This is a genomic window from Acidovorax sp. Root70, assembly GCF_001428225.1.
Lineage (GTDB): Bacteria > Pseudomonadota > Gammaproteobacteria > Burkholderiales > Burkholderiaceae_C > Acidovorax.
The window spans coordinates 281,520-325,065 of sequence record NZ_LMHQ01000023.1; the positions used below are offsets into that span (position 1 = coordinate 281,520).

At 65.9% G+C, this 43,546-nt stretch carries 38 protein-coding genes (1 of these 38 running past the window's edge); 21 read left to right on the forward strand and 17 right to left on the reverse strand.

The window, feature by feature from the left end; genetic code table 11:
• A protein-coding gene (locus ASD94_RS12940) for a cation-translocating P-type ATPase (protein ID WP_056643546.1) crosses the window boundary here: on the reverse strand, positions 1-577 show its start. It extends 1,685 nt beyond the left edge of the window; only the first 577 of its 2,262 coding nucleotides appear in the window; the start codon lies at positions 575-577; its stop codon lies beyond the left edge, outside the window.
• A gap of 167 nt (positions 578-744) precedes the next feature.
• On the opposite strand from ASD94_RS12940, the gene ASD94_RS12945 reads away from it, so the two are divergent.
• From ASD94_RS12945 to ASD94_RS12955, 3 genes are all read left to right on the forward strand, one after another.
• Positions 745-951, forward strand: coding sequence for a heavy-metal-associated domain-containing protein (locus ASD94_RS12945; RefSeq protein ID WP_056643548.1), 207 nt, complete (start codon positions 745-747; stop codon positions 949-951).
• 36 nt (positions 952-987) lie between these two features.
• Positions 988-1,506, forward strand: coding sequence for a Cu(I)-responsive transcriptional regulator (gene cueR / locus ASD94_RS12950; RefSeq protein WP_233247238.1), 519 nt, complete (start codon positions 988-990; stop codon positions 1,504-1,506).
• Between the two features lie 123 nt (positions 1,507-1,629).
• Positions 1,630-3,285 carry an ATP-binding protein gene (locus ASD94_RS12955; RefSeq protein WP_056643550.1) on the forward strand — a complete coding sequence of 552 codons (1,656 nt, stop codon included), beginning with the start codon at positions 1,630-1,632 and terminating at the stop codon, positions 3,283-3,285.
• Positions 3,286-3,637: 352 nt separating this feature from the next.
• On the opposite strand, the gene ASD94_RS12960 is transcribed toward ASD94_RS12955, so the two are convergent.
• Positions 3,638-4,507, reverse strand: coding sequence for a TetR/AcrR family transcriptional regulator (locus tag ASD94_RS12960; RefSeq protein WP_056643552.1), 870 nt, complete (start codon positions 4,505-4,507; stop codon positions 3,638-3,640).
• A gap of 155 nt (positions 4,508-4,662) precedes the next feature.
• Here ASD94_RS12960 and ASD94_RS12965 point away from each other — a divergent pair, with 155 nt between their 5' ends.
• The 9 genes from ASD94_RS12965 (at position 4,663) to ASD94_RS13005 (ending at position 14,024) form a co-directional block, all read left to right on the forward strand.
• Positions 4,663-5,505, forward strand: a complete 843-nt coding sequence (locus tag ASD94_RS12965) for an ABC transporter ATP-binding protein (RefSeq protein ID WP_056643554.1) — start codon at positions 4,663-4,665, stop codon at positions 5,503-5,505.
• The gene (locus tag ASD94_RS12970; RefSeq protein ID WP_056643556.1) at positions 5,502-6,392 is read left to right on the forward strand and encodes a branched-chain amino acid ABC transporter permease; all 891 of its coding nucleotides are present in this window, start codon (positions 5,502-5,504) and stop codon (positions 6,390-6,392) included. The genes ASD94_RS12965 and ASD94_RS12970 overlap by 4 nt, the downstream gene beginning before the upstream one ends.
• Before the next feature lie 94 nt (positions 6,393-6,486).
• Entirely contained in the window at positions 6,487-7,524 is a 1,038-nt protein-coding gene (locus ASD94_RS12975; RefSeq protein WP_056643558.1) for a branched-chain amino acid ABC transporter permease, read from the forward strand.
• 17 nt (positions 7,525-7,541) lie between these two features.
• Positions 7,542-8,720, forward strand: a complete 1,179-nt coding sequence (locus ASD94_RS12980) for an ABC transporter substrate-binding protein (RefSeq protein WP_056643560.1) — start codon at positions 7,542-7,544, stop codon at positions 8,718-8,720.
• Between the two features lie 13 nt (positions 8,721-8,733).
• Positions 8,734-9,552, forward strand: coding sequence for an ABC transporter ATP-binding protein (locus ASD94_RS12985; protein ID WP_015011891.1), 819 nt, complete (start codon positions 8,734-8,736; stop codon positions 9,550-9,552).
• The gene (locus ASD94_RS12990) at positions 9,549-11,348 is read left to right on the forward strand and encodes a long-chain fatty acid--CoA ligase (protein WP_200954231.1); all 1,800 of its coding nucleotides are present in this window, start codon (positions 9,549-9,551) and stop codon (positions 11,346-11,348) included. The genes ASD94_RS12985 and ASD94_RS12990 overlap by 4 nt, the downstream gene beginning before the upstream one ends.
• An 86-nt stretch (positions 11,349-11,434) precedes the next feature.
• A complete protein-coding gene (locus ASD94_RS12995; protein ID WP_235510661.1) occupies positions 11,435-12,268 on the forward strand; it encodes an enoyl-CoA hydratase/isomerase family protein in 834 nt (277 codons plus the stop codon).
• Between the two features lie 168 nt (positions 12,269-12,436).
• Entirely contained in the window at positions 12,437-13,210 is a 774-nt protein-coding gene (locus tag ASD94_RS13000; protein ID WP_056643564.1) for a pirin family protein, read from the forward strand.
• A 40-nt stretch (positions 13,211-13,250) separates the two neighbouring features.
• Positions 13,251-14,024: a gamma-glutamylcyclotransferase gene (locus tag ASD94_RS13005; protein ID WP_056643566.1), complete on the forward strand. Its 774-nt coding sequence runs from the start codon at positions 13,251-13,253 to the stop codon at positions 14,022-14,024.
• Positions 14,025-14,052: 28 nt separating this feature from the next.
• On the opposite strand, the gene ASD94_RS13010 is transcribed toward ASD94_RS13005, so the two are convergent.
• A complete protein-coding gene (locus ASD94_RS13010; protein WP_056643567.1) occupies positions 14,053-15,123 on the reverse strand; it encodes a recombination-associated protein RdgC in 1,071 nt (356 codons plus the stop codon).
• A gap of 334 nt (positions 15,124-15,457) precedes the next feature.
• Here ASD94_RS13010 and ASD94_RS13015 point away from each other — a divergent pair, with 334 nt between their 5' ends.
• Positions 15,458-16,018 (forward strand): Spy/CpxP family protein refolding chaperone, encoded by a 561-nt coding sequence (locus tag ASD94_RS13015; RefSeq protein ID WP_056643569.1) that lies wholly within the window; start codon positions 15,458-15,460, stop codon positions 16,016-16,018.
• Positions 16,019-17,301: 1,283 nt separating this feature from the next.
• Here ASD94_RS13015 and ASD94_RS13020 read toward each other — a convergent pair.
• The 4 genes from ASD94_RS13020 to leuA form a co-directional block, all read right to left on the reverse strand.
• Entirely contained in the window at positions 17,302-22,194 is a 4,893-nt protein-coding gene (locus ASD94_RS13020) for an EAL domain-containing protein (protein ID WP_056643571.1), read from the reverse strand.
• A 300-nt stretch (positions 22,195-22,494) separates the two neighbouring features.
• Positions 22,495-23,595 carry a 3-deoxy-7-phosphoheptulonate synthase gene (locus ASD94_RS13025; RefSeq protein WP_156391420.1) on the reverse strand — a complete coding sequence of 367 codons (1,101 nt, stop codon included), beginning with the start codon at positions 23,593-23,595 and terminating at the stop codon, positions 22,495-22,497.
• A 172-nt stretch (positions 23,596-23,767) separates the two neighbouring features.
• Positions 23,768-24,274, reverse strand: a complete 507-nt coding sequence (locus ASD94_RS13030; protein ID WP_056643576.1) for a C40 family peptidase — start codon at positions 24,272-24,274, stop codon at positions 23,768-23,770.
• Positions 24,275-24,407: 133 nt separating this feature from the next.
• The gene (gene leuA / locus ASD94_RS13035) at positions 24,408-26,087 is read right to left on the reverse strand and encodes a 2-isopropylmalate synthase (RefSeq protein ID WP_056643578.1); all 1,680 of its coding nucleotides are present in this window, start codon (positions 26,085-26,087) and stop codon (positions 24,408-24,410) included.
• Positions 26,088-26,528: 441 nt separating this feature from the next.
• Here leuA and ASD94_RS13040 point away from each other — a divergent pair, with 441 nt between their 5' ends.
• Positions 26,529-26,894 (forward strand): YciI family protein, encoded by a 366-nt coding sequence (locus ASD94_RS13040; RefSeq protein WP_056643580.1) that lies wholly within the window; start codon positions 26,529-26,531, stop codon positions 26,892-26,894.
• Position 26,895: 1 nt separating this feature from the next.
• Here the strand turns inward: ASD94_RS13040 and ASD94_RS13045 are convergent, their stop codons facing one another.
• From ASD94_RS13045 to ASD94_RS13055, 3 genes are read right to left on the reverse strand one after another with little or no spacing between them, the layout of a single operon-like run.
• On the reverse strand, positions 26,896-28,809 hold the full coding sequence (locus ASD94_RS13045; protein ID WP_056643582.1) for a bifunctional diguanylate cyclase/phosphodiesterase: 1,914 nt from the start codon (positions 28,807-28,809) through the stop codon (positions 26,896-26,898).
• Complete coding sequence (locus ASD94_RS13050; RefSeq protein WP_056643584.1) at positions 28,806-29,354, reverse strand: YfiR family protein; 549 nt, start codon at positions 29,352-29,354, stop codon at positions 28,806-28,808. The genes ASD94_RS13045 and ASD94_RS13050 overlap by 4 nt, the downstream gene beginning before the upstream one ends.
• 3 nt (positions 29,355-29,357) lie before the next feature.
• Positions 29,358-31,370 carry a TonB-dependent siderophore receptor gene (locus tag ASD94_RS13055; RefSeq protein ID WP_235510662.1) on the reverse strand — a complete coding sequence of 671 codons (2,013 nt, stop codon included), beginning with the start codon at positions 31,368-31,370 and terminating at the stop codon, positions 29,358-29,360.
• A 276-nt stretch (positions 31,371-31,646) separates the two neighbouring features.
• Between ASD94_RS13055 and ASD94_RS13060 the strand changes: the two genes are divergently transcribed.
• The 5 genes from ASD94_RS13060 to ASD94_RS13080 all read left to right on the forward strand — a co-directional run bounded on the left by ASD94_RS13060 (position 31,647) and on the right by ASD94_RS13080 (position 34,967).
• Complete coding sequence (locus ASD94_RS13060; RefSeq protein ID WP_056643586.1) at positions 31,647-32,060, forward strand: YciI family protein; 414 nt, start codon at positions 31,647-31,649, stop codon at positions 32,058-32,060.
• Between the two features lie 23 nt (positions 32,061-32,083).
• Entirely contained in the window at positions 32,084-32,620 is a 537-nt protein-coding gene (locus tag ASD94_RS13065) for an SRPBCC family protein (protein WP_056643588.1), read from the forward strand.
• 63 nt (positions 32,621-32,683) lie between these two features.
• The gene (locus ASD94_RS13070; RefSeq protein ID WP_056643590.1) at positions 32,684-33,091 is read left to right on the forward strand and encodes a VOC family protein; all 408 of its coding nucleotides are present in this window, start codon (positions 32,684-32,686) and stop codon (positions 33,089-33,091) included.
• A 6-nt stretch (positions 33,092-33,097) separates the two neighbouring features.
• Entirely contained in the window at positions 33,098-34,390 is a 1,293-nt protein-coding gene (locus tag ASD94_RS13075) for an RNA polymerase sigma factor (RefSeq protein ID WP_162255825.1), read from the forward strand.
• A 49-nt stretch (positions 34,391-34,439) separates the two neighbouring features.
• On the forward strand, positions 34,440-34,967 hold the full coding sequence (locus tag ASD94_RS13080) for a GFA family protein (RefSeq protein WP_056643592.1): 528 nt from the start codon (positions 34,440-34,442) through the stop codon (positions 34,965-34,967).
• A 21-nt stretch (positions 34,968-34,988) separates the two neighbouring features.
• Here ASD94_RS13080 and ASD94_RS13085 read toward each other — a convergent pair whose 3' ends face one another.
• The 4 genes from ASD94_RS13085 to ASD94_RS13100 form a co-directional block, all read right to left on the reverse strand.
• Positions 34,989-35,486 carry a ribonuclease HI family protein gene (locus ASD94_RS13085; protein WP_082576869.1) on the reverse strand — a complete coding sequence of 166 codons (498 nt, stop codon included), beginning with the start codon at positions 35,484-35,486 and terminating at the stop codon, positions 34,989-34,991.
• Complete coding sequence (locus tag ASD94_RS13090; protein WP_056643594.1) at positions 35,483-35,746, reverse strand: DUF3297 family protein; 264 nt, start codon at positions 35,744-35,746, stop codon at positions 35,483-35,485. Before ASD94_RS13090 ends, ASD94_RS13085 begins: the two co-directional genes overlap by 4 nt.
• 78 nt (positions 35,747-35,824) lie before the next feature.
• The gene (locus tag ASD94_RS13095; RefSeq protein ID WP_056643596.1) at positions 35,825-36,406 is read right to left on the reverse strand and encodes an NnrU family protein; all 582 of its coding nucleotides are present in this window, start codon (positions 36,404-36,406) and stop codon (positions 35,825-35,827) included.
• A 284-nt stretch (positions 36,407-36,690) separates the two neighbouring features.
• Positions 36,691-37,302, reverse strand: coding sequence for a PolC-type DNA polymerase III (locus ASD94_RS13100; protein ID WP_056643659.1), 612 nt, complete (start codon positions 37,300-37,302; stop codon positions 36,691-36,693).
• Between the two features lie 145 nt (positions 37,303-37,447).
• On the opposite strand from ASD94_RS13100, the gene ASD94_RS13105 reads away from it, so the two are divergent.
• Complete coding sequence (locus tag ASD94_RS13105; RefSeq protein ID WP_056643598.1) at positions 37,448-38,857, forward strand: serine hydrolase; 1,410 nt, start codon at positions 37,448-37,450, stop codon at positions 38,855-38,857.
• A gap of 157 nt (positions 38,858-39,014) precedes the next feature.
• On the opposite strand, the gene ASD94_RS13110 is transcribed toward ASD94_RS13105, so the two are convergent.
• The 3 genes from ASD94_RS13110 to dinG all read right to left on the reverse strand — a co-directional run bounded on the left by ASD94_RS13110 (position 39,015) and on the right by dinG (position 42,260).
• The gene (locus tag ASD94_RS13110; RefSeq protein WP_056643600.1) at positions 39,015-39,518 is read right to left on the reverse strand and encodes a pyridoxamine 5'-phosphate oxidase family protein; all 504 of its coding nucleotides are present in this window, start codon (positions 39,516-39,518) and stop codon (positions 39,015-39,017) included.
• 157 nt (positions 39,519-39,675) lie between these two features.
• Entirely contained in the window at positions 39,676-40,035 is a 360-nt protein-coding gene (locus ASD94_RS13115) for a zinc ribbon domain-containing protein YjdM (RefSeq protein ID WP_056643602.1), read from the reverse strand.
• A gap of 62 nt (positions 40,036-40,097) precedes the next feature.
• Complete coding sequence (gene dinG / locus ASD94_RS13120; RefSeq protein WP_056643604.1) at positions 40,098-42,260, reverse strand: ATP-dependent DNA helicase DinG; 2,163 nt, start codon at positions 42,258-42,260, stop codon at positions 40,098-40,100.
• Between the two features lie 158 nt (positions 42,261-42,418).
• Here dinG and ASD94_RS13125 point away from each other — a divergent pair, with 158 nt between their 5' ends.
• The gene (locus ASD94_RS13125; protein WP_056643606.1) at positions 42,419-43,420 is read left to right on the forward strand and encodes an IS1595 family transposase; all 1,002 of its coding nucleotides are present in this window, start codon (positions 42,419-42,421) and stop codon (positions 43,418-43,420) included.
• The last annotated feature ends 126 nt before the right edge of the window (positions 43,421-43,546 follow it).

Genomic DNA, 43,546 nt, shown 5'->3' on the forward strand with positions numbered 1-43,546 from the left:
GGTCTGTGGGCGCTGTGAGCCACAGCCACATCGACAGGCCCCAGCCCGCGCTGGTACCCAGCGCCACCAGCAAATCCATATTGCCGCTCAGCGCCTTGGCCGCATGCCAGCCCGCTTTGTAAAACCGCGCCCCCAGAATGAACTGCACCGGCGTGGCCAGCGCAAACTGCATCCAGGCGGGCAGCATCCAGTGCTGGCCAAACAGGTCGCCGATCATCGGCAGCACCAGCGGCGCCGACAGCAGCAGGCCAATGCCCACGGGCAGGAACCCCGCCCAGGGCGAGAGGTCTTCCACCGCCTCGTCCTGCCCCGCCGCACGCGGCTCGTACCCCGCGTTACGCACCGCGCGGCGCAGCACCGCCTCCATCGCGGCAGCATCAGCGCCGACCTGCGTGACAAAGGCGATGCGCGCAGACTCGGTCGCCAGGTTGACCGAGGCCTCCTGCACGCCGGGTACCTTGCGCAGCGCGCGCTCCACACGGCCCACGCAGCTTGCGCAGGTCATGCCAGAAATGCCCAGGTCCAGCGAGTGGAGGGACTCGGGCGCAGTGTTGGGGGGGGTGGTGATGGTGTTCATGGCCGGGATGCTGATCCTTGACGTGATGGCAAGGTCAAGCATTGATATTGATCAACCCTCACATCATGAGTGTCTTGCGCAGCGTTTGACTCTGCCACGATGTCAAGCTTCAACATTCGCTTCGGTCGCATCCACGGCCACATTTCCAAATCCAACAAGGACACACCATGGCAACCAACACCACAACCTTCCAAGTACAGGGCATGACATGCGGCCACTGCGAACGCGCCGTCACCCAGGCCGTGCAGCAGGTAGACCCTAACGCCCAAGTCCGCATCAACCGCGCCAGCGGCAAGGTGGACGTGGACAGCACCGCCCCCCGCGAAGCCCTGGCCGCCGCCATTGCCGAAGAAGGCTACACCGTCGCGGCCTGAGCTCCACGCCACCAAGCACCCAGCGAAGGCCACACCATGACCACGCCCCAGTCCATCAATACCGCGCCGACCGCGCGCACCAAGGCCGCAGCGCCCCGCGCCATCGCCTGGCCCGTGCCCATCGGCGTCGCCGCGCGGCGCGCAGGCATCTCGGCGCGCATGGTGCGGCACTACGAATCGCTGGGCCTCATCAACGGCGTGGCGCGCACCGACAGCGGCTACCGCCAGTACACCGAGGCCGATGTGCACGCCCTGCACTTCATCCGCCGCAGCCGCGACCTGGGCTTCTCGATGGAAGAAATCGCCGAGCTGCTGGGCCTGTGGCACGACCACAGCCGCGCCAGCAGCCAGGTCAAGCGCATCGCGCAGCAGCACATCGACGACCTGAGCGAACGCATCGCCCAGATGCAGGCCATGCAGCGCAGCCTGCAAACGCTGGTGTCCTGCTGCCAGGGCAACGACCGGCCGGACTGCCCCATCCTGGACGATCTGGCCTCCGGGCAGGCAGAACACCACACACCCCGGGCCTTGCGCAAAACGCTACCAAATCAATAGCTGCTTGCGCATGATCGAGTAACGCTTGGGGCACAAAGAGCCTCAAAACTGCTCACACTAGGCCCCGGCGGCTCCGCATGGCAGACTCTCAGGCAGTTCCCACTGCCTGCTACTGCCTGCCTCATGCCCACCTCTGTCGCCCAGCTTCAACAATGGCTGCTTGAACCCGAAGGCCAGCGCCTGGAATTCAAGGAGGCCAAGCAGAACTACCACTTTGACACGCTGGTCAAGTACTGCGTGGCCCTGGCCAACGAGGGCGGCGGCACCATGGTGCTGGGCGTGACGGACAAACGGCCCCGTCGCATTGTGGGCACACAGGCGTTTGAAGAGCCAGGACGCACCGAGGCGGGTCTGCACCAGAAGCTTGGGCACCGCATCCCCGTAGAAGAGCTGTTGCTGCCCAAAGGGCGCGTGGTGATCGTTCACGTTCCGCCACGCCTGCCGGGCACAGCATGGGAGATCGATGGCCGCTACTTCAAGAGCGCGGGTGACGACCTAGCAGCCCTGAGCGGCCAAGAGCTGCGGGAGATGTTTGCAGAAACAGGCCCCGACTTTTCGGCACAGCCCTGCCCCGGCGCCACGCTGGCCGACCTGGAGCCCGAGTCCATCGCCCTGTTCCGCGAACGCTGGGCGCGCAAGACTGGCGACCCACGCAGGCGCGAGCTGAGCGACCTGCAAACGCTGCGCGATACCGAACTGCTGGTGGAGGGCGATCAGGTGAGCTATGCAGCGCTCATTCTGTTTGGTACGCGTGCGGGCCTCACGCGGTGGCTGGCACAGGCAGAGCTGGTGTTTGAATACCGCTCGTCCGAAGCCGCAGGCCCGGCAGCCGACCGCGAGGAATACCGCGCAGGCTTCTTTGCCTGGCAGGACGCATTGTGGAAAAAGATCAACCTGCGCAACGACCGGCAGAGTTACCAGGACGATTTCTTTCGCATGGACCTGCCCACCTTTGACGAGGTGCCCGTGCGCGAGGCCATCCTGAACGCGGTGGCCCACCGCGACTACCGCCTGGGCGGCTCGGTCTTTGTGCGGCAATTTGCCAAGCGGCTGGAGGTGGTTAGCCCCGGTGGCCTGCCGCCCGGCATCACGCCCGAGAACATCATTGACCAGCAATACCCGCGCAACCGCCGCCTGGCCGAGGCGCTAGGGCGCTGCGGGCTCATCGAACGATCCGGCCAGGGCTTGAACCTGATGATGGAAAGCGCCGTGCGCCAAGGCAAGCCCCTGCCCAGCTTTGCGGGTACTGCCGCGCACGAGGTGCGGCTGACGCTGGAGGGTGGCGTGCGCAACCCGGCGTTTGTGCGGTTCATGGAGCGGCTGGGGGACGAGACGCTGCGCAGCTTTTCTACATTGGACTATTTGGCGCTGGAATGCCTGCAACAGGGTCGGCCCATGGCACCTCAGCTGCTGGAACGGTTGCCCGCCCTTGCGGAAGTGGGTGCCGTAGAAACTATCGGTAGGGGCAAGACCGCCAAGTACATCCTGGCGGCCGCCTTGTATGCGTCGCTGGGTAGTAAAGGCAGCTATACCCGGAAGCGGGGCTTGGATCATGGAACCAACAAGGCTTTGCTGCTGCAGCATCTCAAAGACCAAGGCGAAGCCGGTGCGCCACTGAGCGAGTTCAGACAAGTGCTGCCGTCCCTTCCCATGAAGGCCGTACAGAAGCTCCTGGATGAGTTGCGCAATGAAGGGGTGATCAATGTTCTCGGTCAGCGGCGCTGGGCCCGTTGGTATCTATCAGAGGCAGCCGTCTTTAAGCCAACTGGCAATACCTAGGGGTAAAGCAATGCTTTATGTCGCAGAATATTTCCATATAAATCAATGACTTATAAAACCCAAAACCGCACAAAGAATACGGTAGCGGGTTAAACAACCTGTTTAAACAAGCCGGTCACAGGAAGCCGTTCGCGCACATCACGTGAAAAAGGCAATGCGTTGATGAAAACCGGTTTCGCTGAACTTGCCAAGGCGCAGCGTGAGGCTTTGACAAGCTCAGCCCAAACAAGCACGTCAAGCATCAGAGATACAGGCTCAATACCCTGAAAACACTATTCGATAGATAGCTTTCAGCGCCTATCCAAGGACGCCAAAAGCCAATCTGCCTCAATCCATCGGTAGATACAACACGCTAGCCTCCACCGCGTTGGGCACGGGTCTTTGCCTTGCCGCTGGCGGGCTTTGGTTGGGGGACTGGCGCTGAAACAGCGCTATCGGCGATGACCGCCGCAGGCCGCCGCAACACCCCATCACACAGCGTCGCAATGCACTGCTGCGCCACCTGCTCGGGCGTGTATTCGCCATCGGGCTGGTACCAGCGGCCGATCCAGCTGAGCGCACCGGCAATCACAAAAGCCGTCATCTTCGGGTCGCAGGGCTGCAGCGATCCTTCGGCCACGCCCTCGGCCACCAGGCGGCGGAACTCCTGATCGATGGCGGACTTCAGGCGGCGCAGCTCCTTGCGGCTTTCGGGGGGCAGCTGCTCGTCGCCCACGCGGATCAGGCACATGCCGAAGTCCATGGTGACGATGCGCGCATACACCTGCATGCAGGTCATGAGCTGGTCAATGGCCTTGCCGCCCGCAGCGCGCGAGGCATCAATCCCCTCCAGCATCATCGTGAGGCCCTTGCTCACGCACTGCAGCAGGATCTCGTCCTTGTTCTTCACGTAGTAGTACAGCGTGGGCTTGGTCACGTTCAGGCGCGCGGCGATGTCGTCGAGCGAGGTGGCGTGAAAGCCGCGTTCGTTGAACAACTGGGCCGCCGCCTGCAGCACCGCATTGCGCTTGGCCTCGCGCTGGCGCTCGCGGTGCGACACCGGGGGCCAGGGAGACGCCGCAGCGGTCGGGGCTGGCGCAGGGGCGGCTAGGGCCGACTCAGCCTTCGCGGCCTTTTTGACCGGCTTGGCCAGCTTGACCTGCTTGGCAGCGGGTGCAGAAGACGGCGCTGCGGCGGTGGGGGTGGCGCTGCGGCGGCGGGTTGCCACTTTGGCGTGGGGCATGGATGGCAGTTCCTCGGGAAAGTACGGATGCTGATGAGGGTCGCGGCTTCCAGAATCTACTTGCGAGTAAACAGTTTACGCACAAGTAGGAAATTTGCGCTGGGTTCCATCGAAATTTCTGTCAAAAGCTGTAGTCAACCCGTATTAGAAAGCCAATGGAGACAACCCCTTCCGGCCCCGCTGCTGCCACGCCCCTGCTGCAGGTGCAGGGCGTGACCCTGGCGTTCGGTGGCGTGAAGGCGCTGACCGGCGTGGGGTTTGATGTGCAGCCTGGCTCCATCACCGCCGTCATCGGCCCCAACGGTGCGGGCAAGACCTCGCTGTTCAACACCATTTCGGGCTTTTACCGGCCCAGCCAGGGCTCCATCCGCTTTCAGGGGCAAGACATCACCCGCGTGCCCGCGCCGCAGCGCGCCAAGCTGGGCCTGGGCCGCAGCTTTCAGAACATTGCGCTGTTTCGCGGCATGACGGTGCTCGACAACATCAAGCTCGGCCGCCACGCGCACCTCCAAACCAACGTGCTCGACGCGCTGTTCTACCTGGGCCGCGCACGCCGCGAAGAGGCAGAACTGCGCCGCGACATCGAGGAGCGCATCATCGACTTCCTCGAAATCGACCACATCCGCCACGCCCCCGTCTCGGCCCTGCCCTACGGCCTGCAAAAGCGCGTGGAGATGGCGCGGGCCCTCGCCATGCAGCCGCAGATCCTGATGCTGGACGAACCCGTGGCCGGCATGAACCGTGAAGAGACCGAAGACATGGCGCGCTTCGTCCTCGATGTGCGCGAGGAATGGGGCGTGACGGTGCTCATGGTCGAACACGACATGGGCATGGTGATGGATCTGTCCGACCACGTGGTGGTGCTCAACTTCGGCCAGGTCATCGCGCAGGGCACGCCCGCACAGGTGCAGGCGGACCCCGAGGTCATCCGCGCCTACCTGGGCGCGGGCGACGTGGGCGACCTGCGTGCCAAGCTGCAGGGGGTGACCACCGCATGACTGGCAACTTCGACTGGGCCTACCTGTTTGAGATCAGCCTCACCGGCGTTGCAGGGGGCGGGCTGTATGCGCTGGCGGCGCTGGCCTTTGTGATGGTCTACAAGGCCACGCGCGTGGTCAACATTGCCATTGGCGAGCTGCTGATGGTGGGCGCCTACCTGTTCTTCACCTTTGCATCGATGTTCGCGCTGCCGCTGTGGCTGGCCATCCCGGGCGCCGTGCTGGGCACAGGCCTGCTGGGCGCGGTGATCGAGCGCACCATGATCCGCCCGCTGCTGGGCGAGCCGCCGATTTCCGTCTTCATGGTCACCGTGGGCCTGGCCTCGGTGCTCGTGGGCTTGGTGGAAATGATCTGGACCGCCGACCAGCGTCGCCTGCCCGACTTCATGCCCACGCAGCCCATCATGGTGGGTGATGCGTTCCTCGCGCCCAAGGTGTTCTGGGGTGCTGTGATTGCCGTCGCGTTCATCGCAGCGGTGCTGGTGGTGTTCCGCTTCTGGCGGGGCGGGGTGGCCCTGCGCGCCACGGCCAGCGACCAGGCCGCCGCGTATTCGGTGGGCATCAACGTGCCGCGTGTGTTCTCGTTGGCCTGGGTGGCCTCGGCCATGCTGGCGGCCATCTCCGGGATCATCGTTGGCTCGATTGGCGGCATCTCGTCCAGCATGGGCGTGTTCGGGCTGTCAGTGCTGGTGGTCGTCATTGTGGGCGGGCTCGACAGCGTGCTGGGCGCGCTCGTAGGCGGCATCCTCATCGGCCTGATCGAGGCGCTGGCCGGGGCCTACCTGGGCGGCGAATACAAGCTGCTGGCCACCTTCATCGTGCTGGTGGCGGTGCTGCTGGTGCGGCCGTACGGCCTGTTCGGCACCCACGAAATCGAGAGACTGTAAAAACATGAGCCCCCACGTTCATCACCTCGTGTATCCACTGCCCCCCAAGGGGGCGCAGGCCTCCCTTGGGCCGGCCCGGCGGCAGGCCTGACCCATGCGCATCGGAACCCTCAAGGAAACCTACATCGCCGACGCGGCGCTTTTCGACTCGCGCACCCAAAAAGTGTGGCTGGCCGTGGGCGCTGTGCTGCTGGTGCTGTTCCCCTTCATGGCCAGCGACTACTGGCTGTACCTGGCCTGCCTGGTCAGCATCAATGTGGCCAGCGCCACGGGGCTCAACATCCTCACGGGCTACACGGGGCTGGTCAGCCTGGGGCAGGCCGCCTTCATGGGCCTGGGCGCCTACACCGTGGCCGTGCTGGAAACCAAGGTGGGCACGCCCTTTGTGCTCAACCTGCTGGCCGGTGGCTTGGTGGCCATGCTGGGCGGCATCGTGGTGGGCATCCCCTCGCTGCGCGTGAAGGGGCTGTACCTGGCGATTGCCACCATTGCCGCATCGTTCATCGCGCACTTCATCTTTGCCAACTGGAAGTTCACCGGCGGCACCGGGGGCCTGAGCGTGCCACCCGCCAAGCTGTTTGGCATGGCGCTCGACACCTCATTCCGCCTGTACTGGCTCATCGTGCCCGTCACCATCCTGATGCTGCTGGGCGCGGCCAATCTGTTCCGCACACGTGTGGGCCGGGCCTTCATCGCCATCCGCGACCGCGACATCTCGGCCGAGGTGCTGGGCATTCCGCTGCTGCGCTACAAGCTGCTGTCGTTTGGGCTGTCGTCGTTCTATGCGGGCGTGGCGGGCGGGCTGTGGGCGTACTTCTTTCGCGTGGTCACGCCCGAGAGTTTTCCGCTGCTCATGTCCATCTTTTTCCTGGCGGCCATCATCGTCGGCGGCATGGGCTCCATCCTGGGCGGCATCCTGGGTGCGGTGTTCATGACCATGGTGCCCGAGCTGCTCAAGCTCGTGGTGGACCTGATGCCCGGCGGCAGCGAACTCACCGTGTTCCTCTCGCCCGTGCGCACGGTCATCTTTGGCCTGCTCATCATCGGTTTTCTCGTCTTCGAGCCCCATGGCCTGGCCGAAGTGTGGCGGCGCGTCCGTCGTTTCTTCCATCTCTGGCCTTTCAGAAACTAAACCCCCAGGAGACACGCATGAACAAGACCCCCACATCACCCCGTCGCCGCACCCTGCTGGCCGCCGCTGGCGCCGCCGCCCTCACCAGCCCGCTGTCGGTGCTGGCGCAAGGCGCTGAAGAAATCGTGATCGGTGGCTCCATCCCGCTCACCGGCGTGTTCGCGTTTGCAGGCGTGGGCATCAACGCGGGCATGGGCGACTACGTGAAGATGCTCAACGACGCGGGCGGCATCAAGGGCCGCAAGGTCAAGTACGTGCCCGAAGACACGGGCTACAAGGTCGATGTGTCGGTGGCGGCGTTCAAGAAGATCACCAGCCAGAACAAGGTCAACCTCTACTACGGCGACTCCACGGGCTTCTCCAAGACCATCAACCCCGAGCTGGACCGCAACGGCAACATCCTGATGGCGGGCGCATCATTTGCCACCGAACTCAACGACCCCAAGAAGTACCCCAACCAGTTCCTCGTGGGCCCCGACTACACCGAGATGTTCGGCATCCTGCTAAAGCACATCGCCAAGGAAAAGCCGGGTGCCAAGGTGGCCTTCGTGTACTCCGACTCCGAATTCGGCCGCGACCCCATCGAGTCCAGCGAAGCCCTGGCCAAGCAGCTGGGCCTGTCGGTGCCGATCAAGATCATGACGCCCGCCGGCAGCGTGGACGTGTCGGGCGAGGTCATCAAGCTGCGCCGTGCAGCGCCCGACTACACCATCTTCCACGGCTACATCCTCGCGCCCATCCCCGAGTTCATCACCCAGGGCAAGCAGCAGGGCATGACCAGCAAGTGGATGGGCACCTTCTGGACCATGGACAGCTCCACCGTCATGAAGATGGGCGAAGCCGCCGACGGCTTCATGGGCGTGATGCCGTATCGCTACTACTACGACACCGAGAAAGCGCCCATGCTGGAGAAGATCCGCGCCATGCGCCCCGAGTACCAGAGCACCGCCTACATCCAGGGGTTTCTGGCGGCCATGCTGTTCACCGAATCGGCCAAGCGCTGCCTGGATGCAGGCAAACCGCTCACGGGCAGCAACCTGAAGGCGGCGCTCAACTCCATCAAGGACTTCGACACGGGTGGCCTGATTGGCGTGCCGATCACCATCAGGGGCAACTCGATCCCCGTGGGCCGCGTGTACCGCGCCGACATGAAGGCCCAGAAGATGGTCGCCGCCTCCGACTGGATCAAGCTCTGACCCTGCTGTTGCCATGACCCAGCCAACCCCGGCCCACGTCCTCGAAGTCAACAACATCGAGGTCATCTACAACAAGGTGGTGCAGGCCCTGCGCGGCCTGTCGCTGGCCGTGCCTCGGGGGCAGATCGTGGCGCTGCTGGGCAGCAACGGGGCGGGCAAAAGCACCACGCTCAAGGCCATCTCGGGCCTGCTGGCGCTGGAGGATGGTGTGGTCGAAAGCGGCAGCATCCACTTCAACGGCCAACCCACGGCCGCCGTGGCCCCGCAGCAGCTGGTGCGCAACGGCCTGAGCCATGTGATGGAAGGCCGCCGCGTGTTCGAAGACCTCACGGTCGAAGAGAACCTGGTGGCCGCCACCTATGCGCTCACGGGGCGCAAGGATGCGACGCCGGACTTCGACTTGGTCTACAGCTACTTTCCGCGCCTGCACGAGCGGCGCAAGGGTCTTGCAGGTTATCTGTCGGGCGGCGAGCAGCAGATGCTGGCCATTGGCCGCGCACTCATCGCGCAGCCCCAGCTCATCCTGCTCGACGAACCCTCGCTGGGCTTGTCTCCCAAGCTCGTCGAAGACATCTTCACCATCATCGCGCGCATCAACGCCGAGCGTGGCACCAGCATGCTGCTGGTGGAGCAGAACGCCACCGTGGCACTGGCCGTGGCGCACCGGGGCTACATCATGGAGAACGGCAAGATCGTGATCGACGGCACGGCCGAACGCTTGGCCAACGACCCCGATGTGCGCGAGTTCTACCTGGGCATGGGCGGTGGCGGCGAGGCCAAGAGCTTCAAAGAGATCAAGCACTACAAGCGCCGCAAAAGATGGCTGTCATGACGCTCCCCGACCTCACCCTGCCCCAGATGCTGCGCGAGCGCGCGCGCACCGACGCTCAGCGCATCGCCATCCGGCAAAAGGACTTCGGCATCTGGAAGCCCTTCACCTGGGCGCAGTACCACCAGCGCGCCAGCCACTTCGGCCTGGGGCTGCGGGCACTGGGCCTGCCTGCAGGTGGGCATGTGGGCGTGATCTCCGAGAACCGCATCGAATGGGTGCTGGCCCAGATGGGCGCGGGCCTGGTGGGCGCGGTGACCGTGGGTGTGTACCCCACCAGCCCCACCAACGAGGTGTCCTATGTGGTGGGCCATGCCGACATCGAAATCATGGTCTGCGAGGACCAGGAGCAGACCGACAAGCTGCTGGCCGCGCTGCCCGAGCTGCCGCGCCTGAAAAAGATCGTGGTCATGGAGACCAAGGGCCTGCGCAGCTTTGCGCCCGAGGTGCGGCAGTTCATCACCACGTTTGACGAGGTAGAAAAACTCGGCGCGGCATCGGACCAGCAGGCGGTCATCAACGACGCCCTCGCGCGCCAGACACTCGACGACGTAGGCCTGATGATCTACACCTCGGGCTCCACCGGCAAGCCCAAGGGCGCGATGATTTCGTACCGCAACATCCGGGGCGTGGTGCCCGGCATCGTGGACCGGCTGGAGCTGTCGCAGGGCACCACGCACCTGTCGTACCTGCCGCTGTGCCACGTGGCCGAGCAGATGCTGACCAGCTTTGTGCCTGTGTACGTCGGCTCGCAGGTGAACTTTGGCGAGTCCATCCGCACCGTGCAGGAAGACCTGCGCGAGGTTGCGCCCACCATGTTCCTGGGCGTGCCGCGCATCTGGGAAAAGCTGCACGCCGCCATCCACATCAAGCTGCAGGAAACCGGTGGCCTGCGGCGCGCGCTGTTCCACAAGGCCTACAACGCCTGCAAGCCGCTGGCCGAAAAGCCGCGCAGTGCCTGGAGCGCTGCCGACAAGCTGACCTTTGCCGCGAGTTACTGGCTGGTGTTCCGTGCGCTGCAGAACTTCATCGGCCTGCGCAATGCGCATGTGGCTCTCACGGGTGCCGCGCCCATTCCGCCCGACGTGGTGCGCTTCTTCCGCGTGCTGGGCGTGCCGCTCATCGAGGTGTATGGCCTCACCGAATCCACCGGCATGGTCACGGGCCACCGTCTGGACCATGTGGTGGTGGGCACCGTGGGCGTCCCAACGCAAGGAGTAAAGCACCGCATCGCCGACAACGGCGAACTCCAGATCCAAGGTGACATGGTGTTTGCGGGCTACTACAAGAACCCCGAAGCCACGGCCAGCAGCATCGTGGACGGCTGGTTGCACACCGGCGACGTGGTGCGCGAATCGCAAGGCCAGATCAAGATCGTGGACCGCCTCAAAGACATCATGATCACGGCCGGCGGCAAGAACCTCACGCCGTCCGAAATCGAGAACACGATGAAGGGCAGCCCCTTCATCAAGGAATGCATCATCGTGGCCGAGGCGCGCAAGTTTGTGGGCGCGCTGGTGATGATCGACTACGAGACGGTGGGCAAGTGGGCCGAGGCGCGGCGCATACCGTTCACGCACTACCGCTCGCTGGTGGAGCACCCCGAGGTGCGCGGCCTCATCGACGCCGAAATCAACCAGGGCAACCAGCGCCTCGCACAGGTCTCGCAGATCCGCAAGTTCCACCTGCTCACCAAGGAGCTGGACCACGACGACGGCGAGGTGACCGCGACGATGAAGGTGCGCCGATCCAGTATCTACAAGACCTATGCGGCCGAGATCGAGGCGCTGTACCAATAGCCCTGGGCTTAGCGCATTGGGACCTATTCACTATCAAAACAGGAGCTGATAGCGCAATATCTACTAGCGCTTGAAGCGGATTGGACATGAAAAATACCGCCACAGACCCTGCAGCAGCCACTACCGCACCGTCCGCGCCCACCCCACAGCCACCCCTGCTGCTGGAGCGCAACGGCGCCATCGCCACGCTGCGCTTCAACCGGCCCGAGGCACTCAACGCCATCGACGTGCCCATGGCCAACGCCTTCCTCGCCACCGTGCAGTCCATCGCTGCCGACCCCGGTGTACGCGCCGTGGTGCTGTGTGGCAACGGCCGGGGCTTCATGGCCGGGGGCGACCTGGCCACGCTGCGCGCCGACCCAGTGCAGGGCGCCATCGACATCCTCACGTCGCTGAACCAGGCCCTGCTGCTGCTCGCGCAGATGAACGCGCCGGTCATCGCCCAGGTGCACGGCGCGGCCGCCGGTGCGGGCCTGAGCCTGGTGCTGATGGCCGACTACGTGATCGCCGCCGAAGGCACGCGCTTCAACCTGGCCTACATCAATTTGGGCACCAGCTGCGACGTGGGTGCCTCGTGGGCGCTGCCACGCATCGTGGGCGTGCGCCAGGCGCTGGAGATTGCGTTGCTGGGCGAGGCCTTCACAGCCGACGACGCGCTGCGCCTGGGCCTCATCAACCGCGTGGTGCCCGCTGCTGAACTGGACAGCGCCACCGCCGCCCTCGCCCAGCGCCTGGCCAATGGTCCGACGCTGGCCTACGGCGCCATGAAGCGCCTGATGCGCGCGTCGATGGACCACACCCTGCCCGAGCAGCTGGCCGCTGAAAAAGACGCCTTTGTGCACTGTGCGGGCACCGAAGACTTCCGCGCAGGGGTGGAAGCGTTTCACCAGCGCCAGAGCCCGCAGTTTGTGGGGCGCTAGTCCGACATCCCTTCCTGTTCTCATTCCCCGTTGCGCCACGGCCGTCCTGCGCAGGCATTGGTCCCGATTCCAGAACACTCCGTTTGACAAGCCCGGGTTTTTCCCGGCGCTCCGGCCGTCTACAGTGTGTGCAGTGCACCCCGCTGGGTGCGCGAAAGACACATCCCCATGATCACCGTCCGCCCCTCCTCCGAACGGGGCCGGTCCTCCACCGGCTGGCTGCACAGCGCCCACAGCTTTTCGTTTGGCGACTACTTTGACTTGCGCCACCAGGGGCATAGCAACTTGCTGGTACTCAACGACGACACGGTGGCACCCGGCAAAGGCTTCGGCACGCACGGGCACCGCGACATGGAGATCATGAGCTATGTGCTCGAAGGCGCCCTCGCCCACCAGGACAACCTGCACGAAAGCACGGGCCAACAACCTGGCGGCCCAGCGGCCTCGGGGGCGCCAAGGGCTGATTCGGCGGAGGCCCCCAGCGGTATCCTGCATCCGGGCGATGTGCAGCGCATGAGCGCCGGTTGGGGCGTGCGGCACAGCGAGTTCAATGCGCTGCCCGACCAGCCCACCCACTTCCTGCAGATCTGGATCAAGCCCCTGTTCACAGGCATCCGCCCCAGCTACGCGCAAAAACACTTTCCGCCCGCAGACCGCCGGGGCCGGCTTGTGCGTATTGCGTCGCGCCGGGGTGAAGACGGCTCGGTCAGCATGAATGCCGATGCCTCTATCTGGGCGGGCTTTCTAGATGGCAGCGAAACCGCTACGCAAGTGCTGAACCCTGAACGCTTGACCTATGTGCACGTAGCGCGGGGGGCACTGCAGGTCAACGGCATCACACTGTCTGGTGGCGATGGCGCCCTGCTGGACGGCGAGAACACGCTGACCATGCACGACGGCCACCACGCCGAGGTGCTGGTGTTTGACCTGGCGCGGCGTTGAAACGCCTGACGCCCCACCCCAGCGCACGGAACTGCCCCCAATGACCCCCGACAACGCCTTCCTTCACCTGCCCGAGCTGCAAGGCCGGCTGACCCCTGCCCATGCCTCGGGCCTGCGCCTCACCGACGAGGTGCTGGCCGAATGGGACGCCCAGGCGCGTTGCCAGGGCCTGCCCGCCCACTGGCGCCTGCCGGACATTGAGGTCGAGCAATCCCGCCGCGAGGTGCTTTCCACCATCACCGCGCAGCGGCAGGATCTGTGGGTGTTTGCCTATGGCTCGCTGATGTGGAACCCAGGCTTTCAATTTGACGAAGTGCGCCGCGCCCGCCTGCCCGGTTTTGCACGCCGCTTTGCCCTGAGTACCTCCATCGGCCGGGGCACACCCGATTGCCCAGGCCTGGTGCTGACCTTGCAGCGCATGGGAACCGCGGAGCCGCAGGACCCCGCCACCTCCCAGGACTGCGAGGGCCTGGCATTCCGCATCCCGCCCTCGCTGGTGGACGCAGAATCCCGCATGTTGTGGCGGCGCGAAATGATCACCGGCGCCTACTGCCCGCAGCTGCTGCCCCTGCCAACGCCCCAGGGTGAGGTGCAGGCGCTGGTGCTGGTGGCCAACACGGGCCACCCCCATTACCGGGGCGACCTGACCCTGCAGGCCACGGCCGCCACCATTGCCACCGCCTGCGGGCGCATTGGCAGCAACCGGGACTATCTGGAGCAGCTGGTGCAGCAGTGCGAGGTGCTGGGCATTGAAGATGCCTATGTGCGTGAGCTGGCGGCGTTGGTGGACGCTGCCTGCAGCAGCGACCGCTGAAGCCACAGTGGCCCGGCGGGCCACGATGTCAGAACGGCGCCGATTCCGGGTCGGTATCGACGGGCACTTCGCGGGGACCAGTCACCACCCCACCCCCAGCCACTTTACGCGCCGGGGCTGAGGGTGCTGCTGCAGCCATCGGTGGCTGTGATGCCGCTGGAGCAGCTTCAGCCCTGTCGCTGGCCACTGCCTGCGCTGCACCCGCCACCCCACTCTCCGACTCCCCTCCCAACGCCTCGATCAGGTCCGGGATCAGCTTGACCAGCTCGCCCGTGGCAATCGCCACGTCGGTGTCAAAGCCTCCATCGTCCGCCTTGGTGCCTTCAAACACCGTGTCCAGGAACGACACTTTCTTGATCTGCAAGCCCTCGGTGAGCATGAAGCTCACACGGTCGTCCCAGGTGAGGGCGAGTTTGGTGGGCAGCTTGCCGGCGTCGATGTGGGCCTGCACCTCTTCGATGTCGAGCGGGTGGCGGGCGTAGCGCACCACGGCTTTTTCTTCGTTGGCGCTTTTCAGCTCGCACTCACGGTCTACCGTGAAGCCCACGGGCGGCTCCTGCTCCTTGAGCCAGTGGGCCATGGCCGCCTGGGGGCTGGTCTGGGTGTCGAGCAGCGATACCGACAGGCCGGGCAGCGATTCGACCAGCAGGGTCACCACTTCGTCGGCGCGGCCCTGGCTGGACGTGTCCAGCACCAAGAGGCGCGAGGCCGTGTCGATCCAGATCCACATCGAGCCCTGCTTGGTGAAGGCCATGGGCAGCAGGTCGAGCTTGGCTTCGTCTTTGAGCTCCTTGCTTTCCTTCTTGCCGGGCTTGCGGCCGGTTTCCTTTTCGATGCGTTCGGCTTTTTCCTTGACCTTGCGCGCCAGCACGCTGCCGGGCAGCACCTTGGTCTCGACCATGAAGCGCAGGATCCACTGCCCGCCCACCGACTCGACCAGGGGGCCGTGTTGCTCACCCCGGGGGGGCACCCAGCCCAGCGACTTCTCCTGCGTGGCGCCACATTCCTGGAAAGGGGCCTTGGCCAGCGCTTCTTCCACTTGCGTCAACTCGACCTGCCATTGCGGAGCAATGCGGTACACGATCATGTTCTTGAACACGGAAAACCTTTGGTTGGGGTCGCTGCGAACAACGACACGGACACGGAACCCGCCATTGTCGGCGGTCGCCACCCCGGCGCCGGGCCGCCGGGACACGGACAGCCCTTGGGGGACTGAAAACGCTACACAATCAATAGCAAACAGGGCATATGGCACCAGCGCATCGCCCGCTATTTGCTCCAAATGATTCTGGAGGATGCTTTGCAAGCGTTCGCCGCAACTTTACACAGCCTCACCCAACGCGCACGGTGGCGATACGTGGGCGGCGGACACTGGACTCCAATCGCTGAAACGGTCGTTGCAGCGAGCTCACCACCGTGAAAGGACTCTCACCATGGCCTCCCGTTTCTCCCCCCGCATTTACCACCGTCTCGCCGCCACCGCCCTGCTCGCCGCCATGGCGTTGCCCGTGCTGGCACAGCAACCCCCTGCCGCGCCTGCTGCATCGCCCGCAGCCCCCACCAAGGCCGCCGAGGGCCGCCACGAACGCCACCATGGCGACATGGCACAGCGCCATGCCAAGCGGCTGGCAGACCTCAAGGGCCAGCTCAAGCTGACCCCCGCCCAGGAACCCGCCTGGACCACGTTCACCACCGCCATGCAACCCGGCGAACGCCCCGCCCGCCTGGACCGCCAGGACATGGACAAGCTGACCACCCCCGAACGCATCGACCGCATGCGCGCAATGCGCGCCCAGCATGCCGCCGAAGCCGACCGCCGTGGCGAGGCCACCAAGGCCTTCTACGCCACGCTGACGCCCGAGCAGCAAAAGACCTTTGATGCCCAGGCCCACCGGGGCCGCCCCATGGATGGCATGCGGGGCGGCGATGGCCGCCACGGTCACGGCGGCATGCGCGGGGGCGAAGGCCGTCCGGCACCCGCTCCGGCCAAGTAAGGGCGCCCCACCAGACCATCTGCGGCCTGGTTGCCCCAGAGCCTGCCCACCGTGGGCCGCAAAGTCCCATCCGACAGGCTCTTACCCCCCACCGCTCACCCGGCGCTCTGCAAAGAACGCCGGGTTTTTTGTCATGGCAGCCCGACAGCCCCCCTGGCCAGGACTCGGACCCGCCCGCACCACCACGTGCCTGTGGATAACCTTGGGCACATTTCTGGCACAACCAGGCAGTTATCCACACAAAAAGCCGTCGCCCGAAAGTTGTTGTCAGTGAGCCCCGCACTTTGCGCGCGCAGCCCCACAAGCTTTTCGGCGACGCAAGTGCGCGCCAGCATTGAAGAAAAAGCCCTTGTCCACACAAACAGGCCTGCTCTACTACTACTGCTATTTATATATAAAGCTATTAAAGAATAACCAGAACCCCAACCCCGGCGCCCAGATCGCCCCTTCTGACGCGTCCCAGGCGGGCGCGGGAATCCCTGCGAGCAATGGCCCCGCAACACAGCCAGGGCGGCGACGGCCCAGCCCAGCCAGTCAGACGCTGGAGGGCGCTGGCGTATCCGCAAGGGTTCGTCGGAGGAAAGGACAGGCATCTCTTGCCTGACGGGGAGAACGGGTGGCCAGGAGGCCCTAGAAGGCCTCCTGGAACCTATCCACGGCCTTCACGGGGCGGACATGGGCCAGGCGGCAGCACCCTGCAACCCCTGGCCGCACAGGGAGCCATGCGTCCCCTATCCGTTGAATTGCTATAAATACATGAGCAAAAGAGGTATGTAGTACCGGCACTATTGACTCATTTGACCCAGATTTCTGTCATCTGCGCGCCCGGTGCGTAAAACTGGGGATAGTTTTGGCACAACCAGGGGTTTATCCACAGAAAGGCGCGATGCGCCGCTGTTGTCCCCGCATGTGAGACAACGGGAGCAGGGCCCGGTGCACAGGGTTGGCGGCAGGCTAAGTGCGCGCCAGCGCAGACAAAAATGCAGTTGTCCACACACCAGGCCGCCCTCTACTACTACGACTATGTATTTATAAAAGAAATAAGAAGAAGACAGAGAACAAGCGAGGGGTCGCAGCGGCCGAGGTGGGCGGATGGGCTGACCAGTGCGCCTCACCTCCCTTTCGCGTCGCCTGAACCGTCTGCTCAAGGGTCAGAAAGGTGTGGAGAGGCCGCGAGGGGAGGCAGGCGAAAAAAACAGGCCGGAGCCTGTGATGCGATGACAGAAGGCTGAAGGCCCTCAAAAAAGGCCGCCACCCTTCCTTGCCCCCGCCCTAAACCTTCCCTATTCCTGCGAAGTGCGCAGGAAGGCGTCCAGAACGTCCACAGACAGCGCTCGGCTGAAGAGGTAGCCCTGGTAGAGCTGGCAGCCTGCGCGGGCCAGCAGCGCGCATTGCTCGGGGGTTTCCACCCCTTCCGCGATGACTTCCAGCCCCAGGCTGCGCGACAGGCCGATGATGGTGTCCACAATCGCGGCGTCGTTGGGGTCGGTCAGCAGGTCGCGCACAAAGCTCTGGTCGATCTTGAGCTGGTCGAGCGGCATGCGCTTCAGGTAGCTCAGGCTGGAATACCCCGTGCCAAAGTCGTCCAGCGAGAAGCCCACGCCGTACGACCGCAGCGCGGTCATGGTGGCGATGGTGGTCTCCATGTCTTCCACCAGCAGGCTTTCGGTCAGCTCCAGCTTGAGCTGGGCCGATGGCGCACCAGTGATGGCCAGCACGCGGGCCACGTCGTCCACAAAACTGGCATGGCGGAACTGGCGCGAACTCACGTTGACGGCCATGGTCAGGTGCGACAGCGCGGGGTCGTTGTGCCAGTCGGCCAGCAGCTTGCAGGCGGTGTGCAGCACCCAGCGGCCCAGCGGCAGGATGAGGCCCGTTTCTTCGGCCAGCGGGATGAACTGGGCCGGCGACACCATGCCCCGCTGCGGGTGGGCCCAGCGCACCAGCGCCTCCACGCCCACGCAGCGGCCGGACTGGTGAATCTGCGGCTGAAAGTGAAGCAGGAATTCCTCTTGCACCAGTGCCGAGCGCAGGTCGGCCTCCAGCCCGGCGCGTGCCGTCACCACGGCCTGCATGTCGGGGTCGAAAAAGCGCAGCGTGTTGCGCCCGGCTGTCTTGGCCTGGTACATGGCCAGGTCGGCCTGCTTGAGCAGCTCGCCCACCGTGGCGCGCTCCCCCGTGAAGGGCGCAATGCCAATGCTGGGCGTGCTGCGGTACTGGTAGCCCTGCAGCGCGTAGGGCACGGCCAGCATGGCCAGGATCTTTTCGCCCACGCCCCGGGCATGCAGCGCCAGCTCGTGCGGTTTGGGGCTGAGTTCTTCCAGCATGACCACGAACTCGTCACCGCCCAGCCGGGCCACCGTGTCCACGCTGCGCACGCAGGTGTTCAGGCGCTGCGCCACCTGTTGCAGCAGCAGGTCGCCCTGGTCGTGGCCCAGGGTGTCGTTGAGCTGCTTGAAGTTGTCGAGGTCGATGAACAGCAGCGCCCCGCCCTGCTGGCGCCGCTGCGCGGTGGCCAGCGCCTGGTGCATGCGGTCCATCAGCAGCATGCGGTTGGGCAGGCCGGTGAGTGCGTCATAGAACGCCAGGCGCTGGATCTCGCGCTCACTGGCCTTGCGCTGGCGGATGTCGGTGTTGATCGCCAGGATGGACTGCGGCTGGCCGTCGTCGCCCCGCACCAGCGTCCAGCGGCCCTCCACCTCGATGGTGCTGCCGTCGCGGTGGTGCTGCACGATCTCGCCGGTCCACTCGCCCTGCTCCAGCACCGCCTGTGTGGCGTGGCGGAAGTGCGTGGGGTCTTCGTACAGCAGCGTCTCGATGGACTGGCCCAGCGCCTGCAGCTGCGACCAGCCATACAGGCGCTCGGCGCTCTTGTTCCAGTAGATGATGCGGTGCTCCAGGTCGCGCACCAGGATGGCGTCCTGGGCCTTGTCCAGTAGCGAGGCCTGGTGGCGGATGCGGGCGTCAGCCAGCTGCCGTTCGATCTCGGCCGAGGCCCGCGAGGCAAAGATCTGCAACGTGGAGGTGATGAAGTCCGTGTCGGCAATTGCCTGGCGGAACAGCACGAACACGATGCCCACCACCTCGCCATCGGCATTGCACAGTTGCTGGCCTACATAGGCCTGAGCACCTACGTACCGCAGCATGGGGGCTTCGGGGTAGAGCTGCTGCACCTTGTCGGTCACCACATGGGTGCGCTGGGACATCAGCAACAGGCTGGGCGTGCCCGCCAGGTCGTATTCGTCGTGGGGCAGCATCTGGCCGTCGAGCACGGCGGCCAGCGTGACCACCCGGGGGGTCTGGCCCTGCGACTGTGGCAACAGGCGCACCACACAGCCCCCCTGGGCGTCCAGGGCATCGGCCATGTTGCGCACCAGCTGCACAAAGAACTCGGTGCCCGTGCTGGCCGACACCGCGGCCGCCACCTTGAGCACCGAGGCCTGCAGCCGCTGCTGCGCCTTGTGCGCGCGCAGGCTGGTGATGCCGAAGGCCAGGTCGCTCGACAGCTCTTGCAGCAGTGCTGCTTCTTCGGGACTGATCTGGAGCACGTCGGGCGCGTACAGGTACAGCAGGCCAAAGCTGCGCTCTGGCGTGTGGCCGCGCGCATGCTCGCGCAAGGGCAGGCAGATCACGCCGTGAAAGCCATGCTCCAGCATGCGCTCGGTCCAGTCGGCAAAGTTGCCTTCGGTGCGGATGTCCTGCACGATCACCGGTTGGCCGGTGCGCACCGCGATGCCCGCCGGTCCCTGGCCGTAGGGGTCGTCGGCAGACCAGCTCAGGTGCAGGTTTTCCAGGTAGTTGTGGTTGTAGCCTGCATGGGCCACGGGCCGGATGGATCGGCGCTCATCGTCCAGCGCCAGTCCCACCCAGCCCATGCGATAGCCGCCGATGTCTACCGCGATCCGGCAGATGGCCTGCAGCAGCGCGGTTTCGGACGTGGCACGCACCAGGGTTTCGTTGCACGCGCTCAGGAGGCGCTGGGCACGGCCCATGCGCGCCAGCTCGCGCTCGGTGCGCAGGCGTTCCGTCACGTCCGTGGCCAGCACCTGGCGGGCCGGGCGCCCGTTGAAGCTGATGCTGCCTGCCGTGATCTCGACATCCATGAAGCTGCCGTCCTTCTTGACATGGCGGCTCACGACCGGCGCGTTGCGCTGGTCCATCGGGATCGAGCGGATGCTGGCTTCAATGTTCTGGCGCCGCTCAGCGGGCCACAGGTCCGTCATGGACAGGGTCAGCAGCTCGGCCTCGGTGTAGCCGTAGTCGCGTTCCATCGACCGGTTCACGGCCTGCAGTCGCAGGGTTTCACAGTCGTACACCCACATGGGGTGCGGGTGTTCGTCAAACAGCATGCGGTATTGCTGCTCGGACGCATGCAGCTGCCCCGCCACGTGCCGCAACTGCACCATGGCCCCCAGCGACTCGGTGAGGATCTCCAGGTGGGCCACATCGCGGCGCGAAAACGCATTGACCTTGTCGGAGGTGACCTTGAGCGACCCGACGATGGCATCGCCACTGCGCAGCGGCACAGCCATCACCGACCGCACGCCGTGGCGGTGGGGCATCGAAGCCATGTCCCAGCCTTCGGCTTCGGTGTCGTTGCACACCACGGTCTGGCCCTTGCTGAGTGCGGGCCACAGCAGGCTTTCGTCCACTGCCAGCAGGTTGCCCACGGGCCGCACATGGTCACCGGCCGAGGCCTGCGCCACCAACTGGCGGCCCTGCAACAGCTCCACCATGGCACCGCGCGCCTCCGTCTGGCGCAGCACCGTGCTGGCTACCAATTGCAGCACTTCGGGCAGCGGCATGTCCAGCGACGAGATGCGCTGCTGCACCTGCAGCAGCTCGGCATGGTTCTGTGCGTCGCGCTGGGCATCCAGGTCGGCCAGCTTCTGGGCGCTGATGTCGGTCATGCCGCCCACCATGCGCACCGCCTTGCCTTGCAGGTCGCGGATCAGAAAGCCCCGGTCCATCACCCAGGCGTAGCTGCCGTCCTGGCGGCGAAAACGGTATTCGTCCGACCAGTGGTTGGCGGTGCCGTCGATGGCAGCATGGATGCCTGCGAGCGCTGCTTCGCTGTCGTCGGGGTGCAGTCGCAGGGTCCACGAGGTGCTGTCGGGCGGCAATTGGTCCAGGGGCACGCCGAACAGGGTCTGCATGCCCTCGTTCCACCACATGGCATCGGTGTGCAGGTTCCAGTCCCACACCGCGTCGGCCGTGGCGCGCGACACCAGGTGAAAGCGCTCTTCGCTTTCACGGCGGGCCTGCCAGGCCTGGTGCTGGGCCGAGATGTCCTGGAACGCACCCTGCACCCGCACGATGCGGCCCTCGCCGCTGCGCACGGCCTGGCCGGTGGTGCGCACCCAGAAATGTTGCGCACCCGGCGTGACGAGCTCGGCCTCCACGTCAAACGGCGTGCCGTGGCGGATGCAGTTGGCAAATGCCGTCTGCATCGCCTCCCGGTAGGGCGGCAGGTACAGCGCCAGGATCTGCCCTACCGAACCCATGCGGCTGGCGATGCCGAAGGCGGTGGCAATCTCCTGCGACCAGTTCAGCTGCAGGCTGGGCAGCTCCACGATCCAGCCGCCGATGCGGGCCATCTGCCCGGCCACGCGCAGGGTCTCGCTCTGGGCCAGCAGCTCGGCATGCATCTGGTCGCGCTGCTGCACCAGGTCGGCCAGCACCTGTTTCTGGCGGCGCAGCTCCAGCTGCACCATGGCCTGCTCGGCCAGTATGCGCAGACCCTCCAGCTGCTCGGCCTCGATGTGCCGGGGAATGGAGTCCAGCACCGCCAGCGTGCCCAGCGCCTGCCCCTCGGGGGTGACCAGCGGCACACAGGCATAAAAGCGCACATGGGGGTCCTGCGTGACCAGCGGGTTGTGGGCAAAAACGGGGTGCTTGTGCGTGTCGTTGACCACCATGGGCTCGCGGCTGCCACTCAGTGCATGTGCGCAGAACGCAATCGCGCGCTCGGTCTCCTTGAACGGCACGCCCACGGCGGCCTTGAACCACTGCCGGTCGCGGTCCACGAAATTGACCACCGCCATCGGGCACTGGCACACGCGCGCTGCCAGCGTGGCCAACTGGTCAAAGCTGTCTTCTGCAGGTGTGTCGAGGATCGCGTAAGACTGCAGTGCCTGGAGCCGTGCGGCTTCTGCGGTGGCTTGCGCTGGCGGCATGGTCAATCCACCGTGGCGTCGCTGCGCACGCAACGGCCCAGCCTGGTCAGTGCGACCAGGCCATGGGTGGCGGGGCGGAGTAGCGTCGGCAAAGCAATCGGGCAGTAAGTAGTGGGGGCACAACGGCCAGCCGCCCCCAGACATGGGTCCACAGGGCCACAGCCGCTGTGGCGGAAGCCACCAATGCTACACCGCACAGGCCCCGGTTGCGGGTCTGCTTGCCTGGGGGTTTGCCCCAAAAGAGACCGGGCTCTGCGCTAGCGCAGAGCCTCAGGCGAACTTCGCTCGGCGTGGGGTGGATCAGGCCTTCTGGCGGCGTGCGCGCACCGCAGCGGCCAGCCCTTCGAGCACTGGCACGGTCTGCGCCAGGCTGATGCACGCATCCGTCACGGACACGCCATGTGCCAGCGGCTGGCCGGGCACGATGTCCTGGCGGCCTTCCTGCAGGTGGCTTTCGATCATCAGACCAGTGATGCGTGCGTCGCCAGCGGCAATCTGCAGGGCCACCTCGTCGGCCACCGTGATCTGGCGCTGGTGCTGCTTGCTGCTGTTGGCGTGGCTCACGTCGATCATCACCTGCTCGCGCAGGCCGGCCGCCTGGAGCAGGGCACAGGCCGCATCCACATCGGCCTGGCGATAGTTGGGCTGCTTGCCGCCCCGCAGGATCACATGGCAGTCCTGGTTGCCCCGGGTCTCGAAGATCGCGGCCTGGCCCATCTTGGTCATGCCCATGAACGCGTGCGAGGCCTGGGCTGCCTGGATCGCGTCGCTTGCGACCTTGATGCCGCCGTCGGTGCCGTTCTTGAAGCCCACGGGGCACGACAGGCCGCTGGCCAGTTGCCGGTGGCTCTGGCTCTCGGTGGTGCGCGCGCCAATCGCGCCCCAGCTCACCAGGTCGCTGATGAACTGTGGGCTCAGCAGGTCAAGAAACTCCGTGCCCACGGGCAGACCGGTGGCCAGCACATCCAGCAGCAGCTTGCGCGCCAGCTCCAGCCCTTCGTTGATGGCGAAGCTGCCATCCAGGTGCGGGTCGTTGATGTAGCCCTTCCAGCCCACGGTGGTGCGGGGCTTTTCAAAATACACCCGCATCACGATGAGCAGGTCGTCCTGCAGCGCGTCGGCCTGTTGCTTGAGCTGGCGCGCATATTCCATCGCCTGGCCATGGTCGTGGATGGAGCACGGCCCCACCACCACCACGAGCCGGTCGTCCTGCCCGTGCAGCACGCGCGAGATGGCGGCGCGGCTGGATTCGACCAGCGCCTGCGCGGCCTCGGGGGCGGGCAGCCATTCCTGCAGCAGTGCGGGGGTGATCAGGGGTCGCACAGCCTTGATGCGCGTGTCATCAATGCGTGTGGTGTCGTGGGTGGAGATGGGGGTGGCAGAGCGGTGTGCGTGGGTCATGGTGGCCCCGATTGTCGCGGACCTGGATTCCAGCCCCTTTTGGCGACCGAACCAGGGCATGGCCGTTGGCACTGGCGCGGCCCAGCGCGAGAGACGCAGAGCAAGGGCCGCCCCGCAGCGAGTGCGTCGTCCCCCTGGGGGGAAGGCGCGCAGCGCCACAGGGGGAAACTATCTACGGCCTCCGAAACGCCGCGTTCTGCCGCGCCCAGTGGCGCGACTGCAGGTGGTCCATGCGGACCGTTCCGCCGGTGGACGGTGCGTGCACAAAGCGCCCTTCGCCCACGTAGATGCCCGCATGGCTGGGCTGGCGGCCGGTGCCAAACACCACCAGGTCACCGGCACGCAGTTCACCGCCGTCGATGGGGTAGCCCCAGGTGTTGAGCTGCGCCACCGTGCGTGGTGGCGGAGTGCCCACCTGGTTGCGGTACACGAAGCCGATCAGGCCACTGCAATCAAAACCCGAGTCCGGGGTGTTGCCGCCGTAGCGGTACGGCGTGCCCACCAAGCCCAGTGCGTGGATGGCGATGTCGTGCGCCTGCTCGGCCGTCAGGGGCGGCGTGGTCCGCGTGGAGGCCGAGGGCGGTGAGGTGGTGGACGGAGGCCGCGAGGTGCCGCAGCCGGCCAGCGCCAGCAGTACAACGGTGCAGGCCATGCAGGGCAGACGGTGAAAAACGCGCATGGGCCGAAGGGTAACGGATGAGACCCGGTGTGTGCGATGGACACCGTTTCTGCCTTGGGGATATTGGGCAAAAAGGCTGGAAGTGCTGATCCGTAAAGCGCTTCCAGCTATCTTTTTTACAAGAAATTCACCGTCAGGCTGCCGCAGCAGCCAGGGTGCCCTGGCGCCGCACCAGCAGCCGGTTGGCGACGCTCACGATGGCCTGCACCGAGGCCGTCACGATGTTGTGGCTGGCGCCCGCGCCGAAGGTAGAACCGGTCACGCCTTCCATCGCCGCCTCCACGATGGCCAGCGCCTGGGCGTTGGCGCCCGTGCCTGTGGCGCGCTCTTCATAGTGGTCCACACGCAGCGGCAGGCCCAGGGCGTCCACCGTGGCGGCAATCGGCCCGTTGCCCTGGCCGCGCAGATGCTGGCGCGTGCCGTCGATGGTCACGTCCAGCTCGATGCCCTGTCCGTCTTCATCGAGCTTGTGCCCGTGACAGGTGATGGCCGCCGGAGCCTGGGCACGCAGGTAGGTCGTCTGGAACAGCTCCCACAGCGCCTCGCCGCTCATCTCGCCTTCGCTCGCGTCCGTCTGGCGCTGCACCACGGCGCTGAACTCCACCTGCATGCGCCGGGGCATCACCACGCCGTGCTCACGCTCCAGCAAGAAGGCGATGCCGCCCTTGCCCGACTGGCTGTTCACGCGGATCACGCTGTCGTACGTGCGGCCCAGGTCCGCCGGGTCGATGGGCAGGTACGGCACCTCCCACAAGGCATGAGGGTCCTGCGCGGCAAAGCCCTTCTTGATCGCGTCCTGGTGCGAGCCCGAGAACGCGGTGAACACCAGGTCGCCCGCGTAGGGGTGGCGCGGGTGCACGGGCAGCGAGGTGCATTCCTCGGCAATGCGCGCTACCGAGGTGATGTCCGAGAAATCGAGGTTCGGGTGCACGCCCTGTGTGTACATGTTGAGCGCCAGCGTCACGATGTCCACATTGCCGCAGCGCTCGCCGTTGCCAAACAGGCAGCCTTCCACCCGGTCGGCACCGGCCATCATCGCGAGCTCCGCCGCCGCCACGCCCGTGCCCCGGTCGTTGTGCGGGTGCACCGACAGCACGATGTGCTCGCGCGGCGACAGGTGCCGGTCCATCCACTCGATCTGGTCGGCGAACACATTGGGCGTGGCGTTTTCCACCGTGGTGGGCAGGTTGATGATGATGGGGCGGCCGGGGCCCGCGTTCCATGCGGCAATTGCTGTCTGGCAGGCCTTGAGGGACACGCTGAGTTCGGTGGCGCTGAAGGTCTCGGGCGAGTACTGCAAGGTCCACTGCGTTGCAGGCTGTGCGTCGGTGAGCTGTTTGAGGTAGCCCACATGGTGCGCGATGAGCTGCATCACCTGGGTCACGTTCATGCCGAACACGATGCGCCGCCAGGCGGGCGCGGTGGCGTTGTACAGGTGCACGATGGCGCGTGGCGCGCCTTGCACGGCCTCCACGGTGCGCGCAATGAGGTCTTCGCGCGACTGGGTCATGACCATGATGGTCACGTCGTCGGGGATGAGGTTCTCGTCGATGAGGCGGCGCACGAAGTCGAAGTCGGTCTGCGACGCGGCCGGAAAGCCCACCTCGATCTCCTTGAAGCCGATGCGCACCAGCTCGTGAAAGAGCTTCATCTTGCGCTCGCCGTTCATCGGCTCGAACAACGCCTGGTTGCCGTCGCGCAGATCGGTGGAGAGCCACACGGGCGCGCGGGTGATGCTGCGGGTGGGCCACTGGCGGTCGGTCAATGCGACCGGGGCAATGGGCTGGTACTTGGTGGCGGGCTTGGCAATCATGAGAAATGGTTCCACGAACGGTGTGCAGTGCGCGCAATGGGTGTCGGCGCACTGCCGGTCAACAACGAATGAAAAACAAAACGTGTGACATCCCCTGCAGCCCTTTGCATGGTGCAAAGGCTGGTTCGCGGGCCGGGGTCAGGGGGAGATCAGGTGTTGCGCTGAGCGGATCAGGCAACGGTGGCGAACGCAGGCAGACCCCGGCCAGGCACTAGTAGGCCTAGGGATAGGGTGGATAGGAGCATGCTGCGTTGCATAGGGGACCGAAGATAGCACAGGCCTGCTGCAGCGCGCAACCATTGCCATGAAATCGGTCTATGGCGCCTGTTGTATATGCCCTATTAGCTATCAAAAACGTAGCGTTTGAGGCTGATAGCATGGCGATTCTGTGTGCCCTTGCCAGTGGCGGGTGGCACGATTGGCCCCGATTTTGGAGACCCCATGTCCTACTTGTTGCTCATCATGGAACCCCACGGCCAGCGTGCCGAGCGGGGTCTTGCGGGGGGGCAGGAGGCCTACGCCCGCATGCAACGTTTTGGCGCCAGTCTGCAGGCCCGGGGCCTGCTGCGCGCGAGCGAATCGCTGGCCTCGACCGAGCAGGCCGTGCGGCTGCAGGTGCGCGAAGGCGAGACCCGTCTGACGGACGGCCCGTTTGCCGAAACCAAGGAGATGGTGGGCGGCTTCTTCCTCATCGACTGCGCCACGCGCGACGAGGCCCTTGCCATCGCCCGCGAATGTCCGGCCGCCGAGTGGGCCACGGTGGAGGTGCGCGAACTGGCGCCCTGCTACGACGGCGCGGTGGACTGAATCAAGCCGACGCGCGCGCCTGCAGCGCCAGGAACTGGGGTGCAGGCATGGGGCGTGCAAACACGTAGCCCTGCAGTACATCGCAACCCTGCAGCACCAGATAGTCTGCCTGCTCCTGCGTCTCCACCCCCTCGGCGGTCACCTGCAGCCCCAGGCCGTGCGCCAGCGCCACGATGGCAGTGACGATGGTGCGGCTGTGTTCCTGCCCCGGCAGGTCCTTGACGAAGCTGCGGTCGATCTTCAGGCGCCGCATGGGCAGTTGGCGCAGGTACGAGAGCGAGGAGTAGCCCGTGCCAAAGTCATCGATGGCCAGGTGAATGCCCAGCTGGCTCAGGCGGTGCAGCGTGTGTGCTCCGGCTTCCATGTTCTCCATCAGCACGGTTTCGGTCAGCTCGATTTCAAGCTGGTGCGCTGGCAGGCCTTCTTCGCGCAGGATGTCCATCACCCGTTCCAGAAACTGTGAGTCGCCCAGTTGCCGTGCCGAGATGTTCACCGCCACGCGCAGCGGCTTGCCCGCCTTCCACTGCGCTGCGTCGCGGCAGGCGGTGCGCAAAACCCAGTAGCCCAGCGGAGCGATGAGGCCGCAATCTTCGGCCACCGTCACGGCTTCGAGCGGCGACACCGAGCCCAGCTCCGCATGCGTCCACCGCAGCAGGGCCTCGGCCCCCACCAGCGACTGGTCGCCCGCTGCAAACAGCGGCTGGTAGTGCAGAGCCAGCCCGGTGCCATGCTCCAGCTCGCCGCGCAGTGCCTGCTCAATGGCGTGGCGCCGCACCACGGCCAGGTTCATCGATGCGTCAAAACGCACGCAGCGGTTCTTGCCCATCTCCTTGGCGCGGTACATGGCGGTGTCCGCGTTGCTCACCAGCGCGTCCATGTCTGATGCGTCGTCCGGAAAGGTCGCTATGCCCGCACTGCAGGTCACGTTCACCTGCTGGCCGACTTCGGTGTAGGCGGCCTGGAAGACGTTGACGATGCGCTGTGCGTATTTCTCCAGCCCCGCTTCGTCCATGTCCAGCCGCAGGATCAGCGCAAATTCGTCACCTCCCAGGCGCGAGATGCTGTCGGTGCTGCGCACCACGGACTGCAGGCGGCGGGCCACCTGGCGCAGCAGGCCGTCCCCCGCCGCGTGGCCGAAGGTGTCGTTGAGCGTCTTGAAGTTGTCGAGGTCGATATACACCAGGGCCACCCGCTGGCGCGTGCTGCGTGCTCTTTCGAGCTCCGCCGCGAGCCGCTCGTTGAACGCATGGCGGTTGCCCGTGCCGGTGACGGCGTCGGTGTGGGCGAGGGTGTGCAGGCGGTCTTCGGCCTCCCGCACGGCGGCGCGGCTGCGCAGCACCATGGCGACGGCCAGGGCCATGACGCAGGCCGCAATCAGCAGGGCGCTGCCAAACCGCAGGGCCAGCCGTGTGTACAGCGCATCCATGGACTTGCGGATGTACAGCGTGCCCCAGCCTTTCGCCGAGACCTCGATGGGTCGGGCGATCTCCAGCATGCGCCAGTCGGATCGCTCCGCCGCTCCATCCAGGCCCACGGCCTGCAGGGAGGTCGGGAAGCCCGGGTCGGGATCGCGTGCATAGTGGGCAAACAGCACGCCATCTTCGTCATACACCGTTGCGCTGATCACCATCGACGAAGACCGCAGTGCACCGAGCATTTCATTGGTCGCCGTGTTGTCGCGGAACATCACGGCAGCGGAGATGTTGTCGGCGACGATGGCTGCTTCCACCCGGCTGTCCTGCAGCATGGAGGCGCGGGAGCTCCAGTAGTCCACAGCGGTCAGGGCCAGCACCACCGTCAGCAGTGCCAACCCTGCCGCCAGGATGCCGGTCATGACCAGCCTGGATGACAGGACGGTGTGCGTACCCTGGGGCGCCAGTTCAGCGGGACTGGAGGTGGTGTGGTGCAGGGTCATCGGACTCCCTTGGCAAGCCGCATCAGTCGGGAGCTGATGGTGAGCCCCGCCTTGCTGGCCGCGTCGGGGCTAATTCCAAACACCACACGACCCTCCTGCTGGGTCAGCGCGATGACGATCTCCGGGCTGGCGACGGTGACCTCGTCGGAGACGGTGAGCACGCCGTGCGACGCAGGCAGGGTACGCAGTGCCCGCAGCACGGGCTCGATCTCGGTGTTCTGGACCACCAGCACACGGCAGGCCCGGATGGCTCCTGTGTCCAGCAGACGCACGCGCACGGTGCGCCCCTTGGCGGCCTGTTTACCGTCCAGCGCATTCAGTGAGCGCTTGAGCGGACTGAAGGCCGACACGCACACCGTCACTTCATTGCCTGGGGTGCCTTCGTTGTCCGGCCATTCGATGAACTGGATGAAGTTGAAGACATACGCCGCCTTCAGGTCCTGCTCTGCCACGGTTTCGGTGGCGTGGGCCACGTGGGTTCCCGCGCTGCACACCATACACAGCCAGATCACCAGCAGGGTATGCAGACGCGAGGTAGTGGCCATGGCTCAGAACGCGTAGGTCAACTTGACGCGGTAGGTGCGCCCATCCTGTCGGATCGAGTCGTCACGTATCTCGAACGAGGCGGGGTCAGCGTGCCGGCGATTGAACAGGTTGTACACCCCCACCGACACATCCACATCGGCGATGCGTGTGGAATAGGTCACGTGGGTGAGCACATGACCAGGCAGGCGGGTGTTGAGCAGCGTGTTGCGCGGGCCGATGCCAATGGCCTCAATGGCGTAGCGGCCCGGGTTCCAGCCCCAGCCCGCAGGCGTGTGCAACACGTCGGACCACTGTGCCTTGAGCAGATGCCGGGGAGAGTTGGTCAGCGCTCCGTCCGTTGACGAGTCTCGCGCCCTTTGCCATCCATAGGCCAAGCGCAGGCGCCGACCGCCTGCCCAACGCTGTTCTGCTTCTGCCTCCAGGCCATGCACCTTGACCCTGCGGGTGTTGTTGAAGGTGAGCCGGTCTGAATGCCCCAGGCTGTCCAGCGAGATCAGGTCGCTGACACTGGACCGGAAGGCCGTCAGCAGCAGGCGCGTGGCCCCGGAGGGCGCATGCTCCAGTGCCAGCTCGGAGGTCCGTATGCGCTCGGAGCGCAGGTCGGTGGTATCCACCACGCCCCCTGGCAGGTTCACGCGGTAGTCGCGCTCGTACGCATTCGGGGGGCGATAAGCCGTGCCGTGCAACAGCTTGAGCGCGGTGGCGGTGCTCCACCAGTACACCAGTCCCAGGCGGGGGTTGAAGCTGCCCGCGCTGCCCGATTGCTGGCCCCAGCGCAGGCCGGTGTGCAGCGTGAGGTCGGGGCGCAGCGCGAACTCGTCCTGCATGTAGACGCTCACTACGTCACCCTTGCGGCGCGCATCCAGGTACTGTGCCGGCGGGTCCAGGTCGTCATTGCGTTGGGCGATGCGGGTGTCGCGCCGGTAGTCCAGCCCCCAGGACAGCTTGTGGCGCGCGATGGCCGTGCTCACCCATTGCCACTCGGTGCCCCACCACTGGCCGGTGCCGACATCGCGGTTGACCGTGACCGGTGGATAGTCGTACACGTAGTCGCCCACATACTGGTAGCGGCCTGCGTGCAGGCGGCCCGTGAAGACCAGCGACGGCAGCAACTGCGTGGTGTATTCGGCCGCCAGGCGTGAGCTGGTGTCGATGTACCGGGAGCGCGGGTCGTTGAACACCTGCGAGAACGCGCCCGTGGGCACGCCCTTGGTGCGTTCGCCATGGGCCAGTGTCAGCGTCAGTCCCTCGTGCCGCATCCGCGCAAACAACTGGGTGCTGCGGTCAAAGTCCATGTGGCGCGCCACGCCCCCGTTGCTGGACGGGCTATCGAACGCGGGGTAGTACAGGTCCGCTCCGCGCGCGGAGGACCGCGTCGCTGCTATCAGCCAGTCGCGCCCCTGTGCATCGACGGTGCCCAGAGAAAGGCGCAACTTGGCGCTGCCATGGCTGCCCGCTTCGGCGCTTACCTGCGCTCCCGCCAGCTGGCGTCCGTCGCGCGTGATGACGTTGATGACGCCAAAAAACGCATTGGCTCCATACACCGCCGACCCTGGTCCGGGCACAAACTCCACCCGCTCCACCAGGTCCAGGTCGATGGGAAAGTCCGTGCCGATGCTCGCCTGGTCGTACACGTTGTCGTTGAAGCGCACGCCGTTGACCAGCAGCAGCACTCGGGTGTTGTAGTCGCCCGGCGTGGCAAAACCCCGCGTGCCCAGGTAGTGGTAGCTGCGGTCGTACGACACGTACAGCCCGCGCATGCTGGCCAGCACGTCGGCCAGCGTGCGGTAGCCAAACAGCTGAATGTCGTCGGCCGTGACCACGCTCACAGCAGCGGGCGCCTCCAGGGCGGTCTGCACGTACCGGCTGGCCGTGGTCACCTGCATCTGCATGAGTTGCTCAAGCGGCAGGTCAGCGATGTCTTCCTGCGCGTGGGCGCCGACCGTCCAGGCCAGCAATAGGGCCAGGACCAGCTGCCGTGGAAGCTGCGGTGGATGTTTCGATCCTCGTTTCATGGGTAGGACACCGGGGGGGTGGGCGCACGTCCGCGCAGTTCGAGGAATCTGTCTTTACAAACTATTAACAAATTGTATCGGGCGCACGGCACGCATCACAGGGCTCTAGCCCGGATATCTCTGTGGCTGCGGGGCTCATGGATCAGTGTTAACCCTGACTGGAAGCCCTGCGTGTCGAAATGGGCGAGGCCCGTTCGTCGTAGGTGTGAAGCGAGCGCGACCCGGCAGGTTCGCAGGGTCCGTTGTTTTGTTGTCCACACCACCCGGAGAGTCACCATGCGTTTCATGATCATCGTCAAGGCCACCACCGAATCCGAACAGGGCTGCATGCCGACCGCCGCCCTGATGACCGAGATGGCCCGCTACCACGAGGAGCTGGCCCGTGCCGGTGTGCTGCTCGACGGCAGTGGCCTGCAGCCCTCGTCGAAGGGCTGGCGCGTGCGCTACAGCGGCGATGGCCGCACCGTCACCGACGGCCCGTTCGCCGAGACCAAGGAACTCATCGCCGGCTACACGCTGATCCAGGTACGCAGCCGCGATGAGGCGCTGGAATGGACACGCCGCTTTCCCAATCCGCGTGGCGAGGGCCTGGATGCCGAGATCGAAGTGCGTCAGCTCTATGAGATGGAGGACTTTGCCGGCGTGGATGGCGTCGAGCAGTTTCGCGACCTCGAAGCCCTGCGCGGCTGATTCCCCGCGTAAAGGACATCCCCATGATCAAGACCATCGCCCTTGTGCTGCTGGCGGCCCTGGCGCTGCTGCTGGCGTTTGCCGCCACCCGCCCCGATACGTTCCAAGTGGAGCGCAGCCGCGTGATTGCGGCACCGCCCGAACGGGTGTATGGGCTCATCCACGACCTGCGCCAGTTCAACACCTGGAATCCTTACGAGCGCAAGGACCCGGCCCTGCAGGGCCAGTACAGCGCCACCACCAGCGGCCCCGGCGCACGCTACGCCTGGCAGAGCGACAAGGTGGGCGTGGGCAGCATGGAGATCGTCGAGGCCACCCCCCTTCGGCGCGTGGCCATGAAGCTCGACTTTGTGAAGCCCTTTGAAGCACACAACCAGGTTGCTTTCACGCTGCAACCCGAGGGTGCGGGTGCCACCCGCGTCACCTGGACCATGCACGGCCCCGTGCCCTACCTGGCCAAGATCGCCCACCTGGTGTTCAACATGGACCGCATGGTCGGGCAGGACTTTGAAGACGGCCTGGCCAACCTGCACGCCGTGGCGCAAAAGCCCGCGACTTGAACCCTTCCCCCTTTGCCAAACCCCCTGTTTCCCATTACCGTCCGTACCCTTCAGGAGCCCGTCATGCACCAACAAATCTTCGTGAACCTGCCCATCGACAACATGGCCCGCGCGCAGGCATTCTTTCGCGCGCTGGGTTATGAGTTCAACCCCCAGTTCACCAACGACCAGGGCGCCTGCCTGGTGGTGGGTGAGAACCTGTTCGTAATGCTGCTGGTCAAGAGCTTCTACCAAACCTTCACCGACAAGGCGATTGCCGACGCGCGCACCACGTCGGAGGTGCTGGTGTGTTTCTCGTGCAGCAGTCGCGACGAAGTCGATGCGCTGGTGGACAAGGCCGCGGCCGCAGGCGCCACCACCCCGCGCCCGGCGCAAGACCTGGGCTTCATGTACTCGCGCAGCTTCGACGACCTGGACGGTCACAGCTGGGAGTTTGTGCATATGCAGGACGCCAGCAAGGCCTTGGGCTAAGAAGGTGTGAACGAATCCGCCCTGCCCGACCGCGATGCCCTGCACCGCAGCATCGACTCGGTGTGGCGCATCGAGGCCGCACGCATCATCGCCAGCGTGGCGCGCATGACGCGCGACGTGGGCCGGGCCGAGGAGCTGGCGCAGGACGCTTTGGTGGCCGCGCTGGAGCATTGGCCCACCACCGGCCTGCCCGCCAACCCGGCCGCGTGGCTCATGACCACCGCCAAGCGCCGCGCCATCGACCACCTGCGCCAGCAGGCCCTGCACCAGCGCGAGCACGAGGCCCTGGGCCACGACCTCGAAGCGCTCGAGGCGCAGTACGCGCCCGATGTGGTGGACACCCTCATGCACGCCGAGCAGGACGACATCGGCGACGACCTGCTGCGCCTCATCTTCACCGCCTGCCACCCCGTGCTGCCCACCGAGGCGCGCGTGGCCCTCACGCTGCGGCTGCTGGGCGGCCTCACCACGGCCGAGATCGCACGCGCCTTTCTGGTGCCCGAGCCCACCGTGGCCCAGCGCATCGTGCGCGCCAAGCGCAGCCTCACGGCCGCGCAGGTGCCGTTTGAGGTGCCCGGCGTGGCCGAGCGCGCGCCGCGCCTGGCCTCGGTGCTGGAGGTGATCTACCTCATCTTCAACGAAGGCTATGCCGCCACGGCGGGCGATGACTGGATGCGCCCCGCGCTGTGTGGCGAGGCCCAGCGTCTGGTGCGGGTGCTGGCCAGCCTGGCGCCCGACGAGCCCGAAGTGCAAGGCCTGGTGGCGCTGCTCGAAATCCAGGCCTCGCGCCTGCCTGCGCGCACCGATGCACAAGGCCAGCCCGTGCTGCTCATGGACCAGGACCGCGCGCGCTGGGACCACCTGCTGGTGCGCCGGGGCCTGGCAGCGCTGGACAAGGCCGAGCAGCTGGCACGCGCCGGCCACGCTTGGGGGCCGTACGCACTGCAGGGCGCCATCGCCGCCTGCCACGCGCGCGCCCGGCAGGCGCAAGACACCGACTGGCCCCACATCGTGGCGCTGTACGACGCACTGCTGCAGGTGGCGCCTTCCCCCGTAGTGGCGCTCAACCGCGCCGTGGCCGTGGGCATGGCCGAAGGGCCCGCAGCCGCGCTGGCGCTGGTCGATGCGCTGGCGGGTGACCCCCTGCTGCGCCACTACCACTGGCTGCCCAGCGTGCGCGGCGACCTGCTGGCCAAGCTGGGCCGGGGGGATGAAGCGCGTGCGGAGTTTGAGCGCGCGGCCAGCCTCACCCGCAATGCGCAAGAAAAGGCGCTGCTGCTGGCCCGTGCCTGCGGCTGAAGGCGCCGGTGTTGCGCCCACCCTCACCCCGCTGCAAGGACACTGCCCCATGACCCACCCTGCCGCTGAGTACCCGTTGGACGGCGGTTGCACCTGCCGCCATGTGCGCTATCGCCTGCTCACGCCCCCGCTGTTTGTGCACTGCTGCCACTGCCGCTGGTGCCAGCGCGAAAGCGGCGCGGCCTTCGCGCTGAACGCGATGATCGAGGCCGACCGCGTGGAACTGCTCGCGGGCACCCCGGCGATGGTGCATACCCCGTCAGAAAGCGGTATGGGCCAGCAGATTGCGCGGTGCCCGCACTGCCAGGTGGCAGTGTGGAGCCACTATGCAGGCGCGGGACCCGTCATGGCCTTTGTGCGCGTGGGCACGCTGGATGCGCCAGACCACTTGCCGCCCGACATCCACATCTTCACGGCCTCCAAACAGCCCTGGGTGGTGCTGCCGCCGGGGACACCCGCCGTGGCGGAATACTACGAACGCGATGGGTTGTGGCCCGCGCAAAGCATCGCCCGTCGCCAGGCGCTGCTGCCGCGCATCCAGGCGTACCGTGCGGCTGCAGGGCTCGACCCGGCCTGATGGCGTGTGCCGTGCGGAGACTCAGCGCCTGCGGCGCTTTTTGAGCGTCTGCCCCTGTGGCGTGGCGGCCTTGGGTGCCAGCCCCAGGGCGGCGCGGGCCAGCGTGTCGGCGGCGCCATTGCGGTGGCGGGGAATCCACTGGACCTGGGCTTGTGGGAAGAGCTGTAGTGCCTCGCGTGCTTCGTCAAACAGCGTTGCCAGCCGCTCAATCGGTGCCTTGGGGTGGCCGCCCAACTGCTCCACCAGCACGCTGTTGTCGCTGAACACGTGCACTGGGGTCGATGTGGCAATCCCCTGCTGCGCCAGCCACTGCAGCGCCAACATCAGCGCGCGCAATTCAGCTTCGTTGTTGCAGCCGGTAAAGGTGGTGGCTTCAGAGATCTGGTGCTGCACGGTGCCGTCGGGGCCCGTCAGCACCGCACCCAGGCCCATGCGACCGGGGTTGGGCCAGGCGCTGCCATCGCAGTGAATCACCCAGGCGCCGGGGGCGAGCGGTGTGGCCGCTCGTGCAGCGGTCACTTGTAGAACGCTTCGACCGTGCCCTTGATCTTGATGAGCAGCGGCTGGCCCTTGCGGTCCAGCGTCTTGCCGGCAGGCACCTTCACCCAGCCTTCGCTGATGCAGTATTCCTCCACATCAAAACGCTCTTTGCCATTGAGGCGGATGCCGATGTCGTGCTCAAACACGGCGGCCACATGGTGCGGGCTGCGGGGGTTGACCGACAGGTGATCGGGCAGGGGCGGCTGGGCGGGGGTGTTGGGGGTGGTGGCTTCGGTCATAGAGGTCTCAGCGAGAAAGGAGAAAACGCAAAGCGCGGATTCTCCGGCATTTGCGCTGCGGGTCGTCCCGGCGTTCGATCACCGCCCCAGCGGCGCCACGCCGATCAGCCACGCATGGCCCCAGAACGCAAAGCCCACCCAGGCCACTGCGCCCACCACCACAGCCGCTGCCGTGCCTGTAGCGCTGCCCGCCGCGTACACGGTGCCCTGCGCCCGGTCGCGCTGGCGCGCGGCGCGAAAGCTCAGCACGGCCCACAGCAAAAAGCTGCCAAACAGCAGCACATCGGCCAGGTTGCCGTTGGACAGCAGATGCGCCAGCGCCCACACCTTCACGCCCAGCACCATGGGGTGGTGCAGCCAGGCCTTGATGGCATTGCGCGGCACATAGGTGGCGGCCAGCAGCACAAAGGCGATCAGCGTGAGCAGCGCCGCAGCGTGCCGCATGCCGATGGGCGGCACCCACAGCACCACGGGCTGCTGCAGCGCCAGGCCATAGCCCCAGACGATGAGCGCCAAGCCCACGGCCGACACCAGCGAATACAGCCCTTTCCACGGCATCTCGCCCAGGCGCGTCCGCATGTAGGTGCGCCAGCCATCGGCCACGATGCGCACCGAGTGCACGCCCAGAAACAGCACCAGTCCCAGTACCAGATACCCCATGGCCAAGCCTTTCATGTTGTCGTCGTGAACAGGTTATGAGGACGAAGGCGGGTCTGCGCCACCGGTGGCACCGCTCCGTCGTGCAAGCCCCGATCGATTATCGGCAGAGCAGGCCAGTGCAACCGCCGCGGAGGGACTTGCGCGGCCCCTGCAGACGCATGCTCTGGAGAATGGTTGTCAGCCCTGGATTCAAGTCAGAAGTGCCGAAAGCGCTAGTGAATCATGCGCTAGCAGCTATCAATTCAATAGTAAAGTGCAGCGGCATCGCCAGCGGGCTGGTCGAGTCAGGCGCCCGCATGCTGCGCCAGCAGCGCCCCCACCTTGGGCTTGGCGCAGCGCTGCAGCGTTTGCAGCAGCGTGTAGCTGGGCTCGGCCACCCGCCAGCGGGTGCGCAGGTCGTGCTGCATGCGCGCCAGCAGCGCGGCGGCCATCTCGGCGTCGGCCAGCGCCCGGTGGGCCTGGCCCGTGCGCGGCAGGCCGTGGTAGTCCACCAGCGTGCCCAGCTTGTGGCTGGGCGCCTCGGGGTACAGGCGCCGCGACAGCAGCACCGTGCACGCAAACGGCTGCGGTGCAGCCAGCCCGGCCAGGGCCAGCTCGGCCTGCCAGAACTTGCTGTCGAACGACGCGTTGTGCGCCACCATGGGCGCATCACCCACAAAGCGCGCGGCGTCCTGCATCACCTGCGCCGCATCGGGTGCGGCGTTCACCATCGCGTTGGTGATGCCGGTGAGCTGGGTGATGAACGACGGAATCCACACCCCGGTCTTCATCAGGCTCTGGAACCGGTCCACCACCTGACCCCGCTCCAGCAGCACGATGGCCACCTCGGTCGCGCGTGCTCCCTGGCCGGGCGAGATGCCAGTGGTTTCAAAGTCGATGACGGCGATGGGGGGCATGGGCTTGCGTGCGAAAAGGAAGGATTGTGCCGCCGCCCCGCAGGCCATCCTGTGCGCCCAGGGTGTCTGTGTGCCTCTGTGCGTATCCAGTGCGTGGCCTACACTGCCCCACTCCTTTTTTTGGATGCATGGAGCCGAGCACACCATGAAGAAAAACGCCACCTCACCGGCCTGGCTGCGCGCCGCGCTGGACTACCTACCGCAATGGCTGGACTTGCAACTGGAGCGCTATCGCCAGCCCGGGTGTTCCGTGGCCATTGCGCGCGGCGGCCAAACGGTGGCAGAGCTGGCGCTGGGGGTGGCCGACATGCGCACCCACAAGCAACTCACACCCCGGCACCGCCTGCGCATTGCCTCGCACTCCAAGACCTTCACCGCAGCGGGTGTCATGCTGCTGCGCGAGCAGGGTAAGGTCGGGCTGGACGACCCCATCGGCCGCTATGTCGATGGCCTGCACAAGGACCTGGCCCGCGCGCGCATCGGCGAGCTGCTTTCGCACAGTGCGGGGGTGACGCGCGATGGCCCCGATGCCGGCCAGTTTCTGGACCGGCGGCCGTTTCTCTCGCGCACCGAGCTGCTGGCGGACCTGCGCGCCAAGCCGCCGCTGGAGGCGGGCGTGCAGCTCAAGTATTCCAACCACGGCTACGGCCTGCTGGGGCTGATGATGGAGCAGGTCACCGGCACGGACTACGCGCGCTGGATGCAGCGCCACGTGATTGCCGCCGCCGGCCTGGAAGAGACCGCGCCCGACATGCCCCACCTGCCCCGGCGCGCGCCCCTGGCCGTGGGCCACAGCAGTGAGTTTCCGTTCGGCCAGCGCCTGATCGTGCCGGGCGACAACCCGTGCGACGCCATGGCCCCGGCGGCCGGGTTTGTGTCCACCGCGTCGGACGTAGCCCGCTTCTTTTCACAGCTGGCGCCGGACAGCCCGCACAGCATCCTCTCGCCCGCCAGCCGCCGTGAGATGGCGCAACGCCGCTGGCGCGACCCCTGCAACCTGTTCGAGTCGCATTACGGCCTGGGCACCATGCTCAGCGCGCCGGGCCCCCGCGAATGGGTGGGCCACACCGGCAGCCTGCAAGGGTTCTTGTCGCGCACGGCGCGGTTCCCTGCTCTAGACCTGACGGTGACCGTGTTGACCAACGCGCAGGATGGTTTGTCCACCGAGTGGGTGGAGGGCATTGCCAGCATCCTGTTTGCGTTCCAGCAGCATGGTGCGCCGGGCAGGAAGGAAGCCGCCTGGGCTGGGCGCTGGTGGAGCCTGTGGGGCGCGAGCGACCTGGTGCCCATGGGCAAGGTGGTGTGCCAGGTGGTGCCCGCCATGTTCGTGCCCTTCAACGCGGCCACCACCGAGCTGGCCGTCACCGGGCGCGACACCGGTATGGTTCAGAAAGCATCGGCCTACGCCAGCCCGGGCCAGCCGGTGCGCCGCGTGCGTGACGCCAGCGGCACGCCGACCGAGCTGTGGGTGGGCGGCACCCAGCTGTTGCCCAAGGACGCCATGCTGGCAGAGGCCACCCAGCGTTATCGCAAGGCGCTCAATGCAACGCGATGACGCTGGCAGCGCCTTGCGGTCAGAGTTTTGCTATTAATTGTGTAGCTTATAATGCAAGCTGCAAAAGCGCTACAGGCCGATTTGGTTGATAAGTCCTGTCCAGGCATCGGTGCGTGCGGCCCAACATACCAGGCCCAACACTGCCTCTTCGCGCCGCTCAGGGCAAGGTCAGTTCCTTGTGCTCACCCAGGTGGCGCGGGGGTTCGCCCGTGATCGCGGCCTTGGCCATCTGGAACAGCTGCACCATCTTGCTTTCGTCCACATTCCAGTATTCGGCATGGCGGACGCGCACCCCGAGCAGCGCTAAGTCCGGGTCGGACACGCCCCCCGGGAACCACGCCTTGGCCATGGGCGACCACAGGGCTTCCTTCAGCGCGCGGTCATCCACAAACCGCGCCTGGCCAGACACGGACACATAGCTGTCCTCGTCGGGGTCGGCATACGACACGTTCACTTCGCCGTCGGTCAACAGGCGCTCGTACAGCTCGCCCGATTGGGAGACGAAGAAATACAGCTCGGCCTGCTCATCCAACTGCCGGTTCTGGGTGGTCAGCGGGTGCGCGTGCAGCATGCCCGTGGACGTGCGGTGCGTGAGCATGCCAAAGCGGATGTCCTTGATGAGCTTCCACAGGGTTTCGTGGGCGGGGGATTCAGTGTGCATGGGGCCTCCAGCAGGGGGGAGTCAAAGGGTCCGCGCGATCTGGGTGATCACGCGGCCATCCGTGCACTCTAGGCACCCTCGCTGGACCCTGGCGTCGGCGTGCAGCGCCGATGCCTGTGGGTGCTTGTCTGACACGGGGAGCTGCGCCCCGTGCCGATCAGGCCTTCTTGAGAAATTCTGACTTGAGCAGCATGCTGCCCAAGTCGGTCTTGCAGTCCACGTTGTGGCCGTCGGCACCATCCACCAGGCGGATGCTTTTGATCTTGGTGCCCTTTTTGAGCGTGGACGACGAGCCCTTGACCTTGAGGTCTTTCACCAAAATCACCGCATCACCATCGGCCAGCGGGTTGCCATTCGCATCCCGCACGATGCCGTCGCCCGCTTCGGCGGCATCGGTGTCGGCAGCGTCGGCCACCTGGGGCCATTCAAACGCGCAGTCCGGGCACACGTAGTTGCTGCCGTCGGGGTAGGTGTTCTCCTGGCCGCATTGGGGGCAGGCAGGTACGGTGTGGGGCATGGAGGTCCTCTCTGGGGTTGTTGTAGTGGTTATGGAATCGAAGGGGGCAAAGTATCACCGCTTCACAGCGGCGCACGTTGTTCCAGCGCAAACGGTGGCAGTCCCTTGAGCAGGCGCTGGCCGTAACTGGTGCGCACCAGGCGCTTGTCGTAGCAGTACACATGGGCCTGGTCTTCTTCGGTGCGGATCGCGCGGCCCACCCATTGCGCGAGGCGGATAGCGGTGGCGGGCACCACCAGCTCGCTGAAGGGGTCGCGCCCCACGGCGCGCAGCCACTCAGCGCGGGCTTCGCCCACCGGGTCGTCGGGCGGGGCAAAGGGCAGCTTGGTGATGAACACCGATTCGCACAGCCGCCCGGGCAAATCCAACCCTTCGCCAAACGACTGCATGCCGAAGATGACCGAGGGCTCGCCGTTCTCCACCCGCTCGCGGTGGCGCTTGAGCAGCTGTGTGCGTGGCAGCGCGTTCTGCACCAGCACCACGCTGCGCATGGCGGTGGGCAGTGCGTCCACGGCCTGGCGCATCTGCTCGCGCGAGGTGAACAGCACCAGCGCGCCGTATTCCACGCGCGCAATGTCACGCAGCAGCGCATCGACCATCTCGGTGGTGAACTGCGCGGCGTTCTTGGGGTCGGCGCGCGTCTCGGCGGCAATCAGCGTGCCCTGTGCGGCGTAGTTGAAGGGGCTGGGGACTTCCAGTGTTGTCGTTGCCTCGTCACCATGCAGGCCTGCCTCGCGCAAGAAGAAGTCAAAGTGCCCGCAACTGGTGAGTGTGGCCGAGGTCAGCACCGCGCCGCGCACCGCGCTCCACAGGTGGTTGCGCAGCGTGGTGCCGGGCAGGATGGGGCTGGCATGCGCCTTGACCACGATGAAGTCACCGTCCACCTCCAGCGTGAACCACTTGGCGGCTGGCACGGCGCCCTCGGGTGCGTCCTGCAGCAGCAGCTGCGCGGTGGCGTGCAGCTCTTCCAGGCGCGGGGCCAGCATGCCGATCTGCGCATACAGCGTGGACAGGCGCTTGGCCTCGTCGGGCTTATCGCGCATCTCGGCGCGCAGGGCTTTGCTGATGGCGCGCAGCGCGTCGAGGAAGCCCTCGGCACTCGCAGCCAGCAGGCCCAACGGCGCAATCAGCTGCTCGGGCAGTTCGCCCCGGGGCACACGCACGCGCGCCGGGCCCCAGGCGCTGGGCTGGCTCTTGAGCTGGGCGCCGTACACGTCCATCACGATGCGCGCCAGGTCCTGCAGTGTCTGCCGCAGCTGCGCCGAGTGCTTGGGGATGTCGGCGATCTCCTCGACCTCCAGCAGCGCGCCAATGCGCAGACCCCGGCTCGACAGCCGCTCAATCCAGGTGATGCGCGACAGGTCCATGCTGCACGCGAATTGATCCAAAGCGGTCGATGGCAGGTGGTGGGCTTCGTCCAGCACCAAGAGGCAGTTGTCCAGCTCGGGCAGCACGCGCGCGCCCAGGGACGACAGCAGCAGATCGTGGTTGGCCACGATCACCTGCGCGCCCACCAGCTCCTTGCGCTTGTCGTAGTAGGTGCACTGGCTGAAGGCCGGGCAATGCTTGCCGGTGCACGAGGCGCCCTCGGCCGCCACGGGGCTCCACACCTCGGGCTCGGGCGGGGTGTCGAGGCTGTCGCGGTCACCATCCCACGCGCCCTTCGACAGCGTCTGCGCCATCGCCGAATAGAACTGGATGCGCGCCTCGGTCTCATGCCGGGGGCGCTTGGCGCGGGCAGCGGCTTCTTCTTCGGCAAACAGGTCGTCGTCGGCCTCTTCCTCGGCCTCGCCCGTGCCCGCCAGGCGGTCCAGCTTGAGCTTGCACACATAGCGCCCGCGCCCCTTGGCCAGCGCAAACTTGAAGGGCTGCGGCATCAGCGCTGCCAGCGCGGGCAGGTCCTTGTTGACCAGCTGCTCCTGCAATGCCACGGTGGCGGTGGAGATCAGCACCCGCGTGCCGCGCGACAGTGCCAGCGCAATGGCGGGGGCGCAGTACGCCAGCGACTTGCCCACACCCGTACCCGCCTGGATCACAGCGATGGAGCGCGTGGGTGCGTCTTCACCGCTTTCTTCATCCACCTTGCCCAGCGTGGCGCTGCTGAAGGTGTGCGCCACCTGCTGCGCCATCAGCCGCTGGCCAGCGCGGCTGCGAAACCCCTCGGTGGCCTGCACCACCGCATCGAAAGATTCAAGGGCCTGCGCGGCCCACACCTGTTGAGACATAAGGGGTATCTATTTAGCTCCAGTGGCATCAGAATAGCTGGATGGAAACCCAGATGCTAACGCCAACTCCTGGACAGGACTACCCTCGCACCTGGAACGAATTTCTTGACTGGTTTNAAGGGGTATCTATTTAGCTCCAGTGGCATCAGAATAGCTGGATGGAAACCCAGATGCTAACGCCAACTCCTGGACAGGACTACCCTCGCACCTGGAACGAATTTCTTGACTGGTTTGCCACCGAAGAGGCCTGCCAGGCGTTCCTGGAGAAGCTTCGCTGGCCCCAAGGCTTCGTCTGCCCGCGTTGCGGCAACGCTGGTGATGTGTACCGCGCCAGCCGCACTCGCCTGATGTGCCGCTCATGCCAGTATCAAGGCACAGTGACCTCTRGGACCATCTTTGACAAGACGCGCACACCGCTGCGTGTCTGGCTGGCTGCAGCTTGGTACCTGACCAATCAGAAACAAGGCGTGAGCGCCCTGGGGCTGCAGCGCGTATTGGGCTTGGGGAGTTACCAGACGGCCTGGACCATGCTGCACCGGTTCCGACGCGCCATGGTTCGCCCGGGCCGGGACAAGCTCAAGGGGCTTGTGGAGGTGGATGAAACGTACCTGTCCATTACGGATCGCAAAAATCCCGCCACCCTTGCAGGGCGCAAGAGCAGCACCACCAAAGTGTTGATGGTCATGGCGGTGGAGATCGTGGAGCCCAAGGGGTTCGGGCGCATCCGGTTGCGCCGCATCGACCGAGACTCCGCCACCCACGTCATCCCCTTTGTGCAGGAAGTGGTCGAGCCCGGAGCCCAGGTCCGCACGGATGGTTCGGCGGCATACCGCGCTCTGGGAGAGCTGGGTTACACCCACCAGCGCACCGTCATGCTCGGCTCGGGCGTACCTGCCCATGTCTGCATGGCGGGAGTGCACCGGGTCGCCTCGCTGGTACAGCGCTGGGTGCTGGGAACGCACCACGGTTCTGTGCAGCCAGAGCACCTGGATGCCTACCTCGATGAATTCGTGTTCCGCTTCAACCGGCGCACATCCAGCTCGCGCGGGATGCTGTTTTACCGCTTGCTGCAGCAAGCGGTGGTCACGCCGCCAGTGACGTATGGGGATGTCGTGAGCAAGAATACCGGGGAGAGGCAATCGGATACCATTGCTGGATGAAATCACAGTATCAACGGAGCTACTGGAGCTAAGCAGATACCCCTTATAAATATAGATGACAAAGATCGCCGCACTGGCGGTGGGCCTGGCGGCCGCGATGTCTGCCAGCGCGGGGGAGGTCGAGGT

Excerpts from the sequence above, each read along its gene's own strand:
- ASD94_RS12960 (WP_056643552.1), bottom strand. The coding sequence starts at position 4,507 with ATGCCCCACGCCAAAGTGGCAACCCGCCGCCGCAGCGCCACCCCCACC.
- ASD94_RS12970 (WP_056643556.1), top strand. The coding sequence starts at position 5,502 with ATGACTGGCAACTTCGACTGGGCCTACCTGTTTGAGATCAGCCTCACC.
- ASD94_RS13020 (WP_056643571.1), bottom strand. The coding sequence starts at position 22,194 with ATGCCGCCAGCGCAAGCCACCGCAGAAGCCGCACGGCTCCAGGCACTG.
- ASD94_RS13100 (WP_056643659.1), bottom strand. The coding sequence starts at position 37,302 with ATGCCCCCCATCGCCGTCATCGACTTTGAAACCACTGGCATCTCGCCC.
- ASD94_RS12980 (WP_056643560.1), top strand. The coding sequence starts at position 7,542 with ATGAACAAGACCCCCACATCACCCCGTCGCCGCACCCTGCTGGCCGCC.
- ASD94_RS13115 (WP_056643602.1), bottom strand. The coding sequence starts at position 40,035 with ATGCCCCACACCGTACCTGCCTGCCCCCAATGCGGCCAGGAGAACACC.
- ASD94_RS13110 (WP_056643600.1), bottom strand. The coding sequence starts at position 39,518 with ATGCACACTGAATCCCCCGCCCACGAAACCCTGTGGAAGCTCATCAAG.
- dinG (WP_056643604.1), bottom strand. The coding sequence starts at position 42,260 with ATGTCTCAACAGGTGTGGGCCGCGCAGGCCCTTGAATCTTTCGATGCG.
- ASD94_RS13090 (WP_056643594.1), bottom strand. The coding sequence starts at position 35,746 with ATGACCGAAGCCACCACCCCCAACACCCCCGCCCAGCCGCCCCTGCCC.
- ASD94_RS13050 (WP_056643584.1), bottom strand. The coding sequence starts at position 29,354 with ATGGCCACTACCTCGCGTCTGCATACCCTGCTGGTGATCTGGCTGTGT.
- ASD94_RS13040 (WP_056643580.1), top strand. The coding sequence starts at position 26,529 with ATGTCCTACTTGTTGCTCATCATGGAACCCCACGGCCAGCGTGCCGAG.
- ASD94_RS13060 (WP_056643586.1), top strand. The coding sequence starts at position 31,647 with ATGCGTTTCATGATCATCGTCAAGGCCACCACCGAATCCGAACAGGGC.
- ASD94_RS13055 (WP_235510662.1), bottom strand. The coding sequence starts at position 31,370 with ATGAAACGAGGATCGAAACATCCACCGCAGCTTCCACGGCAGCTGGTC.
- ASD94_RS13065 (WP_056643588.1), top strand. The coding sequence starts at position 32,084 with ATGATCAAGACCATCGCCCTTGTGCTGCTGGCGGCCCTGGCGCTGCTG.
- ASD94_RS13015 (WP_056643569.1), top strand. The coding sequence starts at position 15,458 with ATGGCCTCCCGTTTCTCCCCCCGCATTTACCACCGTCTCGCCGCCACC.
- ASD94_RS13025 (WP_156391420.1), bottom strand. The coding sequence starts at position 23,595 with ATGACCCACGCACACCGCTCTGCCACCCCCATCTCCACCCACGACACC.
- ASD94_RS13030 (WP_056643576.1), bottom strand. The coding sequence starts at position 24,274 with ATGCGCGTTTTTCACCGTCTGCCCTGCATGGCCTGCACCGTTGTACTG.
- ASD94_RS12975 (WP_056643558.1), top strand. The coding sequence starts at position 6,487 with ATGCGCATCGGAACCCTCAAGGAAACCTACATCGCCGACGCGGCGCTT.
- ASD94_RS12990 (WP_200954231.1), top strand. The coding sequence starts at position 9,549 with ATGACGCTCCCCGACCTCACCCTGCCCCAGATGCTGCGCGAGCGCGCG.
- ASD94_RS13005 (WP_056643566.1), top strand. The coding sequence starts at position 13,251 with ATGACCCCCGACAACGCCTTCCTTCACCTGCCCGAGCTGCAAGGCCGG.
- ASD94_RS12955 (WP_056643550.1), top strand. The coding sequence starts at position 1,630 with ATGCCCACCTCTGTCGCCCAGCTTCAACAATGGCTGCTTGAACCCGAA.
- cueR (WP_233247238.1), top strand. The coding sequence starts at position 988 with ATGACCACGCCCCAGTCCATCAATACCGCGCCGACCGCGCGCACCAAG.
- ASD94_RS12995 (WP_235510661.1), top strand. The coding sequence starts at position 11,435 with ATGAAAAATACCGCCACAGACCCTGCAGCAGCCACTACCGCACCGTCC.
- ASD94_RS13000 (WP_056643564.1), top strand. The coding sequence starts at position 12,437 with ATGATCACCGTCCGCCCCTCCTCCGAACGGGGCCGGTCCTCCACCGGC.
- leuA (WP_056643578.1), bottom strand. The coding sequence starts at position 26,087 with ATGATTGCCAAGCCCGCCACCAAGTACCAGCCCATTGCCCCGGTCGCA.
- ASD94_RS12965 (WP_056643554.1), top strand. The coding sequence starts at position 4,663 with ATGGAGACAACCCCTTCCGGCCCCGCTGCTGCCACGCCCCTGCTGCAG.
- ASD94_RS12945 (WP_056643548.1), top strand. The coding sequence starts at position 745 with ATGGCAACCAACACCACAACCTTCCAAGTACAGGGCATGACATGCGGC.
- ASD94_RS13095 (WP_056643596.1), bottom strand. The coding sequence starts at position 36,406 with ATGGGGTATCTGGTACTGGGACTGGTGCTGTTTCTGGGCGTGCACTCG.
- ASD94_RS13070 (WP_056643590.1), top strand. The coding sequence starts at position 32,684 with ATGCACCAACAAATCTTCGTGAACCTGCCCATCGACAACATGGCCCGC.
- ASD94_RS12985 (WP_015011891.1), top strand. The coding sequence starts at position 8,734 with ATGACCCAGCCAACCCCGGCCCACGTCCTCGAAGTCAACAACATCGAG.
- ASD94_RS13105 (WP_056643598.1), top strand. The coding sequence starts at position 37,448 with ATGAAGAAAAACGCCACCTCACCGGCCTGGCTGCGCGCCGCGCTGGAC.
- ASD94_RS13045 (WP_056643582.1), bottom strand. The coding sequence starts at position 28,809 with ATGACCCTGCACCACACCACCTCCAGTCCCGCTGAACTGGCGCCCCAG.
- ASD94_RS13080 (WP_056643592.1), top strand. The coding sequence starts at position 34,440 with ATGACCCACCCTGCCGCTGAGTACCCGTTGGACGGCGGTTGCACCTGC.